This is a genomic window from Streptomyces kunmingensis (genome assembly GCF_039533535.1).
Taxonomy (GTDB): domain Bacteria; phylum Actinomycetota; class Actinomycetes; order Streptomycetales; family Streptomycetaceae; genus Streptomyces; species Streptomyces kunmingensis.
In genome coordinates, this window is sequence record NZ_BAAATS010000032.1 from 1 (window position 1) to 57,671 (window position 57,671).

General features: G+C 67.9%; 46 protein-coding genes and 5 pseudogenes. 21 read left to right on the forward strand and 30 right to left on the reverse strand.

Annotation, left to right across the window (positions count from 1 at the left end):
• Positions 1–500: 500 nt before the first annotated feature.
• On the forward strand, positions 501–3,212 hold the full coding sequence (locus tag ABD366_RS35815; protein ID WP_324766549.1) for a DEAD/DEAH box helicase: 2,712 nt from the start codon (positions 501–503) through the stop codon (positions 3,210–3,212).
• Positions 3,213–3,306: 94 nt separating this feature from the next.
• Here ABD366_RS35815 and ABD366_RS35820 read toward each other — a convergent pair whose 3' ends face one another.
• Positions 3,307–3,882, reverse strand: a complete 576-nt coding sequence (locus ABD366_RS35820) for a single stranded DNA-binding domain-containing protein (RefSeq protein WP_324766548.1) — start codon at positions 3,880–3,882, stop codon at positions 3,307–3,309.
• A gap of 482 nt (positions 3,883–4,364) precedes the next feature.
• Between ABD366_RS35820 and ABD366_RS35825 the strand changes: the two genes are divergently transcribed.
• Complete coding sequence (locus ABD366_RS35825; protein ID WP_324766547.1) at positions 4,365–4,562, forward strand: hypothetical protein; 198 nt, start codon at positions 4,365–4,367, stop codon at positions 4,560–4,562.
• A 166-nt stretch (positions 4,563–4,728) separates the two neighbouring features.
• Here ABD366_RS35825 and ABD366_RS35830 read toward each other — a convergent pair whose 3' ends face one another.
• Positions 4,729–5,253, reverse strand: coding sequence for a hypothetical protein (locus ABD366_RS35830; RefSeq protein ID WP_324766546.1), 525 nt, complete (start codon positions 5,251–5,253; stop codon positions 4,729–4,731).
• A gap of 112 nt (positions 5,254–5,365) precedes the next feature.
• Here ABD366_RS35830 and ABD366_RS35835 point away from each other — a divergent pair, with 112 nt between their 5' ends.
• Positions 5,366–5,674 carry a hypothetical protein gene (locus tag ABD366_RS35835; protein ID WP_324766545.1) on the forward strand — a complete coding sequence of 103 codons (309 nt, stop codon included), beginning with the start codon at positions 5,366–5,368 and terminating at the stop codon, positions 5,672–5,674.
• A 176-nt stretch (positions 5,675–5,850) separates the two neighbouring features.
• On the opposite strand, the gene ABD366_RS35840 is transcribed toward ABD366_RS35835, so the two are convergent.
• Together ABD366_RS35840 and ABD366_RS35845 are read right to left on the reverse strand one after the other, a co-directional pair.
• Positions 5,851–6,819, reverse strand: a complete 969-nt coding sequence (locus ABD366_RS35840) for a replication-relaxation family protein (RefSeq protein ID WP_324766544.1) — start codon at positions 6,817–6,819, stop codon at positions 5,851–5,853.
• Positions 6,820–7,877: 1,058 nt separating this feature from the next.
• Positions 7,878–8,675, reverse strand: a complete 798-nt coding sequence (locus ABD366_RS35845; RefSeq protein ID WP_324766543.1) for an ATP/GTP-binding protein — start codon at positions 8,673–8,675, stop codon at positions 7,878–7,880.
• 600 nt (positions 8,676–9,275) lie between these two features.
• On the opposite strand from ABD366_RS35845, the gene ABD366_RS35850 reads away from it, so the two are divergent.
• Entirely contained in the window at positions 9,276–10,646 is a 1,371-nt protein-coding gene (locus ABD366_RS35850; protein WP_324766542.1) for a hypothetical protein, read from the forward strand.
• A 750-nt stretch (positions 10,647–11,396) separates the two neighbouring features.
• On the opposite strand, the gene ABD366_RS35855 is transcribed toward ABD366_RS35850, so the two are convergent.
• The 8 genes and pseudogenes from ABD366_RS35855 to ABD366_RS35890 all read right to left on the reverse strand — a co-directional run.
• A complete protein-coding gene (locus ABD366_RS35855) occupies positions 11,397–12,239 on the reverse strand; it encodes an HIT family protein (protein ID WP_324766541.1) in 843 nt (280 codons plus the stop codon).
• A gap of 23 nt (positions 12,240–12,262) precedes the next feature.
• Positions 12,263–12,751 (reverse strand): TIR domain-containing protein, encoded by a 489-nt coding sequence (locus ABD366_RS35860; RefSeq protein WP_324766540.1) that lies wholly within the window; start codon positions 12,749–12,751, stop codon positions 12,263–12,265.
• A 459-nt stretch (positions 12,752–13,210) separates the two neighbouring features.
• Positions 13,211–13,501: pseudogene (locus ABD366_RS35865) on the reverse strand (integrase core domain-containing protein); the annotation flags it as partial.
• A 7-nt stretch (positions 13,502–13,508) separates the two neighbouring features.
• Positions 13,509–14,906 (reverse strand): IS30 family transposase, encoded by a 1,398-nt coding sequence (locus tag ABD366_RS35870; RefSeq protein ID WP_324766539.1) that lies wholly within the window; start codon positions 14,904–14,906, stop codon positions 13,509–13,511.
• 47 nt (positions 14,907–14,953) lie between these two features.
• A pseudogene (locus ABD366_RS35875) lies at positions 14,954–15,858 on the reverse strand (IS3 family transposase); the annotation flags it as partial.
• 109 nt (positions 15,859–15,967) lie between these two features.
• Positions 15,968–16,213: a helicase associated domain-containing protein gene (locus tag ABD366_RS35880; protein WP_324766538.1), complete on the reverse strand. Its 246-nt coding sequence runs from the start codon at positions 16,211–16,213 to the stop codon at positions 15,968–15,970.
• 279 nt (positions 16,214–16,492) lie between these two features.
• Complete coding sequence (locus ABD366_RS35885) at positions 16,493–16,639, reverse strand: hypothetical protein (RefSeq protein ID WP_324766537.1); 147 nt, start codon at positions 16,637–16,639, stop codon at positions 16,493–16,495.
• 122 nt (positions 16,640–16,761) lie between these two features.
• Positions 16,762–17,482: pseudogene (locus ABD366_RS35890) on the reverse strand (IS256 family transposase); the annotation flags it as partial.
• 704 nt (positions 17,483–18,186) lie between these two features.
• On the opposite strand from ABD366_RS35890, the gene ABD366_RS35895 reads away from it, so the two are divergent.
• Both ABD366_RS35895 and ABD366_RS35900 read left to right on the forward strand, forming a co-directional pair.
• Positions 18,187–26,961 (forward strand): hypothetical protein, encoded by an 8,775-nt coding sequence (locus ABD366_RS35895; protein ID WP_324766536.1) that lies wholly within the window; start codon positions 18,187–18,189, stop codon positions 26,959–26,961.
• A 97-nt stretch (positions 26,962–27,058) separates the two neighbouring features.
• Positions 27,059–27,477, forward strand: a pseudogene (locus ABD366_RS35900) (IS3 family transposase); the annotation flags it as partial.
• A 363-nt stretch (positions 27,478–27,840) separates the two neighbouring features.
• On the opposite strand, the gene ABD366_RS35905 reads toward ABD366_RS35900, so the two are convergent.
• Positions 27,841–27,963, reverse strand: a complete 123-nt coding sequence (locus ABD366_RS35905; protein ID WP_344443157.1) for a hypothetical protein — start codon at positions 27,961–27,963, stop codon at positions 27,841–27,843.
• Between the two features lie 392 nt (positions 27,964–28,355).
• Positions 28,356–28,700, reverse strand: a complete 345-nt coding sequence (locus ABD366_RS35910) for a helix-turn-helix transcriptional regulator (RefSeq protein ID WP_344443159.1) — start codon at positions 28,698–28,700, stop codon at positions 28,356–28,358.
• Between the two features lie 515 nt (positions 28,701–29,215).
• On the opposite strand from ABD366_RS35910, the gene ABD366_RS35915 reads away from it, so the two are divergent.
• Positions 29,216–30,280, forward strand: a complete 1,065-nt coding sequence (locus ABD366_RS35915) for a GAF domain-containing protein (RefSeq protein WP_324770788.1) — start codon at positions 29,216–29,218, stop codon at positions 30,278–30,280.
• 105 nt (positions 30,281–30,385) lie between these two features.
• A complete protein-coding gene (locus ABD366_RS35920) occupies positions 30,386–30,571 on the forward strand; it encodes a hypothetical protein (protein WP_324770789.1) in 186 nt (61 codons plus the stop codon).
• Positions 30,572–31,197: 626 nt separating this feature from the next.
• Here ABD366_RS35920 and ABD366_RS43650 read toward each other — a convergent pair.
• A pseudogene (locus tag ABD366_RS43650) lies at positions 31,198–32,108 on the reverse strand (IS630 family transposase); the annotation flags it as partial.
• 14 nt (positions 32,109–32,122) lie between these two features.
• Here ABD366_RS43650 and ABD366_RS35935 point away from each other — a divergent pair.
• The gene (locus tag ABD366_RS35935) at positions 32,123–32,488 is read left to right on the forward strand and encodes a helix-turn-helix domain-containing protein (protein ID WP_425577016.1); all 366 of its coding nucleotides are present in this window, start codon (positions 32,123–32,125) and stop codon (positions 32,486–32,488) included.
• Between the two features lie 31 nt (positions 32,489–32,519).
• Positions 32,520–33,122 (forward strand): transposase, encoded by a 603-nt coding sequence (locus tag ABD366_RS35940; protein ID WP_344443183.1) that lies wholly within the window; start codon positions 32,520–32,522, stop codon positions 33,120–33,122.
• A gap of 77 nt (positions 33,123–33,199) precedes the next feature.
• Here the strand turns inward: ABD366_RS35940 and ABD366_RS35945 are convergent, their stop codons facing one another.
• The 6 genes from ABD366_RS35945 to ABD366_RS35970 all read right to left on the reverse strand — a co-directional run bounded on the left by ABD366_RS35945 (position 33,200) and on the right by ABD366_RS35970 (position 36,956).
• Entirely contained in the window at positions 33,200–33,496 is a 297-nt protein-coding gene (locus ABD366_RS35945; protein WP_324773104.1) for a hypothetical protein, read from the reverse strand.
• Positions 33,497–33,644: 148 nt separating this feature from the next.
• Entirely contained in the window at positions 33,645–34,007 is a 363-nt protein-coding gene (locus ABD366_RS35950) for a hypothetical protein (protein ID WP_324773102.1), read from the reverse strand.
• Positions 34,008–34,612: 605 nt separating this feature from the next.
• Positions 34,613–34,921 (reverse strand): hypothetical protein, encoded by a 309-nt coding sequence (locus tag ABD366_RS35955; protein WP_324773100.1) that lies wholly within the window; start codon positions 34,919–34,921, stop codon positions 34,613–34,615.
• The gene (locus ABD366_RS35960; protein ID WP_324773098.1) at positions 34,918–35,115 is read right to left on the reverse strand and encodes a toxin-antitoxin system HicB family antitoxin; all 198 of its coding nucleotides are present in this window, start codon (positions 35,113–35,115) and stop codon (positions 34,918–34,920) included. Before ABD366_RS35960 ends, ABD366_RS35955 begins: the two co-directional genes overlap by 4 nt.
• Positions 35,116–35,304: 189 nt before the next feature.
• Entirely contained in the window at positions 35,305–36,168 is an 864-nt protein-coding gene (locus ABD366_RS35965) for a helix-turn-helix domain-containing protein (RefSeq protein WP_324773095.1), read from the reverse strand.
• Complete coding sequence (locus ABD366_RS35970; RefSeq protein WP_324773093.1) at positions 36,165–36,956, reverse strand: peptidoglycan-binding protein; 792 nt, start codon at positions 36,954–36,956, stop codon at positions 36,165–36,167. Before ABD366_RS35970 ends, ABD366_RS35965 begins: the two co-directional genes overlap by 4 nt.
• A 350-nt stretch (positions 36,957–37,306) precedes the next feature.
• On the opposite strand from ABD366_RS35970, the gene ABD366_RS35975 reads away from it, so the two are divergent.
• From ABD366_RS35975 to ABD366_RS35985, 3 genes are all read left to right on the forward strand, one after another.
• Positions 37,307–41,533 (forward strand): golvesin C-terminal-like domain-containing protein, encoded by a 4,227-nt coding sequence (locus ABD366_RS35975; RefSeq protein WP_324773091.1) that lies wholly within the window; start codon positions 37,307–37,309, stop codon positions 41,531–41,533.
• Positions 41,534–41,582: 49 nt separating this feature from the next.
• Entirely contained in the window at positions 41,583–42,140 is a 558-nt protein-coding gene (locus ABD366_RS35980) for a hypothetical protein (RefSeq protein WP_324773089.1), read from the forward strand.
• An 87-nt stretch (positions 42,141–42,227) separates the two neighbouring features.
• Positions 42,228–42,698, forward strand: coding sequence for a peptidoglycan-binding domain-containing protein (locus ABD366_RS35985; RefSeq protein ID WP_324773087.1), 471 nt, complete (start codon positions 42,228–42,230; stop codon positions 42,696–42,698).
• 400 nt (positions 42,699–43,098) lie between these two features.
• Here ABD366_RS35985 and ABD366_RS35990 read toward each other — a convergent pair whose 3' ends face one another.
• Positions 43,099–43,944 carry an SDR family oxidoreductase gene (locus tag ABD366_RS35990; protein WP_324773085.1) on the reverse strand — a complete coding sequence of 282 codons (846 nt, stop codon included), beginning with the start codon at positions 43,942–43,944 and terminating at the stop codon, positions 43,099–43,101.
• 529 nt (positions 43,945–44,473) lie between these two features.
• Between ABD366_RS35990 and ABD366_RS35995 the strand changes: the two genes are divergently transcribed.
• On the forward strand, positions 44,474–45,217 hold the full coding sequence (locus tag ABD366_RS35995) for an SDR family oxidoreductase (RefSeq protein ID WP_324773082.1): 744 nt from the start codon (positions 44,474–44,476) through the stop codon (positions 45,215–45,217).
• Between the two features lie 216 nt (positions 45,218–45,433).
• Here the strand turns inward: ABD366_RS35995 and ABD366_RS36000 are convergent, their stop codons facing one another.
• The 3 genes from ABD366_RS36000 to ABD366_RS36010 form a co-directional block, all read right to left on the reverse strand.
• Entirely contained in the window at positions 45,434–46,285 is an 852-nt protein-coding gene (locus tag ABD366_RS36000; protein ID WP_324773080.1) for a helix-turn-helix transcriptional regulator, read from the reverse strand.
• Positions 46,286–46,442: 157 nt separating this feature from the next.
• Positions 46,443–47,018 (reverse strand): hypothetical protein, encoded by a 576-nt coding sequence (locus ABD366_RS36005; protein WP_324773078.1) that lies wholly within the window; start codon positions 47,016–47,018, stop codon positions 46,443–46,445.
• 263 nt (positions 47,019–47,281) lie between these two features.
• Positions 47,282–47,482, reverse strand: coding sequence for a hypothetical protein (locus tag ABD366_RS36010; protein ID WP_324773077.1), 201 nt, complete (start codon positions 47,480–47,482; stop codon positions 47,282–47,284).
• Between the two features lie 229 nt (positions 47,483–47,711).
• On the opposite strand from ABD366_RS36010, the gene ABD366_RS36015 reads away from it, so the two are divergent.
• On the forward strand, positions 47,712–48,206 hold the full coding sequence (locus ABD366_RS36015; RefSeq protein ID WP_324773075.1) for an Rrf2 family transcriptional regulator: 495 nt from the start codon (positions 47,712–47,714) through the stop codon (positions 48,204–48,206).
• 97 nt (positions 48,207–48,303) lie between these two features.
• Entirely contained in the window at positions 48,304–49,287 is a 984-nt protein-coding gene (locus ABD366_RS36020) for a zinc-dependent alcohol dehydrogenase family protein (RefSeq protein ID WP_324773073.1), read from the forward strand.
• A gap of 34 nt (positions 49,288–49,321) precedes the next feature.
• Here the strand turns inward: ABD366_RS36020 and ABD366_RS36025 are convergent, their stop codons facing one another.
• Positions 49,322–49,777, reverse strand: coding sequence for an Rrf2 family transcriptional regulator (locus tag ABD366_RS36025; protein ID WP_324773071.1), 456 nt, complete (start codon positions 49,775–49,777; stop codon positions 49,322–49,324).
• Between the two features lie 452 nt (positions 49,778–50,229).
• Between ABD366_RS36025 and ABD366_RS36030 the strand changes: the two genes are divergently transcribed.
• The 5 genes from ABD366_RS36030 to ABD366_RS36050 all read left to right on the forward strand — a co-directional run bounded on the left by ABD366_RS36030 (position 50,230) and on the right by ABD366_RS36050 (position 53,596).
• Entirely contained in the window at positions 50,230–50,985 is a 756-nt protein-coding gene (locus ABD366_RS36030) for an SDR family NAD(P)-dependent oxidoreductase (RefSeq protein ID WP_324773069.1), read from the forward strand.
• A gap of 77 nt (positions 50,986–51,062) precedes the next feature.
• On the forward strand, positions 51,063–51,905 hold the full coding sequence (locus tag ABD366_RS36035; RefSeq protein WP_324773067.1) for an SDR family oxidoreductase: 843 nt from the start codon (positions 51,063–51,065) through the stop codon (positions 51,903–51,905).
• A gap of 323 nt (positions 51,906–52,228) precedes the next feature.
• Positions 52,229–52,396: a hypothetical protein gene (locus ABD366_RS36040; protein WP_324773065.1), complete on the forward strand. Its 168-nt coding sequence runs from the start codon at positions 52,229–52,231 to the stop codon at positions 52,394–52,396.
• 73 nt (positions 52,397–52,469) lie between these two features.
• Positions 52,470–53,072, forward strand: coding sequence for a helix-turn-helix domain-containing protein (locus ABD366_RS36045; protein ID WP_324773063.1), 603 nt, complete (start codon positions 52,470–52,472; stop codon positions 53,070–53,072).
• Positions 53,069–53,596, forward strand: a complete 528-nt coding sequence (locus ABD366_RS36050; RefSeq protein WP_324773062.1) for a transposase — start codon at positions 53,069–53,071, stop codon at positions 53,594–53,596. The genes ABD366_RS36045 and ABD366_RS36050 overlap by 4 nt, the downstream gene beginning before the upstream one ends.
• Positions 53,597–53,981: 385 nt before the next feature.
• Here the strand turns inward: ABD366_RS36050 and ABD366_RS36055 are convergent, their stop codons facing one another.
• The 4 genes from ABD366_RS36055 to ABD366_RS36070 all read right to left on the reverse strand — a co-directional run bounded on the left by ABD366_RS36055 (position 53,982) and on the right by ABD366_RS36070 (position 57,584).
• Entirely contained in the window at positions 53,982–54,356 is a 375-nt protein-coding gene (locus ABD366_RS36055; RefSeq protein ID WP_324773060.1) for a VOC family protein, read from the reverse strand.
• A 52-nt stretch (positions 54,357–54,408) separates the two neighbouring features.
• Positions 54,409–55,335 carry an alpha/beta hydrolase gene (locus tag ABD366_RS36060; RefSeq protein WP_324773058.1) on the reverse strand — a complete coding sequence of 309 codons (927 nt, stop codon included), beginning with the start codon at positions 55,333–55,335 and terminating at the stop codon, positions 54,409–54,411.
• Positions 55,336–55,363: 28 nt separating this feature from the next.
• A complete protein-coding gene (locus ABD366_RS36065) occupies positions 55,364–56,821 on the reverse strand; it encodes an MFS transporter (RefSeq protein WP_324773056.1) in 1,458 nt (485 codons plus the stop codon).
• Positions 56,822–57,113: 292 nt separating this feature from the next.
• Positions 57,114–57,584: a nuclear transport factor 2 family protein gene (locus tag ABD366_RS36070; protein WP_324773054.1), complete on the reverse strand. Its 471-nt coding sequence runs from the start codon at positions 57,582–57,584 to the stop codon at positions 57,114–57,116.
• Positions 57,585–57,671: the final 87 nt, after the last annotated feature.

Sequence of the window (57,671 nt, forward strand, 5' to 3'; positions counted from 1 at the left end):
TGCTGACGGCTCGGATCGCTCCGCGATCCGGCCTGGGTCGAATCCGCTCCGCGGAATCGACGGAAAGCGGCAGCTATAGGGGGTCCGGGTCTGTGCCGCCTCCCCTGCTCTGGAGACTTCGTCCTGGCCGGCCCTTGCGGCTGACGCCCGGTCAGGAATGATCGGGAATGCTCGCTCTCACACCCCGAAGGTACCAGTCCCGGAGACTTCAGGACAACTCTGCGAGACTGCGTGTGTCAAAACTTCGGATGCGCTACATTCTGTAATGAGGGCGCGCTACCGGCCCACAGAAACAACGCGTCTGACAGGCCGTCAAGCTGGTACCGGGGTATGTGTCATTCTTCCGGTCCAGCTGAATTCTGAACTCAAGTACCTTCCCCGGAAGAATTCTCCGGGGGTGAGATGGAAAACAGGCTGTCAAACCCTTCATACCGCACTCGGAGAGTCAGCAGATCAACCCACGTTAGATGTACCGGCAGCGCCTGAAATTCGGAGGACAAATGACAGTCGGTGTCCGCAACAGCAATGGCGGTACCGTGCAGGGCCCGCAGGATGGCCGGGGCCGGGAGGCCACAGAACGGCCTCCCGGGCAGATGCTGCGACCGCATCAGGTGGAAGCGGTCGACGCCATCCTGCGGGCCCTTCAGGAGCCCGCTGACGGGCGTCCGCCGGAGGCGGGGCTGCGGTGCCAGTGCATCGCCGCGACCGGCTCCGGCAAAACGCTCATCGCCGCCGCGAGCGCGCGGCGGCTTCGGGCGCGGCGGGTGGTGGTGCTGGTGCCGACGCTGGATCTGCTGGTGCAGACGGCGACTGCGTGGCGGCGGGATGGGGGCCGGTCGGGGGCGATGGTGGGGGTGTGTTCCCTGCCGGCCAAGGACTCCGGAGGGCTGCCGTGCACGACGGACGAAGGTGAACTGATCGACTGGGTGCGGGACTTGGAGCAGGTGACCTTGTTCGGTACCTACGCGTCCGTGGATGTGCTGCGCAAGGCGCACGCGCTGGGCCTGGAGGCGTTCGACCTCATGATCATTGATGAGGCGCACCGGACGAGTGGTGATGGGCTGAAGCCGTGGGCGGCCGTGCACGACCAGATGAAGGTTCCGGCTGCGCGCAGGTTGTACATGACGGCGACGCCGCGGGTGTGGCAGGCCGCCCAGGACGGCAATGGCGTGGGCGGCGGGGAGGGCTCGCGGTTGGTGGCGAGCATGAGCGAGGATTCCCCCGTCTTCGGGCCTGTCGCCTACAAGCTGACGCTGTCGGAGGCGATCGGGCGGGGGCTGATCGCGCCGTATCAGGTGGTGTGTGTCGACATCCGGGATCCGGAGTACGGGCACCGGGCGCAGCTCGGGTCGGGTACGGAGCGGGTGCGGGGTGCGCGGTTGGCTGCGTTGCAGGCGGGGGTGCTGACCGCGGCGGCGCGGGAGAACCTGCGCAAGCTGCTGACGTTCCACTCGCGTGTGGCCGAGGCCGAGGCCATGGCTTCTGGGATCGGAGAGGCCGCGGTGCGGCTGTGGGAGGAGGACCCACGTACGTACCCGGATCCGCGGCGCGTGTGGTCGAGCTGGCTGCACGGTGAGCATGCGCCGGCGCACCGGCGGGCGGTGCTGGAGGAGTTCGCCTCCGACGTCATCGAGCACCAGGACCACCAGGACCAGGAGCACGAGGGCGGGGGCCGCCAGGACGAGGGCCAGGAGGGGCCGCGGGGCGGGGGCGCTGGGGTCGAATTGTTGCCTGCTGCATTGCGGGTTTTGTCTTCAGTCAAGGTTTTGGGTGAAGGCGTTGATACCGCGAATTGTGATTCCGTCGCCTTTTGTGATGTGCGCGGGTCGATGGTCGATATCGTGCAAATGGTCGGGCGGGCCCTACGCATGAAGCCAGGGCAGGGCAAAATTGCCTCTTTGGTCGTCCCGGTATTTCTCGGTCCGGATGAAGACGTGGACAATCTATTGACATCTCCTACCTACGGAGGGCTGGCGAAGATCCTTGAGGCGTTGAGGGCGCACGACACTGAGACCATTGAGGCGCTTGCCGACTCCCGTGCCAGGAGCGGCAGTTGGGACGAGGATACCCATGCGGCTGCTGACGACGATGATTTCCCGGAGGACATCGACACTGCGGAAGACGGGGAGCCGGTCGAGGCGGTAAGTGCGGGGGCGCGGGAGCTGCTGAAGTTCTCCAGCCCGCGCGATCCGGCGGAGCTCGCGCGGTTCCTGCGGCTGCGGGTCCTGGAGCCGGAAGGCGCGTACTGGCTGCGCGGCATCGAGGCCGCGGCCCGGTACGTGAAGGAGCGCGGGGACGGGCCGTTGCACGTGCCGTACGCGTTCGTGACGCCCGAGGACTGGAGCCCGGCCGTATTCCCGCTCGGGGTGTGGCTGACCCATCAGCGGCGCTCGTACAAGGCCGGGAGGCTGGACGCTGAGCGGGTCGTGGAGTTGGACGGGCTGGGGATGGTGTGGGCGCCGCGCGAGGACGCGTTCGCCGACGGCCTGGCCGCGGCGCGGGCGTGGGCGCAGGGGCATGGGCACTTCCTGCCGCCCGCGACCGCCGTGTGGAACGACTACCCGGTGGGGAAGTGGGCGAAGAACATGCGGGATGCGGCCAGGCTGGCGGACCGGATCGCCGCGCGCCGGGAGGCCGGGGAGCCGGTCGGGTCGGCGGCGGGGGCGCTCACCGAGGAACGGCGGCGGCAGTTGGACGACGTCGATCCTGGGTGGTGCCCGGCCTGGGACACCGGCTGGCAGCGCTGCCTGCGCCTGCTCCAGGCGCACCTGGCCGGCGGCGGGAGCCTGCCCACCACGGCCGGGGATGTCGTCGTTCAGGGCGAAGACCTCGGACGCTGGGTGCAGGGGCAGCGGCACGACTTCGAGCAACTGCAACCCGCACAGCAATGGCTGCTGGAGAACGCCCTCGGCATCGAGCCGACCGAAGCCGACGAGCGGCCGGTGAAGCTGACTCAGGACCACAAATGGGCGCTGAACCTTGCTGCCGCCCGCCAGTACCGGGCCCGCGAAGGACATCTCAACATCTCCCGCAAGCACATCGAGGCCCTGCCCGTGGAGCTGGCCGGGCCCGCCGCCCTCGGCCGCGAGACCACACCTGAGGGCGACGTCCTGGTCGACCTCGGCATGTGGACAGCGAACGTCCGCCGCCGCGCCGACAAGCTCACTACCGAACGACGCACCGCACTCGACCAACTCGGCATGCGCTGGTAGTTCTCTTCGTGCGCAGCGATGCTACTGAGCGGTTGAGGCTTTCCCGTGTGTTCAGAAACCGGGGTCAAGGCCCCTCCGAGCAACTGGCCGCTTCTCAGAACGGCGGTTCGTCGCTGTACGTGTTCTGTTTCTGCGGCGTTGTTGCCCACGGGTCGTCCTTGTTGGTTGTCGTTGTGGCCCAAGGGTCATCGGCTGGTGCGCTGTTGGTTGATTGCGCGGTTGTCGGCCAGGCTCCTGGCTTCTTCGTGTTGGTCGGAGAGGGAACAGCTGGTGCGGCCTTCGGGGGTGGTGCGGGGGCAGCGTCAGGGCCGGGTTCGATGTCGTCAACCGCGTTGTGCCACAGCGATTGCAGGTAGCGCACGCAGGTCTCGTCGTCATCGGGTTCGAACCGGTCCTCGGAAGGCGGCCAGCGTCGCCTGTCGGGGTCCTGGTTAGCCATCATGCACAGCGTCCGCATGCAGAGTTCGACCCTGGCCCAGTCGCTCGGGGAGGCTCCTCGCAGAAGGCGCCGCACAGTCTCCCGGCTGAGAGAAACGTCCTTGCTTTCCAGGCGGCGGGAAGCCATGGCTATCTTCTCAGCCGGAGGGCGGCCCGCCTCCCGGAAGTGATGGTGCAGCTCGACCACGAACTTGCGCAGCGGGCCGGGCGGTAGCTCTTGCTCGCTCGGCATGCGGAGCATCCTTGGCATCGTCCCAATCTGGCACAGGACGCCTCGCCTGTACTCGGGATTGCTCAACCTCTCCCGCAACACCTGCCAGCAACTCGTTCCCCCTTCGAACTCCCCCTCAGTACGCCTCTAGGGGCCCCATAAAGGTTCTGCAGGCCCCTGAGAAGCTCGCCAGACCCATGGCTGCCCCTCTACAGCTTTTTGCTCCTATCTCCTCCTTGAGCCTCAGATCGGCCCGATGAGGCCTCAGTTCTCCTCGGATGGGCCCCATTGTGCCAGCACAACCACGCGATAACTCAGTTGAACTAACTGCTGTTTTCGCTGGTCAGAGGGGTTTTCAGGGTGCTTTTGTTGTTGGTGTACACCCCTGGAGGCGGTCGTCTCACGGAGTGGACGACGGCGTGGCTGCCGCTGAAAACGGCGACGGCCCCCTGGTGGGCAGGGAGCCGTCTGCAGAAGACCGGAACAACTCGAAGGAGAGGTTCATGTCCGATACCGAGCGTACGGCCAATGAGAAGGTCCTGGAACCCCCAGAGCGTCGAAAGGGGGACCGTACATCCCCGCGCAACCGCTGGTTACGCCGCCTGCGCCGTGAAGTCGGTCTCGGCCTGGTTCGCGGGGCGGCGACCACAGTCGGCGGCGTTGTTGTGACCTACGGCTTGCTCTGGTTCCAGTCCCGTTGAGTAGTGGGGCCGGCGGCACTCTGTCGCCGGCCCCCTTCACCTCGGCTCGTCAGCACCGCGCATGGTCAGACGTACACGACCAGCGCGGCAGAGATCATCGTGCAGGTGCTGGCCGGGAACACCAGGCACGCCGTCTGCGCCGTGATTCGGGTGCGCTAGCCAGTCGCTACTGGGCATCATCGTCCGCGAGGTCAGCGAACACCGCCTCAAGCTTGCTGTCACGCTTCTGCAGAACCTGCCAGGCGCGCTGCTCGATAGCGCTTGGCGGTGGGGGCTTGCCGTCGTCCCGCATCAGGGCCACGACGAGTCTGATCATCTCGACTACCCACTCTTCAGCCAGCCCGGGACCACCTGGATGATCCTTGCGTCCACCTACGTTCGCCACCTTCACTGCTCGAAGTAGCACGAGTAGCCGGAGACGCCACTTCACGGGTGGCAGGAGCGCCACCTCCCGTTCAAGAGAGCGCACAAGCGGTGGGACTACCCGCGACCAGTGCCGGCCTCGCGATGCGAAGGAGTTCTCGATCGCAAGGAGCCCCGCCAAGATCCGGCCGCTGGCGGCATCGGTCAGCTCGCGCTGTCTTGCCGTCTTAGCATCTGCTCGTGCACCTCTGAGCGTTGTGAACGCCCCGGCCCACGATGCGGCGCCGCCGATGAAGGCGCCAATGAGAGCTGCCCATCCGCTGTCCACGTAACGAGCATCTCCGTACCGGAGCTGCCGCGCACTCTGACGTCCCTGTCCGTCGAGCCCTGCGGCGCAGGAAGTGCGGCGCTCGCCTCGAGCCGAAGGCACAATGAGCTATATGAGCAGTTCCGATCTACCGGCAGACGTCGAGGCGTTCATGGACTTCATCGGCGTCAACATCAAGGCGTCCGGCGGACTCGTCTGGAACGAGCGCGACAGGCTCAAGTCCGACATGATGCTCGTGCGGCAGCGATGGTCTCCGTCTCGCGTGTCGAAGGAAGCCCTGCGCACCAAGTGCGAGGCCGTTGGCATGTCGGATCAAGAGACCGCCAAGGTCGTCGACTGGCTTCAGAAGACCCAGAGCGGTCGACGGCTGGTACCTCAACACACCAAAGGCTTCCGCTGGCATCAGGACCCGACGCCGTAGCTTCTACCGGGTCACCGGTCTAGGCGAGACCGCGCCGATGGGCCTCGCGGCGAATCTAGACGGCGATTCGCACCGCACGCTCAGCCCGCTCCCGCTTCTCCCCTACCAGGTGCGGCGGCAACGGCTTCGGCGCACCGCCCGGTTCAAGGAAGAGGTTGAAAGGCCACCGCCGACTGTCAGGGGCGGTCGTGCGCGAAGCTGAGGGCCTCGTCCAGAGGACGGGGGTTCCCGCCTCGCGCAGCGTGCCACCAGGCATCGCCCCACGGCCCGCGTTGCTGGAGACGGGGCAGCAGTGTGCCGAGGACCGGGAAGGGCAGATCACGCTCGTGCAGGAGGGCCATCGTCTGCCGGGCGCGGTCCAGAGCGGCCGTCTCGCTGTGGGCGGTGAAGACGTACAGGAGTACCGGGTCCCCGGCAGGAGTGTGCCAGTGCTGGCGCCACCACGGGGTGGAGTGCTTGCCGGCGCGGGTGAAGTAGGCGTGGTAGCTGTTGGCCTTCTGCGCAAGTCGGGCCGGGGTGACGGTGCCGCGGTCGACCTGTACGAACGCGACGGGCAGATCGTGTTCGGGGGCGCGCAGCACGAGGTCGGCCTGCGGGCTGCCGTGGCCGGGCGCTGATTCGCTGCCGGTGATCAGCAGCGGCACCTCTGTCCTGATGCTCTCCAGCCTGCCGAGTCCCGGCGGGGCGGCCTTGAGGACGGCCTGGTCCCCCTCGCGCCGTTGGGCGGCCTGGGCGTTGTCCGGTTGTGGTTGGAGCAGGGCCTGCACCGTGGCGTTGACGGCCATCGCGTGGGCCGCGCCGTGGGCGGCGGCGCCGCGGGCGGTAGATCCCATGTCGGACAGCGGGCGGTCCAGCACTTGGGCGGCGGCCTGAAGGCCGGCGGTGGTCAGCCCCCACAGCTTGCGGCCCTCGCGCGTGGCCCCTTCCGAGACGGTCAGTTGGTGCAGGGCCAGATCCAGGGCGGCGTTGCGGTGCGGCTTGGTGCGCCGTCCCGGGTCATGGCGGTGGCGGTCGGTGAGGTGCGGGCGGGTCAGGCACTGGATCTGCTCGCCGGTCGCAATCTTCAGCACGCCCAGGACGCGCAGCACGTCCTCGCGCAGCGCGGCCGTCGACCCGTACGGCCAGCGCGCGTTCTTCCCCGCCATCGCCCACTCCCCCGCCCCGCTTGCCGACGCATGATCAACCGCCCAGTCTGGCAGCTCCTACCGACAACCCGTGGCACCCGGCCCGGCGTTCTTCACGATCAGCGACCCGACCCGCAGGGTCTGGCACCGTTCCAAAATTTTGGAACGGCGCGAGCGCGGCTGAGGACCGGCCACAACGGCCCGGCAAGACATCTGCTCCGGCGCCTGGGATGAGGCTCTGGGCAGGAGCACGTCCCCCGCTGTGCGGTGTCGTGCTGAGAGGCCGGGCGAGATGGACGACGGTGGGCCGGAGGCGGCGCGATTGCCTGCAGGGGGCAAAGGCGCCGCCTCACGGCGCGGGTCCGGCCGCGCTCACACGGCCGGACCCTCCATGGCTTTTTGCTGAGCCTGCTCCCGGCCCGAGATCCGTAGCAATCTCTGGCCAACGCTCCGGACCGGCTTCGCAGTCCTCGTACAGGCAGTGGGTTCGGGGCAGGACGGGTTGACTGTTGCCGAGACGCGCCGGATGCCGGCTCGTCGGACTGCGCGGTGGCGAGTGCGCAGTCTGCGCAGCAGACACTGGTGCGCGTTTCGGGTGGCGGTCGCGGGCTGCGCACTGCCCCGGCTGGCGGGCGGGAAGGGCGCACCAGTGGCCTGTACACGTAAGGCAGAGGGCGCACCGGTCGGCTGCCCGCCGTTGCTGCGCACCGGTCACTGCGCAGTGCGTGCATGGGCCACTGGTGCGCCTTTCTTGGGCTGCTGCACGGGCTGCGCACCGCCCCGGACGACGGGTGGAAAAGGCGTACCAGTTACTGCGCATCGCAAGTCAGAGCGCTGCGCAGTGGCCGCAAGGGGCTGCTGGCAGCTGTCGACGCGTTCTGCGCTGTCGGGGTGCGCACAGGCGACTGGTGCGCGTTTTCCCGCAGGGCTGTGCCGGTGCGCAGTCTGCGCACCACCGCCGGACTGGAGGACCGCATACGCGCACCAGTGGCCGACCTGCTGCGCACTGGTCTTACCAAGCGTGCGCAGCCGCCCTCGTGTTCGCCGGCGCATCTGGTCCGGTCTTTCGGCGCAGGCGGTCAGCTGCCCACCGACTGCAGCTCTCCCACGGTGAACGACACCGCTGTCTGCCGGGTGGTGGGGATCTGTCCCTCTTCGCCTGTGCTGGCCTGCCAGGTGACGTCCCAGTACGCGGTCGCCGTCAGGCGGTACTTCGTGCCCGGCTCCTGGGTGGAGGGCTGCTGGTAGATGTGGCCGCAGTCGGGGGACTCGATGCCGTTGCGGGTGTTCTTGAACGGTGTGCCGGGGCCCTTGCAGGTCACTGTCTCACCGTCGCCCATGTGCCACACGATCTTCGAGACTGCGGCTTTGGCCGTGACCGCGACACCGCCCGCCGACGCGGTCGCCGTATTCGGCCCGAACGTGGTCGCGGACGGTGTGACCCACATCCACAGCGGAACCCCGACCGTGTACTTGGCGCCTGCGCGGGGACTGGCCACCTTCGGGCCGAGCAGCTCCATCTTGTCGACGGCCCTCGCGGCAACGACGGCCGGGTCGACCGCCGGGACAGCATCGCCCTCGGGGACGCCGACGTGAGTGACCGCGTTCCCGCAGACCCGCTCGTAGGCCACCATGCCCTCCCCCTGGTAGCCGATGGTGTCCGGCGGCGGGGGCGGCTCCACCTTCTTCAGCTTGCACTTGGAGGGCTTGCCGCCCTGCTTGCCCTTGGCGGAGGAGTGGCGCGGTCCGCTGGTGCCGGGCTGCCCTTCCGTGCGTGCGTCACCGCTGGCATCGCAGGAGACGAACCTGTCGATCTGACCGCACTGCCCGCCCATCGGCGGGCTGGCCGACGCCGTGCCGGTGGAACCGAGCACCACTGACGCCAGGGTTCCGATCAGCAGGAAGTGCCGGACACTTTGACGTCGACGATCTTCCATGACTCCCCCCGCTTCTCCGCCTGAACCTTGGTGACGTACCGCTCGACTCGCGCGGAGGGCATCGGGTAGGGCTTGCCGGTCTTCTTGTACAGGCGCTGCCAGGGGCCGGTGTCGAGGCAGTCGGGGGTCCCTTGCTCGCTGTTCCGGAGCAGGCGGTCAGCCCCGCCAGCGCGAGAGCGGCGGCCGCCACCGCGCCGACGATGCGGCCGACGTGTCGCTTGTGGGTAATGGTCTCTCCCCGTAAGGGCCGGGGCGCTCCACCGGACTCCCTCAGCGCTCGGTCGGTGCGCCTGGAGCGGGGTCTGCCCCTGCGAACTGCGGTGATCCTTTTGCGTGACGGTCGATAGCCTAGGGGTCACCAGCCCTACCAGTGACCGCTTTTCGATCAGCAGAGGCTCGTCCGGGAATCGCTGATCAGTGAGTCATCGGCCCTGGTGCTGTGGCGTCTGCCGCCCGTACATAGAGGGACGGCCACTCCGCCCCGGCCGGCCGCCGGGCCGGCCCGCACCGTGCGGGCCCTGACAGAACAGCGAGCACCTGGTGCAGAGCCTTGAAGAACGCATCGCCCATGTCTGGCACCAAGAGGTCCGGCCGCTGGTCGACGACGCTTTGCGCTGCCACAGCACCGGCACCCCCCGGGCCGCCATCGTGGCGACCTGGACGGCCGTCTGCGCCGACATCATCTACAAGATCTACCAGCTCGCCGAGGATGGCGACGGCAAGGCCGGCGGGATCGTCACGAAGCTCGACCAGGCGCGGGGAAAGCTCGACAGCGCAGCAATCAAGATCGTGGAGGACGTGGAGAAGAACCTGCTGGACGACGCGCGCGATCTGGAGCTGATCGACGGGATCGAGCACCGGCAGCTGTCGCGTCTGAAGGAGGACCGCAACCTCTGCGCACACCCATCCCTTCGTTCGCTCGGTGATGTTTTCACCCCGACCGGCGACTACGCGCGGGCCCATCTCGTGGCCGCGCTGGACGCTCTCCTCGTGCATCCGCCCACTCAGGGGCGTAAAGCGTTCGACCGGTACATCGCCCACGTAGACGACTCCTCCTTCGTCGGTCACGCCGACTACGTGGTGCAGACGTTCGCCCGGCGGGTGAAGGCCAGCGCCTGGAAGCAGATCGTCGGCACCGCCGCCAAGCACGCCATGCTGGAACTGCCGGTGCCCGAAACCAGCCGCATCCCCGCGAGCGTGGCCGCGGACCGCCACGCTTCGTGCCTGATCGCCTTCGCCCAGCACGACCGCAACGCTGCGCGGGAGGCCGTCGCCAAAGCCATGGGCAAGTTCAACGAACTGCACATAGACCAGCAGCTGAGGGGGCTCGCACGTCTGGGCAACTGCGACGTCTTCACCGACGCACTCGACGAGACGGTGTGCCAGCGGATCGACGCCTATGTCGGCCAGGTTCAGTACCCATCCGACAGCAGCGAAGCCCAACAGGTGATCAATGTGATCGCGTTGGCCGGGAGCGACACCGTCCGAGCCTGTATCCCCGCCCTAGCGACCAAGTTCGCCGCGTTGAGGCCGGATCAGCAGGCTCGTGTCATTGCGGCGAATCCCTCCGCCTACTTCACCGACATCGTGGCGCAGATCCTGGCTGCTGCCGACGGTTACCGCCAAGGAGAACGCTTCGGTGCGAGCGTGGTGATCCCGCTCGCCGGCCTCATCCAGCCGGAACAGCTGGGGGACATCCTGGAGGCCTGGGCCGGGAATGTGGACTGCCGGGCCGCCACGAGGATGCCCGCGCTCGCGGCGCTCTTCTGGACAAAGTCCCCCCAGCTTCACAGCCATCCGGCATGGGCTGAGTTCGTCAGACAGGTCCGGGAACGCGAGGAAGAGGACTGGTACCAGTACGAAGAGCTGGCCGCCCTCATCGGTTACACGGAAACCGCCGCTGCTTCGTAACGGACGGATGGACCGGGTTCTCGTCGGGCCCGGGAATCGACCGCGCGATATGCGGCACGGCGGCGGTCAGGGAGAGCAGGTGCGCTTGTACAGGCCGAACGACGAGACGAACCGGCGGGCCAGATATTGGTGACGAAGTGGGATTAGACCCGGAGCAAGCCGAGGTCGGCATTACAGACCTCACCTCCTCGTCTGCACGCCAGACTGTGCTGCTCACCTATCCACGGAGGCTTAATGATTCCGGCGACCGTGCCTACCGAAGCCGTCTTCGACCGCGGCAACCACATCACAACGTGTCCTGTGCACGCTTGGGATGATGACGGCTGCGCTCTGGTTCTGTGGCAAGGGCAGTTGCGGCGTGCGGAGAACCTGAGCGGATTCAAGGAAGTACGCGAGCGTCGTCAGATCGTCGGTGTCGTCCCAGGTGGTGGGTGGATGACGGAGTGGCGGAACCCGGGCGAGGAGTCGTTCGCCGATCCCGTGGTGGCGTGGGCCGTGTACGACGACGGCCAGGCCGTCCCTATCGACACCGACTCAACGGGTGAGGCACTCCCGCTGGAGCCGAGCAGTAAGAATCGCCGGACCTATCACCCGGGCCAGGTCTCAGAGGGTTCCCTGTTGAAAGCCCCGGGTTCGGCAGGGGACCGGTAGAACCAGGCGAGCCGGCCCGAGAGCGGTGCGCATCCGGGGCGTCCCGCGCGCGGACGGCCGCTGTTCCGTCTGTGGCTGCGCCGGTGCGCCAGTAGGTCACTAGCTATACCGGCGGGAGAGCAGCCAGCCGACTACCCCCAGCCCCGCCAGGATGAGGGGCCCGTAGAAGGGAGCGATTGCCCATGAGCGCAGGTCGCGTCGATCGGGCCAGTAGTTTTGCCGTGTGCCTGCTGGTGACGCGAGCGTCGGGTTCAGGGAGAACGCCGGGATGGGGCGACCCGCTGCTACATCGTCGTAGAGCTTGCGGAAGGCCCTTTCTTGTTTGAGGTAGTTGGCATCGAGGACGCCGAAGACGAGTATCGCGAGGCAACCTAGGAGCGCCACGAGTAGCGACTTTTTGGTGATCGCATATCCGTAGGTCAGGGTCACGATCGGCAGGAGCCACGACTTTGAGGACGACGATGCCTGCGACATGCGTGTGATCACGGCTTGGATGAAGGACAGATGCTGTCGGCGATCCTCGGGCGCCACGGCTCCGGCCTCGCTGAAGAGCACGCTTTGGATAGCAGCCAGGGTCTGGTTTTGCGCTTGGTCGTCCTCGGCTGCCCCGGCTGGCCAGCTGAGCGTCATGCGGTCCCCGGTCCAACGAGGCACCAAGTGGAAGTGCACGTGCGGCACAGTTTGTGTAGCAGCCTCGCCAGTCGACTGGATGACGTTCAGCCCGTCGGGTGAGAGGGCTGAGCGGATCGCACGCGCCGACCGTAGGACCGCTTCTCCCACATCCTGTGCCTCACGAGCGGTCAGGTCCGTCAGGTCCGCGACGTGACGGTTCGGCACCACCAAGGTGTGACCGCGGGTGGCCGGCTCCAGTGGAAAGAATGCCGTGACCTCGGGGCTGCGGTACACCAACCTCGTGTGAGCGTCATCCCCCGCGACGATCACACAGAAAGGGCACGGGGCGGGGGCTACCACGGGCGCTTCGTCGCTCCCTGGCTCGACCAAGCCTCCAGGTTGGCACGCAGTTTGTTGTACGTCGCTTGACTGTCGATCTTTCCCGACCAGTCCGTGACCGTGGGGTCGAAGATCGGCGCCGAGCCTGCAGCGTCTGTCCTCGCGAAGGGATCGGGGCCAGCGCTATCAACGCCCCCCATGGACGAGAGCCCGTGGATACGGACCCCCAGCAGCGGCTTCTTGGCTGCCCACGCCTTCTCGATCTCGTAGGTGACCCACGGCCGAGACGCCGTCTCCTTGCCGATCAAGACGATGACAGCCTTCTTGTATGTCATCTGGTCATGGATCCACTTCTCGATAGCCTTGTCGCCACTTTGGCGCACCTGCTCCCATTCCTGTGCGTTCAGCAGCGGCTGTGCTTCGAGCGCGTTGATGTTGCGCACCAGTTGCACTCGGTGGACGTCTCGTTGGTAGTGGAAGCTGTAGAAGATGGTCTTGGCCATGTTGTTGCCGTTCTGAGCGTGCCAACGCGGATGGCCGTGACTCTAACTGCGGTCTCTGACAATTGGGGAAGATTTCAACATCTCAGCGTAGGGCAGACTCGAGCCCCAATCGGTGACGATGTTCGTGGCGCGTGACTACCTGTAGGCGTGAAGCGCTACTTGGAACCTGTTGGGTGTGGTGACCGCACTGCTGCGCATGGCGGCCCGGATAGGGCAGCCGCGACACACTGAACGTCCCGTTCGTCGGCCGGGCCTGGTTGTGGAGGTCGGCGTCGATGTCGCCCGCGATGCCTCTGGCCACTGGCGCCGCCCCGCCCGCTGGCACCGCACCCGGCTCGATCTCACAAGGGCCCCGACCTTCCTCACGGAGGTTGGTCATCCGGGCTGGCGGGACGCTGTCTGCTCCCTTAGCCGCCGGTCAACACGCGGGACTGCTGCATGATCGGGTGACAGTGGGGTTTATGCAGCCAGGGCTGCGTGTGGGGTCATGATGGTCTCGTACTCGACGGGGGTCAATCGGCCCAGGCGCTTCTGACGCCGACGTCGGTGGTAGGTCCGCTCGATCCAGGTGACAATCGCGATCCGCAACTCTTGCCGGATGGCCCAGACTTGGCGGTCGAGGACGTTCTTCTGCAGCAGGGCGAAGAAGCTCTCCATCGCGGCGTTGTCGCCGGCGGCCCCGACCCGGCCCATGGAGCCGACCAGGCCGTGCCGGGTGAGGACGGCGGCGACCTTACGGGAGCGGAATTGGACGGATTCAATCGGTCGTCGCAACACTGGCTGGTGGGAGCGATCGTAGCTGCTTGGTGAACACTTCAGCCGGGGTTTGCCACCCGAGGGTTTTCCGGGGCCGGTTGTTGAAGACCGCCGCGACAGCCTGGAGTTCGTCGCTGTTCCAGCGGGACAAGTCGGTGCCCTTGGGAAAGTACTGACGCAGCAGGCCGTTGGTGTTCTCGTTGGTCCCGCGTTGCCAGGGGCTGTGAGGGTCGGCGAAGTAGACAGGGATGCCGGTCTCGACCGTGAAGAGGGCGTGCGCGGACAGCTCCTTGCCACGGTCCCAGGTGAGAGACCGCAGGAGCTGCTCAGGCAGCGTGGTCATCGTCCTGGCCAGGGCGTCCTTCATCGTAACGGCGCCGTATCCGGCCAGAGCAGGGCCGTTCTTGGTGCGCGGGATCACGCCGTAACCCTCCTCGCGCGGCAGGTGGACCAGCATGGTGAACCTGGTGGTGCGCTCGACGAGGGTTCCGATCGCCGAGCGTTTCAGCCCGATGATGAGGTCGCCCTCCCAATGCCCGGGAACAGCGCGGTCCTCGGCCTCCGCGGGACGCTCGCTGAGGAGGACTTTGTCGGTGACGTGGGCCCACGCCTTCTGCCGGCTGCGTGCCCGGGGAACCCGCAGCGCCCGTCCGGTGCGCAGGCAGGCCACCAGCTCGCGTTTCAGCGCACCACGTCCCTCGACGTAGAGCGCCTGGTAGATCGCCTCGTGGCTGATGCGCATGTCCTCGTCGTCGGGGAACTCGACCGGCAGGCGTCGCGCGATCTGCTCCGGGCTCCATGCTGTCACCCAGCCTCTGTCCCCGCGGTGCGGTTTGTTGCGCCCCTTCCAGGCCGGGCCCTCGGGGCCGACACGGTTGCCTCCGGCGTCGGTGACGTCCCCCGACAGACGGGCCTGGACATAGGCTCGCAGCCTCGGATTGTCCACGAGCTTGGCTGTCTTCGGGCGCCGGGCCCGGCGTTCAGCGTGCCACTGCGCGGTCGAGGCCCGGTAGTCCAGCGTGTAGGTCCGGGTGGAGGCATTGCGCCGCACTTCACGAGAGACCGTCGACGGCGCCCGTCCGAGCCTGCGGGCGATCTCGCGGACTCCGACGCCCTGGGCCTGCCAGACAGCGATGTCCTCCCGTTCTGGAAACGACAGATAACGCCCGGACACCTCATCAGCAAGACACGGATTCACGCCGCCAGCGTGCCGGAACCAGCGGAACCCCACCGGCCCGGACACCCCGGCAGCACAGCACGCAACCTCGGTCTTGGCACCCCGAGCGATCGCCGTCCTGAACCTGACCCTGTCCTCACGCCAGGCCACCGACGGCCTGCCCGGCGACGGCATCAACCCCCGATACGCACGGACCTGCTTGTGCCGCTCCACAGCACCCATCGCCCCACCTCCCGATCAAGGTGTTGCGACGATCAGTTGAATCCGTCCTGGACGCCGTGATCGGTGTGCATGACGGCGCCGGCGAGGCTGCCGCGGCACCGCTCGGCGGCGGCCAGGGCGTCGACGACGAGGTCGGAGCGCATGTGGTCGGCGATCGTCCAGCCAGCCAGGCGCCGGGAGGAGAGGTCGATGACCGTGGCCAGATACAGGAACTTCCCGCCGGCCAGCGGGAGATAGGTGATGTCACCGACGTACTTCGTGTTCACGGCCGCGGCAGTGAAGTCGCGGCCGATGAGGTCGGCGGCCTTCGCGGCGGCCGGATCCGAAATGGTGGTGCGGTGCTTCCTGCGCAGTCGCAGGCCGGCCAGCCCGACCTGGCGCATGATCCGGGCGACCCTCTTGTGGTTGACCACCTCGCCGGCATCACGCAGTTCGGCGGTGATCCTGGGGACGCCGTAGGTGCCGTCCGAGTCACGGTGAACCGCACGTATCCGGGCGGCGAGCTTGGCGTCGTCCGTCTGCCGGGCCGCCCTCGCGCCTGCGGTACGGCGCCAGTAGTAGAAACTCGAGCGGGCAACGTTGAGGATGGTGCACAGCCGCTTCACGCCGAAGCGGCGCTGGTGGTCGGCGACGCACTGGAAGCGGTTCACCAGCGAGTCTCCCCGGCGAAATACTTCGCCGCCTTGCGCAGAATCTCGCGTTCCTCTTCCAGCTCGCGGACCTTCTTGCGCAGGGCCGCATTCTCCGCCTCCAGCGCAGTGGGCGACTCGGCGGGGATCTCCGCCCGGCGGCCCCGCGGCCGGCTTGCCCCGGCAGCCCGTACCCAGTTCCGCAGCGTTTCCGGGTTGACACCCAGATCAGCGGCGACCTGCCTGATCGTCGCTCCGGGCCGCGACTGGTACAGCGCGACCGCGTCCGCCTTGAACTCGGCGGGGTAGTGCTTCATGACCACGAGATGTCCGTTCTCAGATCCTCAAGATCCAGTGTCTCGTGTGTCCAAGATCAGGGGCCAAGGCCCCAAGGGCTGCGCACCCACAGCATGTACGAAGGCGGTCCTGTTCTCACCAGCGCATGCCGAGTTGATCGAGGGCGATGCGTCGCTCTGCGGTGAGCTTGTCGGCGCGGCGGCGTACGTTCGCGGTCCACATGCCGAGGTCGACCAGGACCGTGTCCTCGGGGGTGATGTCGCGTCCGGTGGCGGCGGGTCCAGCGAGGTCGACGGGGAGGGCTTCGACGGGTTTACGGGGGACGTTGAGATGTTCTTCGCGGGCGTGGAACTGGCGGGGGCGGCGAGGTTGAGGGCGCACATGTGGTCTTGCGTCCGTTTCACCGGCTGCTCGGGCAGCGAATCCGCCTCGAGCCCCAACGCGTTCTCCAGCAGCCACTGCTGCGCAGCAGCCAGCTGGTCGAAGTCGTGCCGCTGCGCGGTCACCCAGCGTCCGAGGTCTTCGCCCGGACGACGACATCTCCGGCCGCCACCGGCAGACGGCCGCCGCCCGTGAGCCGTCCCGCTGCCGCCGCAATCCGCCGCAGGGAGGCAACCGGCTGCCACGGATCTGCGAGACGGGGCAGGTCAGTGCACGCGCTCAGACTTCCGGCTCCCGTGGCGCGACGCGAGCGAAGAACTCCTCTGCGGCCTCGGAGGCGAGTCCCCCGTTCGTGATCGCGGACCGCCGCAGGGCTTCGCCTACCAACGCAGCGGGGACGTCGAGCTGCATGTGCGCTTCGCCCATGATCTCTCCGACGTGCCACTGGGCCGTCGACGCTTTTCCGCTCCTTGGAGCGGAAACGAAGCGGAACCATACGACGGATCTTCGACTCCTGCTGACCCACTTGTCGGCGCGGGTCACGTCCCCTCGAAGACCTGCCATTCGTCGTGAAGTTCGGCCAGGACCGCGGCGGCGAGCCGGTCCAGTGCGGCGGGGTTGGGGAAAACCTGGACGACGTCGGCCCTGCGTTTGATCTCCCGGTTGAGCCGCCCCAGCGGGTTGGTCGATCAGATCTTCTTCCAGTGGACCGCGGGGAAGTCCGCGAACGCCGTGATGTCCGGAGCTGCGTCCAACAGCATCTTCTTGCCCTGCGCGAACTGCCGTCCGAGCATGTCGGCGACCACGTTCAGCTGAATGCGGACGCGCGGCGGTGGGCTGCGCGAAGATGGTGCGGATGGTGGCTGTGCCCCTCTTCCCAGAACACTTCTCGATCACCGAGAAGACGTCACGCACGAAGTGGATACGGCAGCGTCGCCAGGCCGCACCGAGGAAAACGGAGCGGATCTCGGCCACCAGCCCACTGTGACCGTCGGAGATCAGCAACTGGACGTTGTCCAGGCCGCGGGCACGCAGCGAGCGCAGGAGCGCCGTCCAGCACGGTTGCGAGTCGCTGTCGCCGACCATCAGGCCGAGGATCTCGCGATAACCGGTGGTGGAGATTCCGGTCGCGATGACCACGGCCTGCGAGGCGACCCGGTGGTTGACCCTGGCCTTGCAGTAGGCGGCGTCCAGAAAAACGTAGGAGAAGACGGTGTGATTTAACGGCCGTTCCTTGAACGCGGTCAGTTCCGCAACCAGCTCGCCGCATTCCTAAAAATCTAAGGACTACCGGTAGTGGCGCAGAGCATCACAGCGGGCAGTGGCGGTGAACAGCGGATCCCGTGCTGGTCGGGGGCGGTCGAAAGCACGTGCCAGGCGAGGGAATGCTGTGCTTCCTCGGCGATGTCGAACGCGGCGAAATCCGATGCGCAGTACCTGACTCCGGTGAACGAGAGCCCCCTGCGGGAGTGGTACAGGGAGCGCGATGTGCTGCCCCGGCGGCGACAACTTCTTGGACACGGCCTGCGTGTCGCACTCCATAGCATCCCGACCTCCTCCAAGCCCCCCGCGTTACTGAGCGTCGAGCCGGCCCCGTCCACCGTCGCTCTGACCGACGGCCACCGACGGCGTGGCGTGGGCATCGACGCGTGGTGGTACCGGACTCGGTGTCACCGCGGAGGACCATTCGAGTCCGGTGTCAGACCGCATCCAGTCTGCTGGTACATGCTCTGGGCGCGCCCGATGTCAACCATGCCGTGGTGCGACGGTTCCCACTCGGACTGTCAGCCCCCCTTTGACAGCGCACTGTTGCGACCGGCGGGTCTACGGTGACGGAAGGGCCGCGGAAAGGAGGTGCCGTGTGCCGTGATGGAGTCATTGATGTCATCAACTGGTGAGAGTTCCGGTCCGCTGAGGATGTGTCCTGCGGTCCGGCTCCCGCGCGCCCGGCACCGGGGAACTCCGGTGATCGCATGGCGGTGAATCCCTTCCTCGATGGCATCGTCGTGATGCTCACCGGCATGCACGTTCCACGGGGCAGCGCTTCGCGGATGCACCATGAGGTGGAGGTTCCGCATGCCGCTCTGGTGAGGTCTCTGGACGAGTTCCAGGAGGTGGTCGCGGACATCACGAAGTCGGTGTCGGGAACGGTCAGCGGTAAATGGGGCGATGCCTATGCCGGTGCGATGGCCACGTTCGGTACCGGGGCGGGCGCTGACTATGTCAAAAACCTGAGGGATACATCAGCGAGAATCGCCAATTACGCGCGCGAGACGGGTTATCAGATCGATTACACGAACCGCATGATCATCGCGCAGGTCGTGCAGTTCTTGGTCGAGTGGGCGATGACGCTGGTCCTGGCGGTCTTCAACCCGGTCGCGGCGCTCGTCGAGCAGTCCTTCCTCCGGGCTCTCTATCAGTTGATCCTGCGGAGTTTTCTGCTCCGGCTGCTGGCCCAGCTCGCGATGTTCGAGGCGTTGAACGTAGGCCTCGGCGCGGCGATGGATGTGTTTGTGCGGTGGTCGCTGGCGAATGAGGGCAAGTACACGGCTGACGGTGATCAGTACGTGAAGCAGGCGGTTGCCTTCGGAGCCGTACAGGGTGCGTTCATGGTGTTCGTGCCGTATGCCGGCTCGGCTCTGGCGGGCTTGTTGGCGAAGGGGGTGGGCCGGGACGTCGTCGGGACCATCGAGAAACTGGTGGGTGGTGCCGCGTTACCGGTGGGCCGGGACGGGGCCGAGGACCTGGGCGGCACGGTGGCGGCCCGGGACGGTGGCGGTCAGCTGGGCGGGTTCGGCCGAGACCTGGGGGAGACCGCGGCAGGTATGGCGCGGCGGTTCGAGATGGGGGAGGCCGGCCCGTCGGCGCGGGAGGCGTTCAGGACCACGGCGGCTGATCTCTTCGCCCGGGATCTCGGTGTGGTGATGGGCGCGGATGCCGCGCGTGCGCTGGGGCAGCGATGGGCCGAGGGATTCGTGTCCCGGTTCGGGAAGAAGGATCTCGCCGAGACGCTGTTCCAAGCCCTGGACGGCCTGCCCCAGGGGCCGGGTGGGGGGCTGAGGAGGGCGCTCTCGCAGGGTGTCGCGGATGTCCTGTCGACCGACTGGGGCCGCAAATTCAGCGGATATACGGGTGATGCGATCGCCAACACGGCGCACCAGAACTTCTCCGAAGGCATCTACAACCTCTTCACCACCGGCCGTTTCACGACCTCCTGGGAGACGGGCGTGGCGGGTGCCGGCGCCGGTGTGCTGGGACATCTGCTGACACGCAACGCGCTGAGCCTGGGCGCGGGCCTTCGCGAGAAGCTCGGGCTGCCGCCGAAGCCGGCCCTCTCCGTGGACGGCCCGGTCAACACCGTGCCCGGTCATGGGGCGCGGCTCAGCGACCCGGCAGTGCCGTACCGGTTCGCCATCCGGTCTGGGGGTGCTTTCTCCGGGACACCTGCTGAAGGCTCCGGGGGAGCCGACCTCCCGGCGCTTGCCCGGATGGACCCGGCCGGCCCGGTCCTATCAGTTGGCGGTGAGCCGCCTGCGACCGCACGCTTCCGCGACGGAACGGTCCCGGCCGAGACGTCCGGGGAGGTCACCGGTGCCTTTGACCCGGTGAACCGGGCTCCTGGCGGAGGCTTCGGCCCGGATTCCGGAACGGAGGGCGCCGGGGCCGTCGGATCGGGTTCGGACCGTGCGGGGGTGCCGGGCTCGACGGTGCCGAGGCCCCTGCCCACATCCACGGGTGCCCCGGCCCCAGGAGCCGGTCCGGTGCATGACCCTAGTGCCTTCGTCCAGCGTGGTGAGGGGATACCGACCACTGCTGGCCGTAGCGATGACGGTGCGGGGCCCGCCTTCGATGGAGATATGTCTGTCGGCTCTGGGAGGAGCTCGGGCGGCGCCCCGGACACTGCGATGGTCACGCGGAATGAGCGGGTTGCTCAGTTCACGGCGGCGCAGGCGCAGGCCGGCGCGCTGGTTCAGGCTGGCCAGGGCTCGCAGCAGGATCGAACCTCGTCAGGTGGTCAACGCCTGCCCGAGGCGAACGTGCGGCGTGACGAGATGGCGCGGGATGCGCGTGGCGTGGAGGCCGGCCACGGGCGTTTCACGGCCGGAGGCGACGTACCCGGTCGGACCGGTGACGAGGCCGTGGCGGCCGAGCTCGACGATGGCGTCGTGCCCGGTGATCTGCAAGTGCCGACGCCTCTGGTGACCGAGCGTTCGGGACCGTATGCGTCTCTGTCACAGGGCCCTACAACGGGCGGAGAGGCTTCCATGCGGCCGGACACTTCCTTGTCCGGGGTCGGTGGCGAGCGTGATCTGCGGTCACTGTCCGTACCGGGAACGACCTACCGGGCCGTGGAACGGCTGGGCGGGCAGTTCCGCGACCAGACACTCCCCCGCTACAACGAGATCTGGGCGCGCGCCGAACACGACATCGCCACCCGGCTCCACCACGAACACCGCCACGAGAACACCTCACTGGAACACATCACCACCGCCCGCCAGACCCCCTTGCAGACCGTCCCGCCCACCCACCGCGACGCCATCCCCGACAACACGCACCAACCCCCCACCACCGACGACGCCACAGCCCGGCCGGACGGTGACACGGACCACGCCTCGCGAGGGCCCGTCCTGCCGGCCACGGACCCTGCTCGCTCCGGCACGGCCATGGCCGCAGCCGACCGGCCCGCCGGGGACGCCGAGCCCACGGCCGACCCATCGGCGGACGGAGCCGTCGTACGCGTCACCGAAGCCGCCGGTGGACCCGGCGGCTTCGGTGACGTCGCTCGGCACCTGGCCGGCCAGGAGAGGACCAGCGCAATCGACGTGGCTCTCTCGGTCGACTATCGGCCCGGCCACCACGCCGAAACGACGGTCACGGTGGCGAGCACCACAGGCCGGAGGCTGTGGCGCTTCTCGGCCGCTGATCCCGAGACGACCCTGCCCCGGGGCTTCCCACCGGACAGCGAGAGCCGAACCGTCTCCCTCCGCGACTGGCTCAGCGACAACCCGGACTCCCGGTTCGTCTCCACCTCACGTGACCGGCAGCAGCGGTACGGCGTGTCCCGGTATCGGTATGAGCTCGGATCGGAACCCGGCACCACCCCCGTCAGTGTGTACGACGCGGCGCGGGGCGCCACGGGCGTGTGGGACCCGGCGAGCGGGGGGCTGCGCTGGGAGGCCGGAGACCGACAGGCCCCCGCCGAATCCTCCGCGCCCGTCCATCCGAGCTGGCACGACAGCCTGATGCCCGGTGACGCGGCGGCGGATACGGCTTTCGACGAACTTGTCCCCGCACCGCTCTTCACGCCTGCTCTTGGTCCGGTGTGGGGCTCCGGCCAGGTGCGTACCGACCGCTGGACGCCGTTCGGCGGCCGAGGGAGGGAGGGAGAGGGCCTGGGACCCGACGCCTTCGTGACCGCTCGCGACGAGAGCAAGACACGCCCGTTCATCACCCGACCGTCCGGTTCCGGAAAGCGGGCCGAGGTCGGTTACGACTGGACGTGGCATCGCAGGAGCACCGGCGAGCCGGGTGTCCTGCGGGTGACGCGGCGTCTTCACCTTCAGCCCGAGGACGCCGTCTCGGCAGCTGAACTGAGCTCGGTGCGCGGGGCCTTCGCGCGGACGCTGGAGCAGGTCGTGAACCGGCCCGGCTACCGGCTGCCCCTGCTTCAGCCCGACCTGGTGACAGGGTCAGCAGCGACGCCCGGTCCCCGTCTGTCTGTCGCCGTCGAGTTCACGCACGATGTCGAAGAGGCTCACGGCTCGGTGACGGTACGCGACGGTCTGCCGCCCGCCGAGCGGGACATGGTCCAGGATGAGTGGTTCACCGGTGTGCACCCAGCCGCGTACGTCCACGAGTTCCTGCACGGTCTTGGAGTCCAAGATGACGTGCCCGCGCCCCAGTCGCTGTACAGCCCCGACGGCCCGGGCAATCAGGAGATGTCCGACGGCCTGTCGAGCGTGATGGGCCCCATGAACGGGCTCAGCCTGTCCAAAGATCTGTTCCTCACGTCCGAGCACCTGCACCAGATCCACGAAGTGCTTCTCCCGTACCTGCACGCCGGAGGCCGGACCGGCACCGAGCGGAGTGCCTCTTCGGCGGTCGCCGAAGCGGCGGTGCCGAATTCCGGCGTGGATGTCGCCCCGTCGACCCAGGCGGACCGCGAGCCGACAGGACTGGCTCTCACGGTCCGGCCCGGCGCGCTCTCGACCGTCGTGTCCGGCTTGGAAGAGCAGCTGCTCGCGGGTGGGCCTGGCACCCGCTCACTCGTACTGACCGCGATCCCCGGGACCGGAGGGGGACTGGAGCTTTACGCGGTCAGTCTCCGCGATCAAGTGCGCTGGTACGACCGGCGGAGCGGAAACGAGGTGCCGGCGCCCCAGGGTGACGAGACTGTTGTGCTGCGGACGCTGGACCTCGCCGCGGATGGCAGCGTGCTCAATCCTTCGGCCGCTTTGCGGGGCCTGGAGAAAAGGGCACAGAAATTTCCTGCGCTCGCCCTGGGCGCGGACCTCTGGCAGGCACTGGAGACAGTGGGCATTGAGCTGGGCCGGCCGCATACGGACGCGACCGCCCGCCCGTCGAGCCTGTGGCACCAGCGCATGGTCACAGCTACGACGCACCTGCCGAACGAGGCGGAGCGGCCGGCCGGCGACACCACAGCGGCCCCTGACGCGAGCGGAAAGAATCGAGTTCTCACTCGGCAGGGGATCGAGCATGCGGCCGTCCGGGCTCGGCAGTCGGCTCTTCAACGGCTTCGAGCGTTCGCCGGTGAGCGTGCGCCAGAGAACGAGCAGTGGTGTGTCGTCGTGGCCGAAGCGCTGCGCGACGAACTGTTCCCGGCTGCCCACGGAGTACCCGGGGCAATGGGTGCGGGGGCGGCAAGGACCGCGGACGACGCCGGCGGCTCAGGGAGTACCGACCGTACGGCGCAGCATCTCGCTCCTGGTGCCGCATGGACTCCGGTGGGTGACTGGGAGGCCGTGGAGGCCGCACTGGTGGAAGAGGGAATGGGGCCGGGCAGTATGGCGCTGGTCATGGTCCGTACACCGCTCGGCAGTGCCTCGTCCGGTGGCCGGCTGCGGCCCGGTCGGCAGGGGCACGTGTGGGTGGGCTATTACCCTCGCTACGAACAGGACGATGCCGGACCGGTGTGGGTCGAAGTCGTCGAGGACGTGCGGGCCTCTGCTCCGCATGGCTCGCCTTCAGGTGTGAGACTCCTGGACGGTCACCCCGCGAGCCCGCTGCTTCAGGCGCGGGCGGTCATCATCGGTCCGACCGGCCGTGTGGCGTCCGAGGCACTCGTTCCTTTCCGCGCCTCGTCGTCCACCGCGCACGCGCTTGTCGATCCCTCGACCAATCCGACCTACGCGTCACCCACCGGCCAGTCAGGCTTCACCGGGCGAGGGGACCGGGTGGCGGACTGGTTCCAGGCCACTGGCCTCGGAATGACCAAAATACGGTCGCAGGGCCTGCGCCAGATCGACGCCGCGGTTCGCGCACTTCAGCGAGATCGCCATGACGACACCACACGACGGCAGTTGTTGGTGGAACTCGCTGTCTGGCGAGGCTCCAAGGATGATCGAAGCCCTCTCTGGGGGGTCGTGGAGGCGTTGCGCAGCCAAATCTCGGATGAGCTGTGGGAGGCGGCTTCCCCCAAGGACTTGCGGCTCATCCGCTACTCGGAGGCCGCGGAGGCATTCGACGTGCGGCTCGGCCAGTACCTCATGGGCAGGCCACAGGCGACGGAAGCCGTCCGTCACATGGTGCGCGCCTTGTGGAATTTCCTTGAACGCAACAACCCGACGGAAATGACACAATTGGGCATCGACCCAACGGATACAATTCCAGCCAGCGGCAATGTTCTCAATGACGTGAAAGTGCTGCAAGAGGTGGTAAGGGAAGGGAATTTAAGAGAGCTCTCCGCCATGCTCTTCGGAGCCGTCTCCGACGCTGTGTTGCGCGACCATGTACATGTCGACGGATATTCCGATTGGCCATGGCTCCAGAAAGAACGGCTTCATCGCGTAAGAGCGGAGGCATCGCTTCGCCATGTTCCACTGAGCGGAATCTACCCTCCAATCAGCCAGCGTGAATTCGACGTCGCTGGCGTGCAGAGCGAGGGAAAGTGGTTCGTCGCGTGGACCTTCGCAAAAGACAATGTGTCGATGCAGCTGAAATCCGATCTGCACCTGAACGGTGATCATACTGGAGGGCTGGTCACCTCCGGTTCTTCAGGAAGCATGCTCCTCATACTCGAGACCATGTATCAGTTCCAGAACTACACGGGATATCGGTTCAACTTTCCCGAGGTGATTCTGGGACTGACGGGCTCCATCCTTGCGGGCGGGCACCATACGGTTCACGAAATCTTGAAGTCGGTCGCACTCTGGGAACGAGCGGCACAGTTCGGCTTCACTTACGTGGACGGCTGGAGCCGGTATCGACACATTCCATACCTGAGTGAAGCTGAGCTCAGGAGTGTCGCAGTGGACGGTCTTTTCCCGGACGAGATCGCGCTCGGGCTCGTTCCTCCCCTGCCTGAGGACGATGTTCCCGCGAGCGCGTACGACCTCTTGAAAGCCCTTCGGGTGCCGACGGCCGCATGGTCCTCGCAATTGGCTCGCGATCCCCAAGGGCTCGCTCTGGCGCCGTACCGGCCGCCTCACTCCGGCCTGCCCGCCACGAGAATTGAGGTGTGGGCACTGTACTGGTCCGCACAGCAGGGCTACCTGGCTGCTTTGGATGAAGAAGTGAGGCTTCGAAGAGAGGCGAACCAGAGCACGCCTGCCTTCGCGAGCTGGGGCAAGGCGCGTGCGGCAGTCAGGGACCGCACAACCGAACTTGGCACCGCTGTCCGGACCGTGCGCGAAATGGGGCACGACCCCCGGGAGCTGAACGCACGCCTGACCCACGTGGCGGCCGCAGGAGCCAGGCAACATGCCGCCGCGAGCGTAACCCGGGGGGCGAGGGACGACATGGCCGAGCTCGGGCGACGTCTCGGAAACCTGACCGTGAGGGAGGGATCACAGCCCTCGACCAGCTCCGGGCCGGCACGCCGTCACCGTCCTGGTGACGCCGCATGGAGCTCGCATCCCGTCGTGCAAATGGCGCTCACGCAGAACACGCATGTCCGAGGACTGCACCAAGACATCCTTCGAGGCCGACTGCGGCAATTGCAGGCGACCGACCCGGAATACATACGCCTGCAGGCCGTTCTGGCCTCATATGACTCGCCCGCGCCATCCAACGGGGTGGCACCCTCCGTCGGCACGAAGAGCGGCCGGGTCGCCGGGCCGTCCCGTCCGGTGGAATCCGCAACGCTCCGTGCGCTCCTGGCCGATCTGAATTCCTTCGGAGCGCACCGGATGGATGGCGATCCTTCGTGGAACACTTGGAGGGAGCTACTCACGGAGTCCGGGGTCAATCCCGCTACCGACAGCTCTGGCATACGGGGACTGCGCAATTTTTTCACCCGTAGGTCGGATACGCCGACAGTAGACACGCCCAACGTTGGATCACCAGTGCAGCCCGGGGCTTTTGGACCACCGAGCGGCATCAAGGTGAGCAATATCACCGATCGCGACATTCCGAAGATCTTGGCGCGCCCGATCGTCAATCAGGGTGATCGAGTGATTGGCGTAAGCCTCCATGACAACGATGACTGGTCCATGAGAGAAGGACACTGGGCGAGTTACGATCCCAGGCAACAGGTGTACGCGTCGTATCCGCGCATGCAGCTGGTTCCGCGGAGTCTGCCCTTGCCGTGGTCGGGGAGCGAAGCATTTTACGTCACCATGCACGGGGAATACGACTTGGTCAAGGCGTACCGCAAGTCCGGTGGGTCATTCAAGAAAACGATCCTGGATTCTTCTGGCCTCGCTCGTATCATCATGGCCAATCCGCATTACTCGCGCATGCGTCGTGATGTTCGTGATCCCCACGTCGTGCTTGTGATCTGCGAGTCCGGCCTCAGCCGTGAGCACAGCATGGCTCAACAGTTGGCAAATATCCTGGGCGTCACGGTGCACGCCCCCAATGGGAAAATCACGATGAGCCCATCGCGGATTCTCGAAGCGACCGTGCTGACGGTGTACTACAGCGGCGAGGAGGCCGTTACCTTTTTCACTTTCCATCCGGGTGGGGGTGTGAACAGAAACGGTGTCGGCGACGCGCGATCCGCAACCCGGAACATGACCATCGGCGGCCCGGTATCGGTGCCACCGCCCATGAGCTCCGGCGAGCGCACCGACATGGGTTACGACGTGGGAGATCCGGCCAGGCTTCGAGAAATATCGCCTTTTGCATCCGGGCACCAGTTCGCGCAGACGACTGCCGCCCCGGAGCTGGCGCGCATGGCAGGGGCTGCTCGTATGTGGCCAAGAGACGTGAAGCGCACAGTCAAAAGCCTTGAGCAGCGGCTGGCGGCGGCCGGCTCGGGCGCACGCTCGCTCGTCGTCGAGCAGCATGTACCCGAGGGACGCATGCCCCGCATATTCGAGGTGATCCACAATCGGGGCAAGTCAACCTGGTATGCATCCGAACAACGCACCCAGACACAACCTCCCAGTGACGGCTCGTTCGTCTCCTTGGACGTGACAAGCATGGGACAGATACTGAGCGACGCCCCCGCCACCGAGCCGCCCGTCGTCTTCCGCTCGCTGGCCCTCGGCAATCCGCTGAGTCCGGCCGTGCCGGCTCTCCTGGGCTGGACCAACAGGAGCCTTGTCGTAGGGCCGCGTAGTTAGCGTTTCCGTAGTTCGCACCAGCTCTTCGAAGGATTTCCGACGCAGAACAACGGAGCTCTTCGGTACAGACGGTCGACCACGCCGGCTTGTCCCCGCAGAGAACGCCGAACTGCGGAGGGCGAATGCGATCCTCAAGGCGGCTTCGGCTTTCTTCGCGGCAGAGCTCGACCGGCCGTCGAAGCGCTCGTAGCGTTCATCGCCGCCCACCGCGAGGTGTTCGGAGTCGAGCCGATCTGCCGAGTCCTGACCAGTCACGGGATCGAGAACGCGTCGAGCACCTACTACGCGGCGAAGAACCGCACTCCCAGCGCTCGGATACTGCGCGACGCGGAGCTGAAGACGCAGATCAGCCGTGTCCTCACGGACAACTTCAGCGTCTACGGGGTCCGGATGGTCTGGCGGCAACTGCATCGCGAAGGCATACCGGTGGCCCGGTGCACCGTCGCCCGGCTGATGCGTGACCTCGGCCCGGAGGGCGCCCGACGCGGCAAGAAGATCCGCACCACCATCCGGGACGACGGCCACGAGCGGGCTGATGGCCTGTTGCGGTAGCACCTGCTGGGCCAGCGCGTCCGCAACCAGCCAGCCCTGCGCCAACTGCTCGGCGCTCAGCGGGCCCGGGGTGCGCCGGTAGCCGGTCATCGTGCCGACCACAACGGCGTCGATGTGCACCGGCCACACGAACAGCGCCGCGACCCCCAGCTCTTCCGCCTCGGCGGCGAACTGCGGCCACCGCGGGGCCAGCAGCCGTGTCCGGTTGGGTAGTTGCCGGGTGCAGGTCTCTTTTTCGAGGAGCTGGCTGGGGCCCTGGCCGAGAACGAAATGCAGATCCTCCAGGCGGGCACTGGTGTCGTCGCTGAACTACACCAGCTCATGCCCCTAGGAGATGGCGATGCCGCCCAGACCCAGCGCGTGGGCGGAGGCGACCGCCCACGCCTGACGCTCTTCGTCGTTGGCTGCTGCCTGCAGGCTGTTCAGGAGCTTCTGCACGCTGGAACGCATGCAGCACCCGCCTTCGTCCGCGCCTTCTAAAGCGGCCCGGCGAGCGCCGGCCGCAGCACGGGGATTGTAGTAGCGGTCGCATCACGGAGTGTGCCGAAGCGGCACTTCCCCCCTCAACGCCGCGCCGGAGAGGCAGTGCGGTGCGCTGCTATGTACCGCGTGCCCAGAACTGAAGAGCGAGGCTGGGCAGGGAGTTCGGCTGAGGCGCGGGAGCATGTCGGTGGTCACCAAGCCGGTGCGCATGTCCTGCGGGGCGCTCATGGCCGCCCCGCAGAACATGCGCACCGGCCGGGACCGGGGAAGACAGTTCATGCGGCTGCCGCAGCGGCGTGTCCGAGCATCGGCGTGCGTCGGCACGGGAAGGTCCGAGGCTTTCCCCAAGGCGGGCCGGGTCAGTACTCGTTGTGGACGTCGGCCGTGGCTGTGGTGGATCGCGCGGCGTCGTGCAGGGCCAGGAGGGCCAGCAGGTCCGCGACCGTGGCCGGGGTGTCGGCGGGATGACGCAGGAGGGTGTCGGGGCGGACGCGGTAGAGGTTCGAGCGGCCTTCGCGGGTATGGGTGAGGTACCCGCCGTCTTCCAGGTCGGTGATGATCTTCTGCACGGCTCGTTCGGTGAGCTGGCAGCGTACGGCGATGTCCCGCACGCGCGTGGAATGATCTGCCGCGATGGCGGCCAGCACCCGGGCATGGTTGGTCACGAACGTCCAGCCTGCATGCGGCTCCGGGGCACGGTCCATGTTCCTACAGTAACGGCCTTTTTCACGAACCGAGTTGGGCGAATTGCCGTTCGTGTTTCGCATGACGTGAATACTGGGTGGGGTGAAGGGTAGCGACGGCATCTGGTGGAGGACCTCATGTCCCCTGACGCACTTTCTTCCCCGGCTGCGAGGGCCGGCCCGGCCGGCGGCAGTCCGTTCCGGTCGGCTCGGAGAAAAGCACCCCCGCCCGACGGCGCCGGCCGTGGCGCGCTGGTAACAATCCTGTCCGGCGAGCTCGCGCCGGTGCACCAGCGCCCCCGGCGGACGGCCGGCGGCCGCATTCGGGCGTGCCCGGCCCGCTCGAGGCCGCCCGCTCGGGCTGACATGCACGCACTTTTCACAGTCCCACCCGGCGCGGAGCAGGCCCTCTCCTGCGGGCGCGCTGCGGCATCCCGAGGGCCGGTTCCACAAGGCCGGGCATCGGCCCGCCGGTGTTTTTACCCAGCTGCCGCACGACTGGCCCGGCACGCTGATGACCTCGGCAGGAGGGCACGATGACCCTCCGAAGCGTCAGCGAGTTGGTGGACCTCCTGCACGGGGCCGCCCGTTCCGGACGCGGTTTGTCCGCGATCCCGGCCGCTGTCTCTGCCCATCTGCTGGGCCTGGACGCAGTGACGCTGAGCCTGCTTCCTGCCGGCGGGAGCCCGGAGCTGGTCTGGGCCGATCCCGCCGACCGACTCGGCCGCGAACTGGATGACCTGCAGTACGTCGCTGGTGAGGGCCCCACCTGGGAGGCCGGCCGCACCGGGTGCACCGTCATCGTCTGCGACCTCGCTGCCGCCGCCGCGATCAGGCGTTGGCCGGTGTTCGCTGCCGCCGCTGCGAACACCGGGGCCCACGCCGTCATCGCCGTCCCCTTGTGCCAGGGCGTCACCGTGGTCGGCGTCCTGACCGGCTACCGCACCCGCCCCGCCCCGTTGTCCGGCGACCAACGGCGTGACTGCGTTCGGTTCGCCCGCGCTGCTATGGACCTGCTCCGGCAGACTCCGGGGCAGACGATGGCGGTCAGCGCCGACGGCGTGCATCTGTACCGGGCGGAGGTCCACCAGGGGGCCGGCATGCTCGACGTCCAACACCGCGTCTTCGTCCAGGAGGCGCTGCTGCGGCTGCGGATGTACCCCTGGCGGCACAACCACCCGCTGGACGGCGCCGCCCGCGACGTCGTCGCCGGACGCCTGCGCCCGGGGCGGGGTGTTGGGGATATGGGATCCGATACGTGCTCCGGCCTGGGCGCGGTGGCCGTCGCGGAGCGCAGGAACCATTTCGTCGTCCGTATCGAGCACGAGCTGGAACTGCCCGCAGATCTCGACCTGCTGGAGACGGCGCTCCACAAGGGAGCGATGACGGGCAAGCGCGTGGTGGCCGACCTGTCAAAGATCGAGTACCTGAGCGCCGAAACCCTGGGCTGCCTGCTGAGCCCTGCACGCCGGGGCCAGGCGCTCCCGTGGCTCGCCGGGCCGGTGAGTACGCCCGCACTCGGGCGGCTGAGGGTCACGGGAACCCTGCGCGCGTTTCGCGTATTTCCCTCGCTTTGCGAGGCGACCCGTGAAGCCCGGTAGCGACCGGACCGGATCAGAGTCCCTCGGCCTGCGGCAGGTGCGCGGCCCGCCTCGCCTGCAGCGTAGCCGGGCTGTCGAAACCGCGCCCCGGAGATCACCCAGCGGATGCTGGCCGCGGCCCCCGGGGTGCATGTCCTGGCCACCACCTGCAGGTCCGCAGCGAGTTCCCAGCTGCTGGGCATCACACTGCTTGACCTCGACCTGCCGGCCACGCTCGCCGTGGCAGCCGAGACGACCTGGGGGCTGGCCACACCCAGTACGCCGCCCAGCCCGAAGGCGATCAGGCGTTGACGGTGACGTCGGCGGGCTGGTCGAATGCGTAGACGACGGCGTCGGCCTGGACTCGGAGCTGACGACGATGGCGACTAGCTCCGGGGCGGCCTTGCGTCCGGTGAGGTTGGTGACCTAGTCGGCCGCATCGGTGTCGACGACATCACTGTTCCGCCACGGCACGCGGCTTCGGTCGAGGCTGGTTTTCCGTCGAGGCCCGGCAGCGGTGGCAGGCGCTGACAGAAGCAGCACGAACAACGCGCCGGTCAATACCGTTGGTGGACCTTCGCTTCATGCCGGATCCACGTCGCTCCTCGGCAGACGCCACTTCGTCCGGCACTCAGCTGCCGAGTCGCAGCACACCGCGTCAGCGATGCTTCGGCGGGTTCGGCGCACTGCAGGCCAGGCCGGTCGAGGCAACGCGATACGGGTCCGGAACACCACATCACCTCTTCTGTGGTGAAGGCCCTGCGCTGCCCAGCGAGCACCCGCTTACGAGCCTCAAGGATCGAGACGATGCCCTCGATCTCCACGCAGCCGACGGTGAAATCGGCGCACCCGCTCGCGGACACCGACGCACTCCGCCACGGTGCCCGACGTAGGACAATTCGTCCTAGCTGTACCGGCCGGGAAGGCCTGGGATGGATCTACTGACCTTGTCGGGGTGTCGTCGGGTGGCGGCTCAGGTGGAGTCCGGTTTCGGGCAGGTAACCGTCGATCAGGTGGGGACGGAGCTGGATGTGTCGCAGGCCGCGGCGGAGGCTGCGCTCGAGGTGGTCCTCATCGCTGAAGGCGGTGTTGGCCAGTGGGCCGCGCCGCATCAGCGACCAGATGCCTTCCACCGGGTTCAGGTCCGGTGCGTAGGACGGCAGTTGGATGATGGTGAGCCAGTCGTGCTCGGCGGCGTACTGGCGCATTCCGGCCGTCCGGTGGGTGTTGAGGATGCCCCAGATGAGGACGATGGGGGCCTGGAGCTGGAGGTGGGCGCGGACGATGAGGTCGCGGTAGTCGGTCCAGGCGAAGCTGTTGCGTCCCGTGCCGCGGTGCTTGCGGTGCCGTCGGGGCCGGAAGATCAGCCGGGAGGTTTCGCCCGGCCGGTAGCAGCACAGGGCCGCGATCGAGTAGCGGCGCCAGGACCGGCCGCGCACCCGCACCACCGGCGTGTGACCCGCCGGCCCCAGGTGCGAGCCTTCGGCGGGGTCATCCCGAACCCCGCCTCGTCCTCGAAGACGAGGAAGGCGCCGAGCGCCGCCGCAGTCATTCCGCCTGCGGCCATACGTCCTTCTTCCACAGCTCCACCGCGTGCTCGTCACGCTCCAGGGCGCGACGAGCACGGTGACTGCCAGGACCAGCCGTGCCGGTGCATCAGCCGGGCGACCGCCGCCGGCGAGACGTCCAGGTTGAAGGTGGAGGCGATCAGTGCCCGGATTCTCGCCAGCGTCCAGCGCTGGTCCTCCCAGCCATGTTCGGCCGGACCCTTGGCCGGCTCCTTCTCCAGCTCCACGAACCGGTCGTCGGTCAGCTTCGGCGGTCCGGTGGAGGCCAGCGCGGCCGTCCCAGGTCGCCGACCTGCTGGAATGCCACCCGGTCACGGTCCGGGCCGCGGTCCACCGCCTTCAGCAGGGCGGGATCGCAGGACTGCTTGATGCCCCGCGACCCGGCCGTCCGGCCCGGCTTCTCGGCCCGCAGGACCGGGCCGCACTGGGCAAGTTGCTGGATGAGTCCGCCGCGGCGGGGATCACCTGGAGTGCCCCGGGCCTGTGCGACTGGCTGTGGGCCGAACGCGGGGTGGAGGTTTCCACGGACTGGCTGACCGAGCTGCTGCACCGGGAGGGTCTCCGCTGGAAACGCACCCGCGACAGCGTGCGACACAAGGCCGACCCCGTCCTCCAGCAGGCCGCCCGGGCCCGGCTGGAGGACTTGCGGCCCAGCGGCTGAAGGCGAAGTCGGCCAGCGCGACCTGATCTACCTGGACGAGTCCGGCTTCGCCCCGACCATGCCCACCGGATACGCCTGGTCACGCACCGGACAGCGAGCCGTGGTGCCGAGAGAGGACAACCGCAACCGACGGGTCAATGTCCTTGGCGCGATGATTGTCGGCATAGAGCCGGACCTTCTCTGGCAGCGCACCGACGGGAAGATCGATGCCCGCATGCTGCTGGACTTCGTCTGCGTCCGCCTGGCGGGCCTGGGCGGCGGCGCGGGCGTTCTGGACCTGGCCGCCGACGGCATCGGGGTTGATTCGATCCCACTCTGGTGCCGCAGGCGGCCATGCACCGTCGTCCTGGACAACGCCTCCGCACACGTGGCCACAGCGTTCAAGGGCCGCCAGCGACAACTCGCGAGGATCGAAGTGGAGCTGTTCTACCTGCCGCCCTACAGCCCGGAGTTGAACGACATCGAGCTCATCTGGCGGCAGGCGAAGTACGAGGACTCCCCGCAACGCACCCAAATGAGCACCGACGACATCGGCCAGGCCATCGACGTGTCCCTGACCCGCCGACGCAACCGAATCCACACATCAGCAAAGAACTTCCCCATACCGCTCAGCACGATGCTGCATTGCTTCTGAGCCCCCACGGGAACTGGCTGTAGCGGCTTCCCCTCTCATGCCGCCTGCGAGACCAGGGTGACCGAGGCTGGCAACGATCATGGCCCGGGCGGTGGCCGTCTGTCCGCGAGCTCACGCTGGCGTGCCTGGAGGTAGGCGGTCCAGTCGGTGGCGGCTCGTCGGCGCCAGTGGGCGGCGGTGACGGGGTGGAGGCCGAGCATCGGACCGAGGACCGCCGGGGGAAGATCCTGGGCGAGGGTGACGAGGGCGGTGGCCCGGGCGGGCCGGTTGGGATGTGGTGGGCGGCCAGGCGGCGGCCACATGGCGGCCTTCGGGTCCAGCGCACGGACGTTGCCTGCGTGGACCAGCCGGATCGCACCCGGCACGTCTCCCACACCCACCCCACACCTCCGACGGTTGCATCACCCCTCACCCCTCACCCCTCACCCCTCACCCCTCACCTGGACGAGTGACACCCCCGTTCTCAGGCCGCACTGTGCCGTCCGCGAAATCGGCGGAATGATGCGTCGAGCCCAACTCCACCTACTTGGAGTCGTAGGCTTCCGCGAGCGGCACCAGGTGGTCGATGTCCAGTCCGCGGGGCCCATCGATGGTCCGGTCGTCGTAGGGCGAGTACCAGCGGCCGCCGGTCAGCGTGCACCGGCCCGAGCGCTCCGGCGCCACCACCGCCTCCTCGAGCAGGATCTCGTTGCGGGTCGAGCATCCGTCGTGATCTTCGTCGGTCGAGTGTTTGAACAAGCTTCGCTGGTAGCCGGCGCGGTGCTCCTGGTCCACCGGCAGCGCAACCAGCGCCTCACCGACGGAAAGCGTCGTGCTCTGGCCGGGGTCGCGTGGGGGTGCAGCACCAGCGTGGGCAGCGGACAGAAGCAGGGCGAGGCCGGCCACGGCGGCGGCGATGCGGGCCAGACACGCTCGGTGTCCTTACGTAGATCACGCGTGGGTGACCTGCCTAGTGGGTCCCCGGCGCGCCACGACCGGGACAGGAAGAGGAACCGTCCGATCGGGCGGTAACCCCGATCGTCAATCCAGCCACTGCGTTCCCGGCGACAGCAAGCGCACCGCTGTCGCTTTCCATCCGGGCCAGAGCCGACCCGAGGGAGGGTAGCTGTGTCGCTGAGAGCCTGATCGAGAACTCTTGATCTCAGGAGTAGACGCCCTGCCGTATTCGTCGCGGCTCACGGCGAAGTCATCTGGACGATCCCGCCGGAGTTCCTCATACCGTTAGGCGAAGACATCGATCGCCCCGTGAAGACCGCATCCCAACGCTCCGCGGATGGTCATAAGCGCGGGGATGATCCGATGACCCAGAATGTCGCGGTCTACGCTCTCAGGCAGTCCTTCCGTGGCGTTACGAGCCTACTTTGGGTTCACGAACAGGCTCTCAAAAGCACGGATCCTCTGTACACGGGCCGTGCACGGCAGTCTGGCCCACGCACCCTACAGCCGCATAGGCCAGCACAAAGCCGAGAGCCGTTACAGCGAAGCAGGGGTCACAGGTCCAAAACGGCGCGCAGCGCCTGGTCGATGCGGCTCATGAGCTCAGGCGCGAGGTCGCCGCGCAGCTCAGCTTGCGCGAAGCGTGTCGCCCGCTGCTGCTGCAGGTTCACCGCTACCGCAGTGCAGGCGACAGGAGTGTCGATGACCACGGACATCGCGGTATCCGGGTAGAGGCCGGCCGGGTGCAGCACGATCACGAGGACGGCACCGTACGCCTCATCCAGGCCCGTCAGGGAGACGACCAGGACGTCGCGGCCGTCCGGCAGAGTCCACACCTGGCCGCGCTTCAGCTCATGGCTCACAGGGTGTCGCCCTCGCCTGCCAGGTCCTGGCCCAGGCCGAGGTCGGCGAGCTGGTGAGCGGCATCAAGGGTTGCGGCCCGGCGCGCAGCGCGGACCACATACGCGTTCACGCTCAAGCCCGCCGCCTTTGCGGCCTGCCGGATCGAAGGGGCGAGGTCGTCGGGGACACGCAGCGTCATCGTGGTAATCGACATGCCACCATGATAGACACCAGATTATGGTGGCACCCTCTAGTGGCGTTTACTTTCTCCGGGTCGGCTGTCTGTTGAGTCTTGCGGTATTCCCCGCTTCGAAGCGATGAGGGAATGCCTATGTCCGATCCGGAGACGCCCCTGGCGACCTTGGTCGTCAGCTCCCGCCGCAACACCCAGCGCGTCTGCAACCTACGGGACGCCCTGGCCCGGCGGGCCTGGTGACGAGGGCGGCGCTGACGCGCTCACGCGGCCCTCGACGCACTCCCGCTCTGTCCCGGGGACGGCGGGCAGGAAGCAGACCTTGATCGTGCTGCCGGGGCCGGCCGCGGCCATGGGGGTGTAGACGTAGGTCTCCGTGTCGTCCTGGTTGCCCAAGCGCACCGTGTGGGCCGGTCCGTCCGCCGTGACCTCCAGCCGATCGCCGATCCGGCTTTCCCAGATCCGGGCCCAGCCGGCTTGGCATTTGCGGCTGTGGCGCAGCTCCACCTGGGCGCCGGTGGCAGTGCGCAACGTCGTGACGGTCTCGGGAGAGATGCCGCAGATCAGCCGCATGGGGTCCTTGCCCTCACAGGCGGCCGCGCGGCACTGAGAGCCGGTGGAGTACGGGACTGGAGCCATCGGGCTCTTGTCTGCCGCCGGGTACCCGCCCGGCGGCAGCAGCAGCACCAGTGCCACGCCCCCGGCGAGCAGGACGTACACCACCGTCAGCACCACCATCAGGCGGGTCCTGCGGCCTGTGCCGTCACGAGGTTGCCCCGCCTTGGGGCGCGGCGGCGCCGGCAGCGTTTCGGGCGCGGCGGCGAGGACCGTGGCGCGTCCGCTCCAGTGCGACTCGGTGATCTCCCACAGGGCCAGAAGCCGCCCGTCCGGTTCGTCCGCGAGTCGGCACAGCTGCTGTACGGCCTGGCGCGGGGGCAGGCTCTTGGCGTTGAGGTAGCGCTCCCAGGAGGATTTGCTGAACGCCGTCCGCTGCGCGAGCGCCGCCAGGCTCAGCCCCGTGCGGGCTCTCAACTCCCTCAGGGCCGCGTCGAGTCCGATGTGTTCCGCGGTCACCTCGGATCCGCCTCTCGCAGGGCTTTCCAGGTGTGCGGACCGATGACGCCGTCCGCGACCAGCCCTTCTCGTTCCTGGATGTGCTCGACCGAGCGCTGTGTCTTCGGGCCGAAGACGCCGTCCACGTCCCCCGGGGAGACACCCGCCCGCCGCAGCAGGCATTGCGCCTCGGCGACTTCGGGGCCGACGTGTGTGTAGGCCAGGATGGTGCTCGTGGTCCGGCTCAGGCCCGCGTACCAGCGGCCGTCGCTCTCCTGGAGCCGGCAGCTGTAGACGGTCGGCACGAGGGACTCCGTTACGGTGGACGGGGCCGCGACGGTGTCGGTGCGGGCGTGTGCGAGCTGGGCGCGGGCTTCGGCGAGCTGCAGGGCCAGCAGGAGCGCGATGGAGACCGACAGGACCAGGGCCACGCCCCCCGCCGCGACCAGGACACGGGGATAACGCCCGTAGGAGAGGCGGCTGGTGGTGGGCTCCGGTGTCGCCGGGGCGCGGTCCGCGAGGGCGTCGGGTGCCGCGCGTCCCTCCGCCCAGCGTTCGGCGGCCATCTCGTGCAGTGCCAGCAGCCGAGTCGGATCCTCACCGCCGATGCGGGCCATCGCCTCGACGGCCTCGCGGGGCGGCAGTGCTCTGCCGTTGAGATAGCGCTGCCACGACTTGGCGCTGTACCCGGTCTTCGCGGCGAGCTGCCGTGTGCCGAGTGCACCGCGGTCCTTGAGCCTGCGCAGCCGAACGATCAAGTGCCGTATGTGGGGGTGCAGTTCGGCGGGTAGTGGCTTCCATCGAGGCATATCTCCCCCACCAGGTGTTGACGTGTGTCCCACCGTAGCGACTCGGTGGTTGGTGTCCCACCTGGTCAGGGCGTGGGACGTCCCGGGAAGCGGTCACTTCGGCGTCAGCTCTGGGCGGACCTCGCACCGCACCCGCAGTCTCGTCGCCAGGCCACCGGTGCGTTCCGGTGCAGGGGCGAGCAGAAGGTGGGGGAGAAGAGACATTGCGAAGACGTAGACGCGCGAGATCCCTACTCGGGGTACTCGCGGCAGGCAGCCTGTTCATCACGTTGCTTCAGGGGCCGGCGCAGGCTGATCCCGCACGGCCCGCAACAGCTGCGTCCAGTTCCCCGGCAGAGCAGCAGGACACCGTGCCTGCCCAGGACCGCGCCGACATTCTGGGCGAGGGGTATCAGGAGTCGGACGACCTAGCGTGGACGACCTCCGGAGACGCGCGGGGCTTCCACATCCTGACCGCGACGCGGAAGAGCGGCTACACCTGGAGGACTCTGGCGTCCCTGGCGGAGCCCGGGTTCGACGCGGACCAGTGGATCGGGAACGTCTGTGTGACCGGATCCGGGAAACGCGCGGTCGTGGTGTACGCGCCCCGCACCTTCACCAATGATCCAACACTCATGGCCCGCGGTGGCTTCTCGGCCGTGGTCGATCTGGCGTCGGGCACCGTGACGAAACTGCCGGTCAACGCGTCCCTTTCCTACTACAACCCCGGATGCGGCACCGGCGAGCAGGCCGTGCTGACGCAGTCCCCGGGAGAGGACAAACGGCAGACCCGGCTGCTGCGCGTGAACACCGTCACCGGCAAGGTGGCCGAGCCGATCGTGGTGGACGGCCAGGTCACCTCGTCGGTCCCGACGCAGGGCGGCAGGATCGTCGCCGCGGCCGGCCGTACGCTCGTCGACATCGACAGCCGGGGCACCAAGAAGCGGTTGGCGACGGCGGGAACGGTGCCGTACGGCATCAGCGCCGACGGCGACGGCGGCTACGTGTTCCTGGAGCGCGTCCAGCGAGACAGCCTCGGACAGGCCAGGACCACACTGGTGCAACGCTACGCGCAGGGCAGGACGGCGAAGCTGGCCTCCGGGCCGCTCAACGACATCGGCGTGACCCGTCGGGGTGGGCAGGTGTACCTCCTGGGTGAGCTGACCGGCGCGGCAAAGCTCCCCAAGACGGTTACCCGCATGAAGGGCACCGACAAGAACGCCAGACTCTCCACCACAGGCGCCGCCTCCGTACAGGAGACCGTGTGGGCGGACGGTGCCACGTCCCCGCGGAGCCTGCGACCCGAAACCGCCCTGGACGCACGTCCGGTGAACATCACCGCAACGGTGGGCGCCGACGGCACGAGGGCCGAGTTCACGGTGACCCCCCTCGCGAGGAAGTCGCCCGGGTGGGAGACCTCCCGTACGCCCTCCCCGCTCCTGGGCAAGTCGGCGAGCACCGGGAGCGGGAACAGCGCTCCGGGCGAGCCGAAGGCCGAAAACCGCACAGCGTCCGCGGTGACCGGCGGCCGGATGGAGATCGTGGAATCGGAACGCACCTGTTCCGTACCCCGCGGCGATCCGCGCAACCAGGCGATGCAGCCCAAACCGCGCCAGGTGGAGTGGGCCGTGGACAAGGCCGTCGCGGGCAACCTCAACACCGGGGCGTCGCGCCCGGCGAACTGGAAGAACCTGGGAATGCCAGCCTATGCACCCCAGACCCTGTTCCCGCAGCCCGTCCTCGCCGGAGGCGGCCGGGTTCCCGCCCAGGTACTGCTCGGGATCACCACGCAGGAGTCCAACATGTGGCAGGCCGCCCGCACGGCTGTGCCAGGTGTGACGGGCAACCCGCTGATCGGCAACTACTACGGCATCAACTACTACGACGGCGACACCACCAACGACTGGGACGTCAACTGGGCCGAGGCGGACTGCGGCTACGGCATCACTCAGGTCACCGACCACATGCGGATGGCCGGGCGCGAGGGAGGTTCGGGCGGCGCCGCCTGGGACTACCAGAAGCAGCGTGCCGTGGCCCTCGACTACGCGGCCAACATCGCGGCCGGTCTGCAGATCCTGGCATCGAAGTGGAACCAGACCCGCGAGGCCGGAATGGTGGTGAACAACGGCAATCCGGCCAAGCCGGAGAACTGGTTCTACGCCCTGTGGGCCTACAACAGCGGCTTCTACCCGCAAAACGGCTCCGAACCCTGGGGCGTGGGCTGGACCAACAACCCCGCCAATCCTGAATGGGACGCGGGCCGCAATCCGTTCATGGAGGACGCCCTCGGCAACGAGCACGCGGCGGACGCGGCAACCCCGCAGAACTGGCCCTACCCGGAGAAGGTCCTCGGCTTCGCCGCGCACCCGCCGGCCTTTCTGGAGTCGCCTGGCACCATGGTGCCCGCCTTCCGCGCCGCCTGGTGGAACGGCATCGAGGGCAGCGCCCTGATCCCGTTCTCGGCCAAGTGGAACCGGGCGCACGTCAAACCGCCCGAGGACCTGTTCTGCGGGGCGAACAACTGGTGCGAACCCAGCCTCATCGGCGACGGCGCATCGAACAACCCTGGAGCGGGACCCTGTACCCGCAGCGACTACAAGTGCTGGTTCCACGAATCGGTGCAGTGGAAGGACGACTGCGACTACTCCTGCGGCAACGAGTTCTTTCGCTTCCCTTCCCCGGACTTCGACGCCGAACAGGCCGACGGCTCCGCCTACCCGCCCAACTGCTCGACCTCGGGCCTGCCCACGAACGCCATGATCATCGATGACCTTCCCGCGGGCACACCCTCCGTACGGCCGGGCTGCTCCAACAGCGGCTGGACGAACCGGGGGACCTTCACATTCGACTTCGGCGACGGCGAGACGGGAGTCGGATACGACGGATCCGCCTCTACCGTCTGGCCCGCCAAGGTCGACCTGCACCAGCTCGGCGCGGGATTCGGCGGTCACTTCTACTTCGGCCACACCCGCAAGGACGATGCAGACGGCCGCCGCATGAAGATGACGGCGACCTGGAGGCTCAACCAGCCCGTCTCCGGCCCGGCGAAGGTCATGGTCCACCTCCCCGACCACGGTGCGCACACGGCCCTGGCCAGGTACGAGGTCGTGACCAAGCTCGGCACACGCAGCAGGGTCATCGACCAGAGCGGCTCGAGCAATCGCTGGGTGAGCCTGGGCGGTTTCATGTTCGACCAGGCACCGGAGATCCGGCTCAGCTCCCTCACCCGGGACGGCAACGGCACGCAGGACATCGCCTTCGACGCCGTCGCGGTCGTGCCGATCGACGGCGAGTACGTGGAGGAGGCCCTGGAGAGCGTCGCCTACTTCGACGAGGACCAGAACATCGACGTCCGCCCAGAGAGCGCCTTCTTCAACACACCGCTGAAGAACCGGCAAGCTCTCTACGACTGGGCCAGGGAGGTTTCCGGCGGCATCCTCGACCAGGGCGCGTGCGGCGGCGCCGCAGGCCCCTCCTGCGCCATGCCGCAGACCCGGCAGGCCATGCAACGCTGGTACGACGAGGTGACGCTGTCGGGCACCGCCACCGAGTTACACCCGGACGGGCACAGCATCCCCGCCTGGCTGAACTTCTCCAACGACATCAGCCACCGCCCGACGACGGACCGCCGCCCGCAGGAGTTCGGGACCGATGACAGCTCCTACAAGCTGGCGACCGGCGCGAGAGTGTCCTTCATCAAGGCCGAGGGGAAAATCGTCGAGGGCAGCGAAACGGTCCAGTACCACGACCGCACGGCAGACACGCATATACCGGACTTCGTGATGGACACCTTTGAGGCCATCGAGGAGGACTACGGAATCCGGCCCCCGGACCTGAGTTTCTCCGCGACCAACCTCAACGAGCACGACGGCCGGACCACCACGACCGACCCCAACACCACCGGAATCCTCCCGGGCACCGCGTACAAGTCGCTCGGAGCGGCACCGACCATCACCGACTACGACGACAACGTGGTCACCGACGGCACGGGCACCTGTGTCACCGCTCTGTACACCGCGGGCGGATCCATCGGCTACCGCACGGCCCTCGCCCAGCCCTCCGTCACCGACGAGGTGGCACGTTGGGTGAACGAGGCGGAAGCCGCGGCGGGCACGCGCTTCGGTGAACCGGTCGCCCGACTCGCCGCCGAGGTCCGGAACATGTTCTTCAAGCCCGGCCTCACCGGATCGATCTTCGGCGCCGCTCCGCCCATCTGGCAGGAACTCAACTTCAAGACCTGCGTGGACGGCACCGTGCGAAGGATCGCGGACGCCACGGGCAGCCCCCAGCCCCTGCTGCGCTCCAGCTTCATGCCGAGCCAGTACCTGTACCGCAACGGCCGGGCTGTCGACCAGAGCGGTGAGCTCTCCGGTCTGAGCACGCCGTTGACCGACGGCAACTTCGAAAAGTTCAGCGGCCCCACCTCGACACCCGAGGTGAACGACAGCCCCTACGGGCCCTGCGGTACCACGGGTAATCCCCACGGCGGCAACCCCTGGGGCATCGGCTACCTCATCAACGATCCCGGTGTCGACCCAAGCACAGGCGCGTTCTGCTCTGCCCCCGACCGGCAGCCGCATCCCGCGTTCAGCAGATGACGGACCGAACAACACACGTTCAACGCCTTCAACGAAGAAGAGAGCCAGCATGAAGAGATTCAGCCGCACCATCACGGCCGCAACCGCCGCCCTGGCGTTCAGCCTCCTGATCAACCCGAGTTCGGCCACCGCCGCCGGCGAGGGCTACATCGACGCAGACCCCGGCCTCAGCAACGGCTTCGAGAACGACTGGAACGACGAGGGGCCCCTGGGCCAGGCCAGCTACCCCACGTCCAACGCGGTGGGCCTGTGGCAGTGGGTCCTGTGGGCCGACGGCTATCTCTCCACCGTGAGCGACATCGACTGCGTATTCGGCTCCGGCACCGCGGCGGCCACCCGCAGGTGGAACCGCGAGGTCGGCAGCCCGGGCACCCTGGAATCCGGCCGCGCCGAACAGCTGAGTTTCGTCAACGCCGACAACCGGCTCAGGTTCGGCGGTGACTACAACTCCACCCTGCAGTACGTGTACTACGGCTCCTCCGCCCGCCCGGTGACCTTCCTGCGTGGCAAGAGCGCCCACGGCGCCTACTACTTCAAAAACCCGGCCACCGGAGCCTGGCTGTCCGCCGTGTACTCCAACGGAGAAAAGGCGAACGCCTGCGGCTGACGTTCCCGCAGACCGTGACCGCCGGCTCGGCGCCGGCAGCGCCTCCCCGTCCGACGGCCGCCCCGCCCGAACCCCAAAGGAAGCACCTTGAGAACCAGCATTCTTCGCAGAAGACTCGTCCCCACCGCCGTCGCCGTGGCACTGACGGTCGGCACTCTCGTCGGCGCAGCCCCCGCCTTGGCGGCACCGCAGCCCGCCGCCACCGTGGCCGTGGAAGACATCGGCGCGCAAGCTGTGGTCAACCTCGGCCTGACCGTCCGCAAGGCCAAGGGCGTACAGACCTGGCTCAAGCGGTTCCACGACGTCTACGACGGTCGCATTGACGGCGCGTTGGGAACCGACAGCTGGATCGGGATACAACGGGTCCTGGCCATTTATCACGGCTACGAGGGCGACTTCGACGGGGACCCCGGCGCCCAGACCAAGAGGGCTCTGCAACGCTTCCTGAACTACAACGGCTACAACGCCGGCAAGGTCGATGGCATCTGGGGCTCCCAGAGCACCAACGCCTGGGCCACCTTCGCTGACGCCATGGTCGACTACTACAACATTCCCTGACCTCGATCCCTGAGGCTTGGGCGCTGCGGCCGGCGGACCTCCACGCCGGCCGCAGCGCGCCCACTGTCTTGAAGCGTTGCGTTGTCGTCATCGCCGTCGTCGCGCCAGAGCCCGAAGTAGTAGTAGACCGCGGTGTACGACGGGAAGTCGTGCGGCAGATAGCGCCAGTGGCAGACGACCGGGCTTGATCCGGGCAAGAAGAGCTGGCGCCGCGAGCCAGTACTGCGGCCACTATCTCGCTCTTGTACTGGGCTTCTTCCTCCTCACGCCCCTGAACTCCGTCTTCTACTGGCGCCCGCTGGCCAACGCCCGCTCCCCGGAACCCGAAACCCCTGAACACGATCCCGCGCGGCCAGGCCGCGCCGGTAATGCGTCCGCGCACCCGCCGATGACAGCCGGGTCAGGGCTCGACCGGTGTCCCGGGCTCGATGTCATAGGCCTTCTGAACGAGGCTGGGGCGACGCCCGTCGTTCCGTCGGCGGACCCACTGGGCGTCGACCTGCTCGCGGGCCTGCGGCTCCATCTCGACGGGAAGCAGGTTGCGGTACCTCTGTTCCTCGCCGAGCAGGACACAGACCGTGTGCTCGTAGACTGGTTCGGGGTCGTACTGCTCGTGCGGGAAGGCCAGTTCGGAGTAATCGTAGAGGCGGTCGGCGGGGTCGTCCCGCCACTCCTTCCACGTCTCGAACATCGTGTCGTTGAAGCCGGTGAGGAACGGGCCGGGGTTGATGGTGGCGACCTGGACACCGAACTCGGCGAGTTCCTGGTCCAGGGCATCCGCGAACGCCTCCACGGCGTGCTTGGAACCCGCGTACGCGCCGGTGAACGGGTCGACGGTGAGTCCGGCGACCGAGGACATGAACACGATCCGACCGCTGCCGCGAGCGGCCATCTGCCGGGCGATGCCCTGGGTGAGCAGGACGGGGCCGAAGACGTTCACCTCGAACTGCCGGCGCAGCCGTTCCTCGGGGATGTCGGCGGTGGCGCCGCCCTCGGAGACGCCCGCGTTGTTCAGCAGCACCTCCACATTCCACCTCCAGGCGTTCTCCCGGTCACCGGGGTCGGTGACGTCAAGCTTCTCGACCCGCAGGTTCACGCCCCGCTGCCGTGCCTCGTCACGTACCGCACTGACCTGGGCGATGATTTCGACGCCCGCGATCACCTCGTGGCCGTCCGCCGCGAGCCGCAGGGCGACTTCTTTGCCGAAGCCGCTACCCGCGCCGGTGATGAGAATCGGTCCTGACATGTCTGTGCGCCTTTCGCTGCTGGTGCCCGTGTCCGTGTCCTGTTTCGTGTCCGGCCCCGGGTGGATCGGAATGCATTGATCCGCTTATACCCCGCGGCTGTTCCGGTAGCGCATCCGTGACGGCTTCGGCCACGGCGGTCACGTCCCGGAACTGTCCCGCGCCCCGTTTGTCCGGACATGAACGACGAGATTGTCGCCCTCGTCCGCGACGGCGGTGCTGCTGGTGACCGGCTACGTTCCGCCCGGCTGAAGTCCGCGATCGATGGTCCGTCGGGCGTCGGGGGACGCGATCACGCCGCGCGCCACGGAGGTCCGTACCCCTGCCAGATGCCAGAAGCATCCGAAAGGTGATGCGAGTTCGGCGGGGCCCATTGGGCCCAGGACCACAGCTCAGTTCTGCGGCGGACACGCTCCTGGGTGCGACACACCTAGGCCGATGCGGCCTGCCACCCATGTCTGAACGAATGAAGAATCAAGAGGGATCACACGAGCCCCACCGTCGGCTCGCACCTTCTTCCTGGAGCCAACCATGCGCATCTCCCCCCTACCCACCAGCAAGATCGTGCTGGTGACCGGTGCTTCCAGCGGCATCGGTGAGGCGACCGCGCGTCATCTCGCCGCAGCCGGTCATCATGTCGTCCTCGGTGCCCGCCGGATTGAGCGCCTGGCCCGGATCATCGGGGAACTGACCGAGGCGGGGTACAGCGCGGAGTACGCGGAGCTGGACGTCACCGACATCGACAGTGTGCGCGGTTTCGCCGAGGCCGCGTTGACCCGTCACGGACGCATCGACGTCCTGGTCAACAACGCGGGTGTGATGCCGCTCGCGTCCTTCACTGATCTGCGCGTCGACGAGTGGAACCAGATGATCGACGTCAATCTCCGCGGAACGCTGCACGGCATCGCGGCCGTTCTCCCCTCGATGCGGGAGCGCCGGTCGGGCCAGATCATCAACATCGCGTCGACCTCCGCCTACCGCGTCGACCCCACCGCCGCCGTGTACTGCGCGACCAAGTACGCGGTGCGGGCCCTGACGGAGGGGCTGCGGCAGGAGAACACGGACGTGCGGGTGACGCTCATCAGCCCCGGGTTCACCCGGTCCGAACTGGCCGACCAGGGCGGCGACGAGCAGGCACGGAGCGTGGCGAAGAACGCCATGGACGCCTTCGGCCTGCCGGCGTCCGCGGTCGCCGAGGCGATCGGCCACGCCGTCGCGCAGCCGGCTTCCGTCGACGTCAGCGAGATCGTCGTACGCCCCACCCCGCAAGGCTGAGACGCTACTCGCACGTCCGCGACAGGCCTGCCTCCCTCGTCGTCCGAACGCTGTACGGGCAGCGGGGCTGGTCCGACAGGACCCGCGTGCCGGCTTTGAGCTGATGCCCCCGGAACGGCAACGACACGGCCCCGACGCCCGGCAACGCCGTTCTGTGCCCAGCCGGCCCGCAGCACCGAAAGCGCAAGGTGAGACAGGAGGGCCGAGCGACGGGCGTCATACCCCCACAGCACCGCGCTCTGCCATCGCCCCCGCCCCCGCCCCCAGGGACGCCAGCACGTCGGCGCTGCTGCTCCCCGGCTGGGGAACGCCGACCAGGAGCTGCTGGCCGGGGGCGTCATGCACGTCGAAGGTCTGGTAGGTCAGTTCAATGCGTCCGAGTCCGGGGAGCGCGCAAACCGTGTACGTGCGGACCAGGTCCTCCACCGCGTTCTCGCCCCACAGCCGCCGGAACTCTGGGGAGACGTCAAGCAGTTCGGAGACCAGGTCCCTGATACCGCGGTCGTCGGGAAACCGACCCGCGTGCAGGCGCAGCGCGTACACCGTGGCACGCGCCACCGCGGGCCACTCGACGAAGACCTCCTTCGCCCTGGCGTGCCGGAACAGCACGCGAACCATGTTGCGTGTTCCCTCGAAGGGGGCGAGGAGCACGCCGGCGACGGCGTTCTTCGCCAGTACGTCGAACGCTGGGCTCAGCACGTAGGCCGCGGCCGCCGGGAAGGCGTCCAGCATGTGCAGCAGGGAAGGGTGCACCGTTTCGATGTTCGCGGCTGAGGTGCGGGCCGGATGCAGGCCCGCCAGCCGGAAGAGGTGCGTTCTGGCGTCCGGGGTCAGCCGCATCGCCCGTCCCACCGCGTCGACCACCTGGGGCGAGGGGTGACGTTCCCGTCCCTGTTCCAGACGCGCGTAGTAGTCGGCGCTCACCCCGGCCAGGACGGCGACCTCCTCACGTCGCAGCCCTCTCACCCTGCGGGTGCCACCGCCGGCGGGCAGCCCTACGTGGGCTGGTTCGGTACGGGATCGGTTCGCACGCAAGAACGCGCCGAGTTCGTTCTGTGATGGCTGCATCTTCGGTCCTACCGACTCGGACGACGGAACGGCACCAGTGCCGAACGTTAAGTGTAACTACATCTGTTGCAGCATGGTGGTCCTGGTAACGCATCCGCTCCCCGCCCGTGCGAAAGGCACGGCATCAGCCCCGCGCCCCACACGACACCGGTGCGCCTCAGACCTGCTCGTACACCCTGCGGTGCAGCCATAGCAGATCCCGCACCAGGGCGGGATCGATACGCCGGCGTGCGCCCTCGACGCCGTCCGCGGGGTACACCAGACCCAAGTACAAGTCGGTCCCGTCGTCGAGGTCCAGACCGGTCAGGGGCGCGAAGTACTCGTGGTCGGTGCGGTCCTGGGGCACGGGCAGGTGCAGAAAGTCGATCTGCCGTGCGACGCGGCCGGTGAGCGCGTTGGCGACATCGACCAACAGGCTCGTGTCCTTCGGCTCGAGGAACCGCTTGCCCCGCGAGTTGCCGTAGCACAGGTGGTAACCGAGTTCTACGTCCGCTGGTACGGCATCTCCGAGGCCGGTGAGGCTCGTGATGATCTGCTCGAACAGGTTGTCGTGCGGTCCCGCCCAGCCGCCGAGGGCCGTGCCGCCTGATTCGAGGAAGGCCACCTCGACGGCGACGTCCCACTGGATCGCGAGGTCCTCGTGCGGCACCGCGTCCAGGATTTGCCGTACTTCTCCGAGGAGTGCCTGCCGGTACACGGGTTCCACGGTCCGCCGGTGTTCGGGTTCCACCATGAGCGCTATCGGCGCCGAGGGCGTGGGGAGGCTCACCTGGAAACGAGCCGTGGGTGTCACGTCGCCGGCCTCCGCAGTTCCTTCAGTACCTCGTAACTGCGGAGGGCTTCGCGGGCGTATCCCAGTGGTCCGAAGTCGGCGGCTTCCAGGGTGTCCGGCGACAGGGGCCGGTACCAGGTGGCTCCCGCCCCGTACGTCGGCTCCGCGGCGTCGACCAGCCGGAAGGCGGGGGACGCGGCGAAGATCTCTCGCTGCCATACGGCTCACAGCGTGGGGTCGCCGGTCTCCCCGTCGGGGATGCGCCGCACGTAGGGACCGACGCTGCGTGAGACGGTCCTGAAAACGTCGGCGGAGTCGGCCAGCGGCACGCTGCCGAGCAGGTGCACCCCGCCGAGCGCCGCCTGCCGTCCGTCGGGCTCTTCGCCCAACTCCTCGGACTCCTTGCCCAACTCTTGCGTGTTCACTGCCACTCCGTTCTCGTCCTCCGCTCGGCCGACAGACGGCCGTGAGCAGCTCTTGCGTGCGGGACCCGGGGCATGGGGCGTCCGGGACCTGGTGGCGGTCCGCCTTCAGCGAGACCCAGCGCAAGGACGGGCGGGCCCTCACGGCGAACGCGAGGCCCCCGGCGACCATATCTGTAACAATACCAGTTACTGAGCAACTAACTCTATTACACATAAAGGGAGGGGCAGCTTGAGCGCGAACAGCCGCATGAGCCTGGCCGTACACATCCTCGCCTGGCTGGCCTGCGACCGGCGCGGCACCGATCAGGAGACGGCGACCTCCCAACACATCGCGGCCAGCGTGAACACGAACCCGGTGGTGATCCGGCGAAGTCTCGGCCGGCTGCGCGAGCACGGGCTCGTGACCGTCGGCCAGGGCAGGCAAGGCGGATGGACGCTAACCCGTGACGCCGCGTCGATCACCTTGCTGGACGTGTACTGCGCCATCCCGGACGAGCCGTTGTTCGGCATGCACGCCTCCGCCCCTGACGCGAGGTGCCACATCGGCTACGGCATCCAGACCGTGCTGGCCGGCATCTACAGCCGGGCATCCGACGCCCTGCGCCGCTCCCTGACCGAGACGACCGTCGCCGATGTGGTCCGCGAGACGCTGGCCGTGCACGCGGCCGGGGACTGTCCACCGCGGCGATCGCGCCCGACCGAAGGCCGCCCCCCTTTGCTGTAACAGATGTAGTTATGTATTTTATATGTAACTGCTCAAGTTACATTAAGGTCCTGCCGGCCATGGCCCGGCGAACAGGATTCAGCGAAGGGAACATTGGATGAGCCACGCAGTGGTGTTCGACGCGGTGGGCGGTCCCGAGGTCCTCAAGGTGGCGGACGTCGACGTCCCGGAACCCGGGACGGGTGAAGTGCGTGTCCGAGTGCTGTGCATTGGGGTCAATCGCCCCGACCTGCTGTTCCGAGCGGGTCTGTACCCCGTGAAGCCGACACTTCCGCAGTCGCGGCTGGGGATCGAGGCGCTCGCAGTCATCGAGTCGAGGGGCCCCGGAGTGACCGGCCTGAACGTCGGCGACAGGGTTCTCGTAGGTCCTGTCGTCCAGCAGAGCGAGCACGGTGTCTACGGTGAGCACGTCGTCGTACCCGCCGCGCAGACGGTTCTCGCCTTCGAGGGCGCGGACGACCTCGTGACGACGGCCTCCTGGATGGCGTACTTCACGGCCTACGCGGGCCTGGTGACAAGCGGCGGGCTACAGGCGGGCGACCCCGTGCTGATCACGGCCGCGTCGAGTGCCGTGGGCCTGGCCGCCATCGACGTGGCCCGTCACCTGGGGGCGGTACCGATCGCCGCGACCCGGTCCAGCGCGAAGGAAGAGGCTCTGCGGGACGCCGGAGCCCGGCATGTCGTCGTGGGCCGCGACCAGCTGGGTGACAGGGTGCGGGCGGTCACCGACGGGCGCGGCGCGGCGCTGGTCTTCGATGCCACTGGAGGTCCCGAGTTCCCCTCGACGGCCGACGCCGTGGCCGAGGACGGCACGATCGTCGTGTACGGCTGGTACGACGAACGGCCCGCCGTGCTGCCCACGCGGTGGCCCATGAACATCGTGGGCCACACCAACTTCACCACGACGCAGGACCCCGCCCGCCTTGCCCAGGCCCGCAACTTCGTGGCGGCGGGCGTACGTTCGGGGGCGTTCGTCCCGCGTATCGACAGGGTCTTCCACGGGCTCGACCAGGCGGCCGCCGCGCACCGCTACGCCGCCGAGGGAGGGCAGTTCGGGAAGGTCCTCATCGCTCTGGACTGAGTGTCGCGGCGTCCGGGCCGGGCACCACCCCGGATCAGGACGCGGCGGCCGAAGCGTCCTGGAACGCCAGCGTGTTGCGCAGGACGTCCGCCACAGTGGTCGTCGACAACGACTGGCGCAGAGCTTCCGTCGCGTCCTGATACACGTCCGTCAGGGCGTGCTGGATACCGAAGCCGACATGGCAGGCGGCATTGGGGTCGGAGGCGTGCAGACCGAAGACCGGCTCGTCGGGGAGCGCGCTGTAGACATGCAGCAGCGTGATCTCCTCCGCCGGGCGTGCGAGGTTCCAGCCGCCGTTGCGTCCGTGCGTGACCTCCACCAGCCCGCCGTCCTTCAACTGCCCTAGGCAGCGCCGGATGACGACCGGGTTGGTGTTCACGCTCTCAGCGATGCGCTGGGATGTCGCGACCTCCTTGGCGGTGCCCCGCCGGTCGTAGGCCAGCCACGTCAGGATGTGCACGGCCAGACTCATACGACTGTTGGCGCTCACACCGTCCGCCTCCCTTCGGTCCCGCCCCCGTACAGGCGAATGAGCGATCTCGCCCACCCGCCCAATATAACCGGACCAGTTACGTAATGGTCGGGGCCCGTCCGGCCGCTCCCGTCCCTGCCGGCCGGCATGCCGCCCAGGTGTGTGACACCTCGGCCACCGCGGCCTTCCCCTTCCGGCCGCTCGGGGCAGGGAAGCGCCCATTGTGTAACCAACTTGACTACGCTGTATCCGTAATGGTTACAGTGCACTACCGGGGCGCCAGGGACTACCACGCCGACGATTCCTACGAGGACGACCTCGTCCGCACACCGGGCGGACGGCGCATAGCCCACCGCACACTCCGTGGTCACTGAACGACCGGCGCCCCGGACGTCGTCCTCATCCCCTGATGGCCGCTCCCCCGCCGCAGCCCCCGGCCGCGCCGCAGACCCGTAAAGGAACCAGACACCATGGGACAGTTGAACGACAAGGTGGCCGTCATCACCGGAGGCACCTCCGGGATCGGTCTGGCCACCGCCCGCCGCTTCGTCGACGAGGGAGCCTTCGTCTACATCACCGGCCGCCGGGCCACGGAACTGCAGAACGCCCTCACAAGCCTGGGCGAGCGGGCGGCCGGCATCCAGGGAGACGTCTCCGACCCGGCAGCCGTCGACCGGGTAATCGACGCGGTCGCCGAACGGCAGGGACACATCGATGTTGTCGTTGCCAACGCGGGCGGCGGAAGTGTGATCCCTCTGGAACACATCACCTTCGCGGACTACGAACGACACTTCTCCGTAAACGTGGCAGGCGCCCTGTTCACCGTCCAGAAGTCGCTGCCCCTCATGAGCAGCGGCGGTTCCATCATCCTGGTGGGCTCGGTCAACGGCTCCCGCAACGTGCCCCAGATGAGTCTGTACGGCGCCACCAAGGCCGCCCTACGCAGCCTGGGCCGGTCCTGGGCCTACGAACTCAGCGAGCGAGGCATCCGCGTCAACACGCTCAGCCCCGGCCCGATCGAGACTCCTGCCTTCTTCGCGAATACGGAGGCCGACGACGAGGACGCCATGCGTCGGGTCCGCGAGCAGGTGGGCGGCACCCTCGCGATGGGGCGCATGGGACGCCCGGAGGAAGTGGCTGCCGCCGCCCTCTTCCTGGCCTCCGGCGAAAGCAGCTTCACCACCGGCGCGGAACTGTTCACCGACGGCGGCCAGGGCCAGATGTGACCCCGTTCCACCCACCACACCCAGCACTGTGACAGCGGGCGGGCCGCTCCCGCGGCCCGCCCGCGCAAGGAGAACACATGTCAACGGCACCCCGTACCTGGCTCGTCACCGGTTCGTCCTCCGGACTGGGACGCGCGCTCACCGAAGCGCTGCTGCGCGACGGCCACCGTGTGGCCGCGACCGTACGTGACACCACACGCCTGAACGACCTCAAGGACACATACAACGACCGGCTGTGGACCGCGGATCTCGACGTCACGGACACCACAAGACTGCGGCATGTCGTCGACACGGCCTTCTCCGATCTCGGAGACATCGACCACATCGTCTCCAACGCGGCCTTCGGGCTGTACGGGGCCGCGGAGGAACTCGACGACCAGGGCATCGACCAGCTCCTCGCCGCCAACCTCGTCGCGCCCGTCCAGCTCCTGCGGAGCGTCCTGCCCCATCTGAGGCGCCAGGGATCGGGGCACTTCACGCAGATCTCCAGCACCTCCGGCCAGACCGGCATGGCCGGAGCGAGCCTGTACCACGCCAGTAAGTGGGGCGTCGAAGGGTTCTTCGAGTCCCTGCACGACGAGGTCGCCCCGTTCGGGGTCGGTATCACCATCGTCGAACCCGGCAGCATCGACTCCAACTTCTTCGCCCGTCTGAACGTCGCCGAACCCATCGACGCCTACGACAGCGGCCCCGTCGGTGACCTGCACCGCTATCTCGCTGACGCCGCGGCGGTCAAGGCCGACAGCCTGGGCGACCCGGCGAAGATGGCTCGCGCGATCATCGAGGCCGCGACCTCCGCCCGGCCACCCCGGCGACTCGTGCTGGGAAGCGACTCCTACACCGCCATCGAGCAGGCCTTGAGCGGACGTCTGGCGGCGCTACGGGCCCAGGAGGAAGTGGCCCGCTCCACGAACCGCTGACCGCGCGCCCGCCTTCCTCCGTCACAGGCGGCTGACTGCCGGCCCGGGTGTGCGGCACCCCGGCCGGCAGGGCCCGGCCCGTACACAGAAGGCCGATCACTGTGGTGAATCACTTGTTCCGGAGCCACCACCGCCGGACCCGGCGCTCGCCAGGGCGACACGATCGCCCCGCAAATCGACGCCCTGGGCCCCAGCACGGACCTGGCCACCGTGACCATATGCGGCAATGACATCGGCTTCGCGAGCATCGTCGAGACCTGCGCCACGCTGGGAGCGGGCGACCTCGCCGGGTTCCTTGCCGGACCCCTTGCACGCGTGACGGTGTGGACCAGCTCCACCGTGCCTTCGCCGCAGGTGACTTCGCATACCTTCGTGACACCACGGTCGAGCTGAACTCCATGCTGGCGCGCGAGGCACGGGGCAGCGGTGCCGGCTATGTCGGCACCTACCGGCCGACCGTCGGGTACGACGTGTGCGCTCCGGCCAGCTAGTGCTGCGTTCCCGTTCGGGCGGGTACATCTGTTGGGAGTAGGCAGCGGGCAGGTGCCGGGTGGATGCTGAGGGATGGTCCTATGGGCGCGGCCGTGCCGCGATGAGGAAGAGCTCAGGGTCGTGCACCGGTTGGTGCGGGCCCGGAAGGCTCCGCGCGACCTGGCGGTGCGGGCCCGGATGGTTCAGCTGAGTTGGTCAGGGCAGCGAGTGCCGGCCATCGCGGCCACGCTGGGGTGCAGCGCCAAGACCGTGCGCTGCTGGCTCCACCGTTTCAACTGCCGTGGTCTTGCGGGGCTTGAGGACCTGGGCGGGCAAGGACGCAAGCGTCGGATCACCGAGCAGGAACGCTCGCGGGTCATCGCGCTGGTGAAGACGCTGCCGCCGGGCCGGCTGCGATGGGAGCCCGTCGACGAGTTGTGGGCGCCGGACGAGCTGGGCCCGGCGGAGAGGACCCTGTCCACTCTGGCCGCAACCGCCCGCGCCGAGGGCATACAGATCGGTCGTTCCCAAGTCCGTCGCATCTTGCTGGCCGAGGGAGTGAGGCGGCGGCGCCCGCGGTCCTGGACGCGGCCCACCGATCCGGACTTCGTCCCAAAAGGACGCGGATCATCGGGCTCTACACGAACCCTCCGCCGGGGGCCACGGTCGTTTGTGCCGACGAACTCGGCCCGGTGATCCCTCGAACCTTTCCATCTGCGCCGGCCTGGTCCGCTGACGGGCACCGGATCAAGTCCGAACTCGACTACACCCGCGGCCCGGAGAAGACCTGGATCTTCGGTGGGCTGCGGATCCGTGATGGCCACGGAGGTCACCATGACCGCTCCCTCCCGCAGCAGCATCTGCTACCAGCAGTTCCTGGAGCACGTCGAAAAGCCAACCCGGCGGGGGCGATCTGGATCGTGACCGACAATCTGTCCGCGCACCGCAGCGTGTCGACCCGGGAGTGGCTGGAAGGACACCCGCGTATCCGCCACGCGTTCATTCCGGTCGGCGCCTGCTGGCTCAACCTCCAAGAGGGCTGGTGGCGGCTGTTCCGTAAGACCGCCTTGGCCGGTCGTTCCTTCTGCAACCCACACGACATCGCCTATGCGACGAAACTGGCTACCGCCCAGCTCAACACCCACGCTCAGCCATGGGTATGGGGCCGCCCGGCCCCTCCCACTCGCACACGGCGGCGTCGCTACGTGTACGTCCTTTGAGGAACGCAGCACTAGCGGTGGATCGCCCCCGAGCCCCGGCGAGCCCCGCTAATCCGGCGCACCCCAGTGCCGTGGGCGAGCAGGCGATGGCCGAGGCCGTCAGCCGCATGCTGCGCAAGTGAGCCCGCCACGCCCGTGGACGGCCGCGTCCGCCCCCGCGGGACGGCCCCTCTTCGCTCCCGACCGTCGCTCCCGACCGTCTCGGAGCCGTCGAGCCGACCGACCGAGGCGCCCGGCCCCGCTCATGCGAGTGCGGCCGGGCACCTCGGGTGTCGTGTTCGCTGCGGGCTTGGACTCCACCGGGGCTTCGTCCCCGCCGGCCTCTCTGTTCTGGGCGTCGCGCAGTTCGCTGCGGCGCCCAGAACAGAAGGCGGACCACGTGGCGCTACTCGGGGCGCTCGCAGACCGCCTCGATATTGTTGCCGTCGGGATCCCGTACGAAGGCGGCGTAGTAGGTGTCGTGGTACTGCGGCCAGACTTTCGGTGCGTGCAGAACCTCGGCGCCAACGGCGACAGCTCCCTTGTGGAAGGCGTCGACCGTCGACCGGTCGGGCGCGGTGAAGGCCAGGTGACTCTCGCGAGCCTGGGAACCGGTGGAGTCCGGGACAGGTCCGATCCAGAACTCGGGGCGCTCGTCTCCGTATCCGATACGGCCCTCGTGCTCAATTCGGCGGCCGACGCCCAGCGGTGCGAGCACGGCGTCGTAGAACGCGGCGCTGGCCTGTACGTCGGTGGTCTGGATTTCTACGTGGTTCAGCACAGGTCTTCCGGCTTCGTGTGAGGCGTCGAGGTTCGACACGGCGTGGCAGGCATCAGTCTTGATAGCCGAAGAAGGCCTTGATCTCGTGCAGGACACGGTCGGGGGTCTCGTGCAGCATCCAGTGCCCGCTGTCGACCGCTGCTCCGGACACGTGCGGCGCGGCGCTGCGGATCCCGGACAACAATCCCTCGAACAGTCGGGCTTGGGCAAGGAAGTGAACGGGGAGCGTGAGCGGATCGGCCATGAAACGTCGGTTGTCCTCCTCGTCCTGTGTCCAGGCCTGGTAGAGACGCGAGCCGTTGTGCATGACGCCGGGGCGGGAGTAGGCGCGGGTGTATTCGTCCACCGCGTGCTGCGGCACCGGCTCTTCGACGCCGGGTGAGTTGGCCCGGTAGAAGTACTCGAGGTACAGCCGTTCGCGGCCCGCGACGAGCTGCTCGAACAGTGGCTCCTGGGAGTGGAACGAGAAGTGGTAGGACAGCGGCTTCACCTGTTCATAGGTCAGCTCTCCACCGGTCACGGGGAAGTCCATCATGAGAAGGCCGGAGAACTGTTCGCGCCACTGTGCGACGAGGGCGTACGCGACGGCGCCGCCCGCGTCGTGGGCGACAAGCTGGACTCCGCCGGTGTGACCCAGCTTCTCCAGGAGGCGGTGGACGTAGCGCGCCAGGGTCGCCTTGTCGTGCGACACTACATCGCCGCTCGAGTCACCGAACCCGGGCAGGTCGATGGCGATCACGGTATGTCCGGGGAGCAGGTCGGCCATGATCGGGCGGTAGGCGTACCAGGTCTCGGGAAAACCGTGGAGCAGCACGATCGGCTGGGGTCCATCGCCTCCCACGACGTAGTGCATCTGCAGGCCGTCGACGGTGGTGAAGCGGTGCTCGAAATCTTCGTTGAACTGGGCGTCGTCGCGTGTTGCAGCGTCGTACCCCTGGCTCAGTGGGGTTTCCGATGTGGGCAGTCCGGTAGTCGTCACGGGAGATTCTCCTTGGGGTGTCACGGGGTCAGGGACTCGTCGTTGAGGGCCGGGGTGAGCGGCGTCGGACGAGGGCTATAAGGGCTGTGAGTACGGCGAGAGCGGAGATGGCGCCGGCGAGGTAGAACGCCGGGGCGATGCCGGAGGCCACTTGGCCGGACTCCCCGGCTCCGACGTAGACGGCCACGATCACGGCGATGCCCAGGGAACCGGACACCTGCTGAACCATCTGCAGGAAGCCGGACATGGATCCGGTGTGTTCCGGCGGGAGACCGTCCATGATCATGACAGTGGCCGGGGTGAACACCAGGGCGGCACCGACGCTGTGGAGGAACAGAGGTGCCAGTACGCCGCCGGCGTATGTACTGCCGCTGTCGAGCTGGGCGAACCAGATGAAGCTGACCGCCACGAACAGGCTCCCGGCCACGAGCGGTTTCGCGGGGCCGACGCGCCGGATGAACGTGGGAACGAACTGGGTCACCGTGAGGATCGTGCCGGTGAGGGGAAGGAAGGCGAGACCGGCCGTGAGCGCGCCCATACCAAGGCTGCGTTGCAGGTACTGGACCAGTATGAACAGCAACGAGAAGTGGACTCCGACGATCAGTCCCATGACCACGAGTGCCGTGGCGCGGCCGGTGTGCCGCAGCAGCGTCAGGTCCAGCAGGGGATGTGCGGCACGCCGCTCGATCAGCACGAACGCGACGAGCAGGACGACGGCGAGGACGAAGGCGAGAACCGTCTGCACGGTCGCCCAGCCCGCTTCGGCGGCGTGGATGAACCCGTAGACCAGCAGCAGTGAGCCCAACGTCGCGGTGACGGCGCCCGCGATGTCGACACGCCCGCGGACCGGCGCGCTCTCGCGTACGAGTCGGTGGACCACCGCTACGACCGCGATGCCGACCGGAACGTTGATGAGCAGCCCCCACCGCCATGAGGCGAAGGCGGTCAGTGCACCGCCGAGGATGAGACCGAAGGATGAGCCGACGGCCGAGGCGGCGGTGAACATGGCCAGGCTGCGACGTCGGGCGGCCTCGTCCTTGGCCATGGACGTCAGCAGGGAGAGGACGCTGGGCGCGGCGATGGCCGCGCCCACTCCCTGAGCGACCCTGGCGATGATCATTGTGGACGCGTTCGGAGCGAGCCCGGCGGCGAGGGAGGCTGCGGCGAACAGCGCGGTGCCGGCGTTGAAGACTCTCACCCGTCCGAAGGTGTCGCCGAGTCGGCCGCCGAGGAGCATCAGGCCGCCGAAGGCCAGGGCGTAGGCGTTGGGGACCCAGGACAAGCCGGCTGCGGAGAACCCGAGTGCGGTCTGCACCTGCGGGAGGGCGACCGTGACCACCTGCGCGTCGAGTTGCAGCATCAGTTGGGCGGTAAGCACGGCGGCGACGGCCAGCACGGCGTGCGGCGGCACTTCGGCACGGCGGGCGGCAGCGGATGGGAGGGGCGCCGGTTCCGTCCCGGTGCTGAGCTCTTCATGGACAGGCATGGTTACCTCGGGGGTAGGGCACGAAGGGGACATCGATATGACTGCGACGGTCACCGCGTAGTGGTAGCCAACTCATCTGGTTTCGAGGGGATCTCTGAGTGAGCGGCCGCGAGTGGCAGGCCGGCGCCGCGCGTTCGGATCGCCACGGCTTCCGGCCCGCCAGGTGCGTGTCTCGCCATGGGTGCGGAGCGGGCCTGCCCGAGAGAGACATGTAGATGGCCGACCGCACCCTGCCCGCGGAGACCACAGGTGTGCCCGACTCCGCTGACAGAGCGGTGCTTGCGCCGGCAGGTCAGGCGCCGGTGACCACGCTCGGCTCGCCCGTGGTCCACGAGGTGTGCAGTACGCGGTGGTCGATGCGCCATCCGTCGTCGGTGCGGACGAAGGAGTCGATGTAGGTGCCGCCGGTGTGGTAGAAACCGGTGCCGCGGTGGTGGTGGGCGATGACCTGCGTCCGCGTGCGCACTCCCCCGGCGGTGGGCTCGAGCCAGATGGCACCCAGGAAGTGCTGGGTGGCATCGAGGCGCCCCATGAGGCCCCCGATGGCTCCTGCGATGTTCTTCGCCCCGCGCGCCATGACGCCGGTGAAGGCGTCGCCGCCCGGGATGTAGCTCTCGAAGGTGTTCTCGAGCGCTGCGGTTTCCGTGAAGGCTTCGGCGAGTTGCTCGAAGTTGCGGCCGTCCAGCGCCTCGACGTATCCGAGGAGCACCGAGCGGATCTCTGCTTCGTCGCGGTCTTCAATGTGCTGGTTGTTCAGTGCCATGGTCCTTGTTTCCTTGCTTCTGGCAGTGAGTGGTGCACTCGATGGCGGGTTGGGATCAGGGCGATGTGCCGATGCGGTGGTCCCGGA

Coding starts and splice junctions, on each gene's coding strand:
- ABD366_RS35970 (WP_324773093.1), bottom strand. CDS start 36,956: ATGCCTCGATGGAAGCCACTACCCGCCGAACTGCACCCCCACATACGG.
- ABD366_RS35960 (WP_324773098.1), bottom strand. CDS start 35,115: ATGTCGATTACCACGATGACGCTGCGTGTCCCCGACGACCTCGCCCCT.
- ABD366_RS36000 (WP_324773080.1), bottom strand. CDS start 46,285: ATGCAGCCATCACAGAACGAACTCGGCGCGTTCTTGCGTGCGAACCGA.
- ABD366_RS35815 (WP_324766549.1), top strand. CDS start 501: ATGACAGTCGGTGTCCGCAACAGCAATGGCGGTACCGTGCAGGGCCCG.
- ABD366_RS35920 (WP_324770789.1), top strand. CDS start 30,386: ATGCTGGCCGCGGCCCCCGGGGTGCATGTCCTGGCCACCACCTGCAGG.
- ABD366_RS36005 (WP_324773078.1), bottom strand. CDS start 47,018: ATGGTGGAACCCGAACACCGGCGGACCGTGGAACCCGTGTACCGGCAG.
- ABD366_RS35840 (WP_324766544.1), bottom strand. CDS start 6,819: ATGGCGGGGAAGAACGCGCGCTGGCCGTACGGGTCGACGGCCGCGCTG.
- ABD366_RS35820 (WP_324766548.1), bottom strand. CDS start 3,882: ATGCCGAGCGAGCAAGAGCTACCGCCCGGCCCGCTGCGCAAGTTCGTG.
- ABD366_RS35905 (WP_344443157.1), bottom strand. CDS start 27,963: ATGCGTTCCAGCGTGCAGAAGCTCCTGAACAGCCTGCAGGCAGCAGCC.
- ABD366_RS35895 (WP_324766536.1), top strand. CDS start 18,187: ATGGCGGTGAATCCCTTCCTCGATGGCATCGTCGTGATGCTCACCGGC.
- ABD366_RS36035 (WP_324773067.1), top strand. CDS start 51,063: ATGTCAACGGCACCCCGTACCTGGCTCGTCACCGGTTCGTCCTCCGGA.
- ABD366_RS35870 (WP_324766539.1), bottom strand. CDS start 14,906: ATGGGTGCTGTGGAGCGGCACAAGCAGGTCCGTGCGTATCGGGGGTTG.
- ABD366_RS36065 (WP_324773056.1), bottom strand. CDS start 56,821: ATGCCTGTCCATGAAGAGCTCAGCACCGGGACGGAACCGGCGCCCCTC.
- ABD366_RS35835 (WP_324766545.1), top strand. CDS start 5,366: ATGAGCAGTTCCGATCTACCGGCAGACGTCGAGGCGTTCATGGACTTC.
- ABD366_RS35885 (WP_324766537.1), bottom strand. CDS start 16,639: ATGGGCGAAGCGCACATGCAGCTCGACGTCCCCGCTGCGTTGGTAGGC.
- ABD366_RS36030 (WP_324773069.1), top strand. CDS start 50,230: ATGGGACAGTTGAACGACAAGGTGGCCGTCATCACCGGAGGCACCTCC.
- ABD366_RS35990 (WP_324773085.1), bottom strand. CDS start 43,944: ATGTCAGGACCGATTCTCATCACCGGCGCGGGTAGCGGCTTCGGCAAA.
- ABD366_RS35995 (WP_324773082.1), top strand. CDS start 44,474: ATGCGCATCTCCCCCCTACCCACCAGCAAGATCGTGCTGGTGACCGGT.
- ABD366_RS35860 (WP_324766540.1), bottom strand. CDS start 12,751: ATGGCCAAGACCATCTTCTACAGCTTCCACTACCAACGAGACGTCCAC.
- ABD366_RS36020 (WP_324773073.1), top strand. CDS start 48,304: ATGAGCCACGCAGTGGTGTTCGACGCGGTGGGCGGTCCCGAGGTCCTC.
- ABD366_RS35915 (WP_324770788.1), top strand. CDS start 29,216: ATGACCCTCCGAAGCGTCAGCGAGTTGGTGGACCTCCTGCACGGGGCC.
- ABD366_RS35825 (WP_324766547.1), top strand. CDS start 4,365: ATGTCCGATACCGAGCGTACGGCCAATGAGAAGGTCCTGGAACCCCCA.
- ABD366_RS36045 (WP_324773063.1), top strand. CDS start 52,470: ATGGTCCTATGGGCGCGGCCGTGCCGCGATGAGGAAGAGCTCAGGGTC.
- ABD366_RS35910 (WP_344443159.1), bottom strand. CDS start 28,700: ATGGACCGTGCCCCGGAGCCGCATGCAGGCTGGACGTTCGTGACCAAC.
- ABD366_RS35980 (WP_324773089.1), top strand. CDS start 41,583: ATGAAGAGATTCAGCCGCACCATCACGGCCGCAACCGCCGCCCTGGCG.
- ABD366_RS36070 (WP_324773054.1), bottom strand. CDS start 57,584: ATGGCACTGAACAACCAGCACATTGAAGACCGCGACGAAGCAGAGATC.